The 55,800-nt window shown below is 71.6% G+C and carries 53 protein-coding genes and 1 pseudogene (2 of these 54 running past the window's edge); 37 read left to right on the top strand and 17 right to left on the bottom strand.

Translation table 11 applies throughout. From position 1 onward, the window contains the following. On the bottom strand, positions 1-747 hold the 5' portion of the coding sequence (locus tag AC07DO_RS10505; protein WP_479058425.1) for a M56 family metallopeptidase. Its footprint begins 189 nt before the window's first position; only the first 747 of its 936 coding nucleotides appear in the window; the start codon lies at positions 745-747; its stop codon lies off the left edge, out of view. Between the two features lie 140 nt (positions 748-887). Between AC07DO_RS10505 and AC07DO_RS10500 the strand changes: the two genes are divergently transcribed. Next, positions 888-1,529: an HAD family hydrolase gene (locus AC07DO_RS10500; protein WP_479058423.1), complete on the top strand. Its 642-nt coding sequence runs from the start codon at positions 888-890 to the stop codon at positions 1,527-1,529. Positions 1,530-1,601: 72 nt separating this feature from the next. Here the strand turns inward: AC07DO_RS10500 and AC07DO_RS10495 are convergent, their stop codons facing one another. Beyond that, positions 1,602-2,186 carry a DUF5134 domain-containing protein gene (locus AC07DO_RS10495; protein ID WP_479058421.1) on the bottom strand — a complete coding sequence of 195 codons (585 nt, stop codon included), beginning with the start codon at positions 2,184-2,186 and terminating at the stop codon, positions 1,602-1,604. Positions 2,187-2,356: 170 nt separating this feature from the next. Between AC07DO_RS10495 and AC07DO_RS10490 the strand changes: the two genes are divergently transcribed. Continuing rightward, complete coding sequence (locus AC07DO_RS10490; protein ID WP_479058419.1) at positions 2,357-4,105, top strand: FUSC family protein; 1,749 nt, start codon at positions 2,357-2,359, stop codon at positions 4,103-4,105. Beyond that, on the top strand, positions 4,102-4,638 hold the full coding sequence (locus AC07DO_RS10485; RefSeq protein WP_479058417.1) for a MarR family winged helix-turn-helix transcriptional regulator: 537 nt from the start codon (positions 4,102-4,104) through the stop codon (positions 4,636-4,638). The genes AC07DO_RS10490 and AC07DO_RS10485 overlap by 4 nt, the downstream gene beginning before the upstream one ends. A gap of 136 nt (positions 4,639-4,774) precedes the next feature. On the opposite strand, the gene AC07DO_RS10480 is transcribed toward AC07DO_RS10485, so the two are convergent. Next, positions 4,775-6,121 (bottom strand): NAD(P)/FAD-dependent oxidoreductase, encoded by a 1,347-nt coding sequence (locus AC07DO_RS10480; protein ID WP_479058415.1) that lies wholly within the window; start codon positions 6,119-6,121, stop codon positions 4,775-4,777. Positions 6,122-6,355: 234 nt separating this feature from the next. On the opposite strand from AC07DO_RS10480, the gene AC07DO_RS10475 reads away from it, so the two are divergent. After that, on the top strand, positions 6,356-7,927 hold the full coding sequence (locus tag AC07DO_RS10475; RefSeq protein WP_479058414.1) for a carboxylesterase/lipase family protein: 1,572 nt from the start codon (positions 6,356-6,358) through the stop codon (positions 7,925-7,927). A gap of 82 nt (positions 7,928-8,009) precedes the next feature. Here AC07DO_RS10475 and AC07DO_RS10470 read toward each other — a convergent pair whose 3' ends face one another. Continuing rightward, positions 8,010-8,402, bottom strand: a complete 393-nt coding sequence (locus AC07DO_RS10470) for a VOC family protein (RefSeq protein WP_479058413.1) — start codon at positions 8,400-8,402, stop codon at positions 8,010-8,012. An 82-nt stretch (positions 8,403-8,484) separates the two neighbouring features. Here AC07DO_RS10470 and AC07DO_RS10465 point away from each other — a divergent pair, with 82 nt between their 5' ends. After that, positions 8,485-9,042, top strand: a complete 558-nt coding sequence (locus AC07DO_RS10465; protein WP_479058412.1) for a GNAT family N-acetyltransferase — start codon at positions 8,485-8,487, stop codon at positions 9,040-9,042. Positions 9,043-9,108: 66 nt separating this feature from the next. On the opposite strand, the gene AC07DO_RS10460 is transcribed toward AC07DO_RS10465, so the two are convergent. From AC07DO_RS10460 to AC07DO_RS10445, 4 genes are all read right to left on the bottom strand, one after another. Continuing rightward, a complete protein-coding gene (locus tag AC07DO_RS10460; protein ID WP_479058411.1) occupies positions 9,109-9,792 on the bottom strand; it encodes a glycerophosphodiester phosphodiesterase in 684 nt (227 codons plus the stop codon). A 69-nt stretch (positions 9,793-9,861) separates the two neighbouring features. Beyond that, positions 9,862-9,987 carry a hypothetical protein gene (locus tag AC07DO_RS10455; RefSeq protein ID WP_479058410.1) on the bottom strand — a complete coding sequence of 42 codons (126 nt, stop codon included), beginning with the start codon at positions 9,985-9,987 and terminating at the stop codon, positions 9,862-9,864. Between the two features lie 461 nt (positions 9,988-10,448). Continuing rightward, complete coding sequence (locus tag AC07DO_RS10450) at positions 10,449-11,198, bottom strand: PadR family transcriptional regulator (RefSeq protein WP_479058408.1); 750 nt, start codon at positions 11,196-11,198, stop codon at positions 10,449-10,451. 198 nt (positions 11,199-11,396) lie between these two features. Further along, positions 11,397-12,950, bottom strand: coding sequence for a bifunctional phosphatase PAP2/diacylglycerol kinase family protein (locus AC07DO_RS10445; protein ID WP_479058406.1), 1,554 nt, complete (start codon positions 12,948-12,950; stop codon positions 11,397-11,399). A 120-nt stretch (positions 12,951-13,070) separates the two neighbouring features. Here AC07DO_RS10445 and AC07DO_RS10440 point away from each other — a divergent pair, with 120 nt between their 5' ends. The 3 genes from AC07DO_RS10440 (at position 13,071) to AC07DO_RS10430 (ending at position 15,439) form a co-directional block, all read left to right on the top strand. Next, positions 13,071-13,445, top strand: a complete 375-nt coding sequence (locus tag AC07DO_RS10440) for a DUF488 domain-containing protein (RefSeq protein ID WP_479058404.1) — start codon at positions 13,071-13,073, stop codon at positions 13,443-13,445. Positions 13,446-13,513: 68 nt separating this feature from the next. Then, on the top strand, positions 13,514-14,308 hold the full coding sequence (locus tag AC07DO_RS10435) for an SDR family NAD(P)-dependent oxidoreductase (protein ID WP_479058402.1): 795 nt from the start codon (positions 13,514-13,516) through the stop codon (positions 14,306-14,308). A 96-nt stretch (positions 14,309-14,404) separates the two neighbouring features. Next, positions 14,405-15,439 carry an alpha/beta fold hydrolase gene (locus AC07DO_RS10430; RefSeq protein WP_479058400.1) on the top strand — a complete coding sequence of 345 codons (1,035 nt, stop codon included), beginning with the start codon at positions 14,405-14,407 and terminating at the stop codon, positions 15,437-15,439. Between the two features lie 39 nt (positions 15,440-15,478). Here AC07DO_RS10430 and AC07DO_RS10425 read toward each other — a convergent pair whose 3' ends face one another. Then, positions 15,479-16,273 (bottom strand): helix-turn-helix domain-containing protein, encoded by a 795-nt coding sequence (locus AC07DO_RS10425; protein WP_479058398.1) that lies wholly within the window; start codon positions 16,271-16,273, stop codon positions 15,479-15,481. A 448-nt stretch (positions 16,274-16,721) separates the two neighbouring features. Between AC07DO_RS10425 and AC07DO_RS10420 the strand changes: the two genes are divergently transcribed. The 11 genes from AC07DO_RS10420 (at position 16,722) to AC07DO_RS10370 (ending at position 28,315) form a co-directional block, all read left to right on the top strand. Beyond that, positions 16,722-18,467 carry a dihydroxyacetone kinase family protein gene (locus AC07DO_RS10420; protein ID WP_479058397.1) on the top strand — a complete coding sequence of 582 codons (1,746 nt, stop codon included), beginning with the start codon at positions 16,722-16,724 and terminating at the stop codon, positions 18,465-18,467. Positions 18,468-18,529: 62 nt separating this feature from the next. After that, complete coding sequence (locus tag AC07DO_RS10415; protein ID WP_479058395.1) at positions 18,530-19,423, top strand: bifunctional helix-turn-helix transcriptional regulator/GNAT family N-acetyltransferase; 894 nt, start codon at positions 18,530-18,532, stop codon at positions 19,421-19,423. An 89-nt stretch (positions 19,424-19,512) separates the two neighbouring features. Then, positions 19,513-20,088, top strand: a complete 576-nt coding sequence (locus AC07DO_RS10410) for a TetR/AcrR family transcriptional regulator (RefSeq protein ID WP_479058393.1) — start codon at positions 19,513-19,515, stop codon at positions 20,086-20,088. Positions 20,089-20,117: 29 nt separating this feature from the next. Beyond that, positions 20,118-21,320: a GDSL-type esterase/lipase family protein gene (locus AC07DO_RS10405; protein ID WP_479058391.1), complete on the top strand. Its 1,203-nt coding sequence runs from the start codon at positions 20,118-20,120 to the stop codon at positions 21,318-21,320. A 102-nt stretch (positions 21,321-21,422) separates the two neighbouring features. After that, positions 21,423-22,559 (top strand): LLM class flavin-dependent oxidoreductase, encoded by a 1,137-nt coding sequence (locus tag AC07DO_RS10400; RefSeq protein WP_479058390.1) that lies wholly within the window; start codon positions 21,423-21,425, stop codon positions 22,557-22,559. Continuing rightward, a complete protein-coding gene (locus AC07DO_RS10395) occupies positions 22,559-23,587 on the top strand; it encodes an alpha/beta hydrolase (RefSeq protein ID WP_479058388.1) in 1,029 nt (342 codons plus the stop codon). The genes AC07DO_RS10400 and AC07DO_RS10395 overlap by 1 nt, the downstream gene beginning before the upstream one ends. A gap of 81 nt (positions 23,588-23,668) precedes the next feature. Beyond that, positions 23,669-25,072, top strand: coding sequence for a DUF6421 family protein (locus AC07DO_RS10390; protein ID WP_479058386.1), 1,404 nt, complete (start codon positions 23,669-23,671; stop codon positions 25,070-25,072). 26 nt (positions 25,073-25,098) lie between these two features. After that, the gene (locus tag AC07DO_RS10385) at positions 25,099-25,839 is read left to right on the top strand and encodes an SDR family NAD(P)-dependent oxidoreductase (RefSeq protein WP_479058384.1); all 741 of its coding nucleotides are present in this window, start codon (positions 25,099-25,101) and stop codon (positions 25,837-25,839) included. 35 nt (positions 25,840-25,874) lie between these two features. Next, entirely contained in the window at positions 25,875-26,945 is a 1,071-nt protein-coding gene (locus tag AC07DO_RS10380) for a threonine aldolase family protein (protein WP_479058592.1), read from the top strand. 82 nt (positions 26,946-27,027) lie between these two features. Then, positions 27,028-27,624 carry a transglutaminase-like domain-containing protein gene (locus AC07DO_RS10375; protein WP_479058383.1) on the top strand — a complete coding sequence of 199 codons (597 nt, stop codon included), beginning with the start codon at positions 27,028-27,030 and terminating at the stop codon, positions 27,622-27,624. 13 nt (positions 27,625-27,637) lie between these two features. Beyond that, on the top strand, positions 27,638-28,315 hold the full coding sequence (locus AC07DO_RS10370) for a B3/B4 domain-containing protein (RefSeq protein ID WP_479058381.1): 678 nt from the start codon (positions 27,638-27,640) through the stop codon (positions 28,313-28,315). 12 nt (positions 28,316-28,327) lie between these two features. Here the strand turns inward: AC07DO_RS10370 and AC07DO_RS10365 are convergent, their stop codons facing one another. Further along, a complete protein-coding gene (locus tag AC07DO_RS10365) occupies positions 28,328-29,056 on the bottom strand; it encodes a lysophospholipid acyltransferase family protein (protein ID WP_479058379.1) in 729 nt (242 codons plus the stop codon). Between the two features lie 217 nt (positions 29,057-29,273). Here AC07DO_RS10365 and AC07DO_RS10360 point away from each other — a divergent pair, with 217 nt between their 5' ends. The 4 genes from AC07DO_RS10360 (at position 29,274) to AC07DO_RS10345 (ending at position 32,436) form a co-directional block, all read left to right on the top strand. Next, positions 29,274-29,612, top strand: coding sequence for a thioredoxin family protein (locus AC07DO_RS10360; protein ID WP_479058377.1), 339 nt, complete (start codon positions 29,274-29,276; stop codon positions 29,610-29,612). 244 nt (positions 29,613-29,856) lie between these two features. After that, positions 29,857-30,366 carry a flavin reductase family protein gene (locus tag AC07DO_RS10355; RefSeq protein ID WP_479058375.1) on the top strand — a complete coding sequence of 170 codons (510 nt, stop codon included), beginning with the start codon at positions 29,857-29,859 and terminating at the stop codon, positions 30,364-30,366. A gap of 231 nt (positions 30,367-30,597) precedes the next feature. Further along, complete coding sequence (locus tag AC07DO_RS10350; RefSeq protein ID WP_479058373.1) at positions 30,598-31,383, top strand: electron transfer flavoprotein subunit beta/FixA family protein; 786 nt, start codon at positions 30,598-30,600, stop codon at positions 31,381-31,383. Positions 31,384-31,473: 90 nt separating this feature from the next. Further along, entirely contained in the window at positions 31,474-32,436 is a 963-nt protein-coding gene (locus AC07DO_RS10345) for an electron transfer flavoprotein subunit alpha/FixB family protein (protein ID WP_479058371.1), read from the top strand. 59 nt (positions 32,437-32,495) lie between these two features. On the opposite strand, the gene AC07DO_RS10340 is transcribed toward AC07DO_RS10345, so the two are convergent. Beyond that, the gene (locus AC07DO_RS10340; RefSeq protein ID WP_479058369.1) at positions 32,496-33,395 is read right to left on the bottom strand and encodes an endonuclease/exonuclease/phosphatase family protein; all 900 of its coding nucleotides are present in this window, start codon (positions 33,393-33,395) and stop codon (positions 32,496-32,498) included. Positions 33,396-33,638: 243 nt separating this feature from the next. On the opposite strand from AC07DO_RS10340, the gene AC07DO_RS10335 reads away from it, so the two are divergent. The 3 genes from AC07DO_RS10335 to AC07DO_RS10325 all read left to right on the top strand — a co-directional run bounded on the left by AC07DO_RS10335 (position 33,639) and on the right by AC07DO_RS10325 (position 37,354). Continuing rightward, positions 33,639-34,931: a DUF6986 family protein gene (locus AC07DO_RS10335; protein WP_479058367.1), complete on the top strand. Its 1,293-nt coding sequence runs from the start codon at positions 33,639-33,641 to the stop codon at positions 34,929-34,931. 94 nt (positions 34,932-35,025) lie between these two features. Further along, positions 35,026-36,834, top strand: coding sequence for a serine/threonine-protein kinase (locus AC07DO_RS10330; RefSeq protein WP_479058365.1), 1,809 nt, complete (start codon positions 35,026-35,028; stop codon positions 36,832-36,834). Between the two features lie 34 nt (positions 36,835-36,868). After that, a complete protein-coding gene (locus AC07DO_RS10325) occupies positions 36,869-37,354 on the top strand; it encodes a hypothetical protein (protein ID WP_479058363.1) in 486 nt (161 codons plus the stop codon). Between the two features lie 106 nt (positions 37,355-37,460). On the opposite strand, the gene AC07DO_RS10320 is transcribed toward AC07DO_RS10325, so the two are convergent. Next, entirely contained in the window at positions 37,461-38,528 is a 1,068-nt protein-coding gene (locus tag AC07DO_RS10320; protein WP_479058361.1) for a LacI family DNA-binding transcriptional regulator, read from the bottom strand. A gap of 150 nt (positions 38,529-38,678) precedes the next feature. Between AC07DO_RS10320 and AC07DO_RS10315 the strand changes: the two genes are divergently transcribed. Beyond that, on the top strand, positions 38,679-39,647 hold the full coding sequence (locus tag AC07DO_RS10315) for an ROK family protein (RefSeq protein ID WP_479058359.1): 969 nt from the start codon (positions 38,679-38,681) through the stop codon (positions 39,645-39,647). A 17-nt stretch (positions 39,648-39,664) separates the two neighbouring features. Here the strand turns inward: AC07DO_RS10315 and AC07DO_RS10310 are convergent, their stop codons facing one another. Next, positions 39,665-41,755, bottom strand: a complete 2,091-nt coding sequence (locus AC07DO_RS10310) for an NPCBM/NEW2 domain-containing protein (protein ID WP_479058357.1) — start codon at positions 41,753-41,755, stop codon at positions 39,665-39,667. A 692-nt stretch (positions 41,756-42,447) separates the two neighbouring features. Here AC07DO_RS10310 and AC07DO_RS10305 point away from each other — a divergent pair. From AC07DO_RS10305 to AC07DO_RS10290, 4 genes are all read left to right on the top strand, one after another. After that, positions 42,448-42,999 carry a hypothetical protein gene (locus AC07DO_RS10305; RefSeq protein WP_479058355.1) on the top strand — a complete coding sequence of 184 codons (552 nt, stop codon included), beginning with the start codon at positions 42,448-42,450 and terminating at the stop codon, positions 42,997-42,999. Then, the gene (locus AC07DO_RS10300; RefSeq protein WP_479058353.1) at positions 42,987-44,261 is read left to right on the top strand and encodes a sensor histidine kinase; all 1,275 of its coding nucleotides are present in this window, start codon (positions 42,987-42,989) and stop codon (positions 44,259-44,261) included. The genes AC07DO_RS10305 and AC07DO_RS10300 overlap by 13 nt, the downstream gene beginning before the upstream one ends. Beyond that, a complete protein-coding gene (locus tag AC07DO_RS10295; protein ID WP_479058351.1) occupies positions 44,258-45,034 on the top strand; it encodes a response regulator in 777 nt (258 codons plus the stop codon). The genes AC07DO_RS10300 and AC07DO_RS10295 overlap by 4 nt, the downstream gene beginning before the upstream one ends. Before the next feature lie 170 nt (positions 45,035-45,204). Then, a complete protein-coding gene (locus AC07DO_RS10290; RefSeq protein ID WP_479058349.1) occupies positions 45,205-47,145 on the top strand; it encodes a DUF6461 domain-containing protein in 1,941 nt (646 codons plus the stop codon). 105 nt (positions 47,146-47,250) lie between these two features. Here the strand turns inward: AC07DO_RS10290 and AC07DO_RS10285 are convergent, their stop codons facing one another. After that, a complete protein-coding gene (locus AC07DO_RS10285; protein WP_479058347.1) occupies positions 47,251-47,682 on the bottom strand; it encodes an N-acetyltransferase family protein in 432 nt (143 codons plus the stop codon). 168 nt (positions 47,683-47,850) lie between these two features. Between AC07DO_RS10285 and AC07DO_RS10280 the strand changes: the two genes are divergently transcribed. After that, complete coding sequence (locus tag AC07DO_RS10280) at positions 47,851-48,459, top strand: YdcF family protein (RefSeq protein WP_479058345.1); 609 nt, start codon at positions 47,851-47,853, stop codon at positions 48,457-48,459. A gap of 2 nt (positions 48,460-48,461) precedes the next feature. On the opposite strand, the gene AC07DO_RS10275 is transcribed toward AC07DO_RS10280, so the two are convergent. Continuing rightward, the gene (locus AC07DO_RS10275; RefSeq protein ID WP_479058343.1) at positions 48,462-49,934 is read right to left on the bottom strand and encodes an MFS transporter; all 1,473 of its coding nucleotides are present in this window, start codon (positions 49,932-49,934) and stop codon (positions 48,462-48,464) included. A 225-nt stretch (positions 49,935-50,159) separates the two neighbouring features. Between AC07DO_RS10275 and AC07DO_RS10270 the strand changes: the two genes are divergently transcribed. Beyond that, positions 50,160-50,876, top strand: coding sequence for a TetR/AcrR family transcriptional regulator (locus AC07DO_RS10270; RefSeq protein ID WP_479058341.1), 717 nt, complete (start codon positions 50,160-50,162; stop codon positions 50,874-50,876). On the opposite strand, the gene AC07DO_RS10265 is transcribed toward AC07DO_RS10270, so the two are convergent. Continuing rightward, positions 50,845-51,240 (bottom strand): STAS domain-containing protein, encoded by a 396-nt coding sequence (locus tag AC07DO_RS10265; protein WP_479058339.1) that lies wholly within the window; start codon positions 51,238-51,240, stop codon positions 50,845-50,847. The two genes, AC07DO_RS10270 and AC07DO_RS10265, sit on opposite strands and share 32 nt — an antisense overlap. 439 nt (positions 51,241-51,679) lie before the next feature. Between AC07DO_RS10265 and AC07DO_RS10260 the strand changes: the two genes are divergently transcribed. Further along, on the top strand, positions 51,680-52,261 hold the full coding sequence (locus AC07DO_RS10260; protein ID WP_479058337.1) for a hypothetical protein: 582 nt from the start codon (positions 51,680-51,682) through the stop codon (positions 52,259-52,261). Positions 52,262-54,090: 1,829 nt separating this feature from the next. After that, positions 54,091-54,420 carry a hypothetical protein gene (locus AC07DO_RS10255; protein ID WP_479058335.1) on the top strand — a complete coding sequence of 110 codons (330 nt, stop codon included), beginning with the start codon at positions 54,091-54,093 and terminating at the stop codon, positions 54,418-54,420. 1 nt (position 54,421) lies between these two features. Here AC07DO_RS10255 and AC07DO_RS10250 read toward each other — a convergent pair. Continuing rightward, positions 54,422-54,529: pseudogene (locus tag AC07DO_RS10250) on the bottom strand (IS5/IS1182 family transposase); the annotation flags it as partial. A 730-nt stretch (positions 54,530-55,259) separates the two neighbouring features. Here AC07DO_RS10250 and AC07DO_RS10245 point away from each other — a divergent pair. Continuing rightward, positions 55,260-55,787, top strand: coding sequence for a hypothetical protein (locus tag AC07DO_RS10245; RefSeq protein WP_479058333.1), 528 nt, complete (start codon positions 55,260-55,262; stop codon positions 55,785-55,787). Next, positions 55,784-55,800, top strand: partial view of an NUDIX hydrolase gene (locus tag AC07DO_RS10240; protein ID WP_479058331.1) — the 5' end (the start) only. The gene runs 1,021 nt beyond the window's last position; the window shows 17 of its 1,038 coding nt (coding positions 1-17); the start codon lies at positions 55,784-55,786; its stop codon lies beyond the right edge, outside the window. The genes AC07DO_RS10245 and AC07DO_RS10240 overlap by 4 nt, the downstream gene beginning before the upstream one ends.

Below are 55,800 nucleotides of genomic sequence, written 5' to 3'. Positions count from 1 at the left end.
GTTCAGTTCGACCAGCGCGAGAGCGATGGTCAGCCGGCCGAAACGACGCGACGCCACATCGTCGGCGGCCAGCTCCACCAGCCGGTGCATCTCGTCGCGGAACGCCGCGAACACCCCTACCTGCGGGAACCCGATGGCCAGCGCGCCCGAACAGTGCAGCAACCAGTCGTGCCTGGCCTGCGCGTGCCCCTGCTCATGGGCGAGCACCGCATCGAGCTGACGGCCCTTCAGTCGACGCAACGCGGCCGTGGTGATGACCAGTTGGGGTGCCTGGCCCGGCAGCCACCAGGCGTCGGGGCGCTCGCCCTCCAGGACGACGAGACGGTTGTTGCCCGGCTCCTCGCCGGGCAACAGCGGGGAGCGCACGAGCAGTTCGGCCCGGCTGCCCGCCCGCCGTGCCCGCGCCCGCACGATCTCCCTGGCCAGCATGACCGCACTCCACACACCGCCACAGGCCAGGACAACCGCGGTCGCCGCGGCCCAGGGGCCGGGCGCCTGGAGCGCGTACGCCTCGACCACGTCGTGCGGCGCGGGCGCGAAGACGTGGCCGCGCACGGCCTGCCAGGCGGCGGCCGCGCTCAGGACCATCGAGAGCGCGCAGCAGAGCAGGACTCCCGCCACCACGCACTGCCAGGCCCACAGCGCGACCACGGGTTCGCGCTCCGGCCAGTCGGCCCGCGCGAGCATCCGGGGGGCGAAGACAGCGGTCAGGGCGCCCAGCAGCAACAGTGCGACGGGGACCATCATGGCGCCCAGCCTATGAGGGTCGGGCTGCCCGAGGGTATGGGCTGCCACTCCAAGTGACGCACGCCACGGCCGACACGGGTGTATCTCGCGTACGAGTGACGTCCCGGGGTTTGCGGCGGGTGGCCGTTAGGGTGCGGACGATGATCGAGACCATCGTGTTCGACGTGGGGGAGACCCTCACCAAGGACGACCGCTACTGGGCGTCGTGGGCGGACTGGCTCCGGGTGCCGCGCCACACTCTGTCCGCGCTCGTCGGAGCCGTCGTCGCCCAGGGCGGGGACCGGGCCGACGCGCTGCGGCTCGTCAGCCCCGACATGGACGTCGCCTCCGCCTGCCGCGCCCGCGAGACGGCGGGCCGGGGCGAGCATCTGGGGGAGGCCGACCTCTACCCGGACGTGCGGCCCGCCCTCGGCGGTCTCCAGAAGCTGGGCATCCGCGTCGTCGTCGCCGGGGAGGGCACGGCGCGTACGGGCGAGCTCCTGCGCGGCCTCGACCTGCCCGCCGACCACATCGCCACATCGGGCGACTGGGGCGTGACCAAGCCCGACCCGGACTTCTTCGCGCACGTACTCGAAGCGGCCAAAGCCGACCCGCAGGCCACGCTCTACGTCGGCGACCACCCCGCCCACGACATCTTCCCCGCCCAACGGGCAGGGTTGCGGACGGCGCACATCCGCCGCGGCCCCTGGGGGCACTACTGGGCGGACCATCCCGACCTCGCCGACGCGGCGGACCTGCGGATCGACGGCCTCACGGCACTGGCCGAGCTGACCGGACACTGACCGGGCGCCGCTCGGCGGTACCGGTGGGGGCAGGCGCTGATGCGGGGGCGGCCGGACGCCGAGTCGCTCCGCCTACAGCGTCAGCAGCATCGCGACCATCCCGATCCCCATCGACAGCCGGCACGCCAGCGCCACCTCGGAGCGGTCCGCCCACCCCAGCACGGCCGTGCCGCCCGCCGCCGTGCCGCCCGCCGCCGCGCCACCCGGCGGCGAGGAGACCGCCCGGGGGGCCAGCCGCGCGCCGGACCACAGGACGTACCCGGCGAAGTACAGCAGGAGCGCGCCGGTGAGCAGGGGAACGCCGGCGCCCCCGTGGCCCGCGTGCGCGCCGGGCGCCGTGGCCATCGCCACCGACATGTAGACCATCGCGAACGCGCCGACGAGGTGATGGAGGTGGTGCGGGCTGGTGCGGGCCGCCCACCCGGTGTGCAGCGCGGCCACGCCGAACACCGCGGCGTAGACCAGCCACGCCCAGCGCGGCGGGGCGAGTACGGCCGCGGGTACGGCCATCACCGCCATCCCGAACCCCATGAGTGCCTCGCCGCCGGCCGTGCGGCGCTGTTCCTCGATCCTGCTGCGCATGCGCAGCAGGCAGTAGGCCCCGGTGCCCGCGCAGACCACGACGAGCAGCCAGGCGGCCTGTGCCGGTCCGTGCACGGCACCCTCCCCTGTCGGCGGCGTCAACTGTCGATCGGTGTCGTCGGGTCGATGCCCACGCGCATGCCGCCGTACGCGAGCGCATGGGGGTGCACGGGGAGCACGGGGGAGCGAGCGCGACATGGGAACCCAGATCGTTCGCGAGTAAAACACTTGCTAACCTTTTGGGTATGAGCAGTACGCCGCCGTCCCCGCGCCCCGGGTCCGAAGCCGAATCCACCCCCCGTCCCGTCCGCGCCCGCAGGCTTCCGCTCGCCGGTGTGCTGCGCCCCGGCAAGCCGTCCGACATCTGGTTCAAGCCCGCGACCAGCGTCGTCGTGGCCACCGCCCTGCCGAACCTGACGCTGCTCGCCCTCGGCCGGCTCGACCTCGTGATGTACACGATGGCCGGATCGTTCTGCGCCCTGTACACCCACAACCTCCCCTACGCCGCACGCGCCCGCGTCCTGGCCGGAGTCGTCGCGGGCATGGCCGCGAGCATCGCCGTCGCCCTGGTCACCGCCTCGCTCACGAGCTCCGCCGCGGTCCTCGTCGCGGTCGGCGCACTGCTCGCCGCGGCGCAGAAGACGCTCTGCGACGCCACGCGCGTCGGACCGCCCGGGCACCTGATCTTCACGTTCATCAGCTCGGCGACCCTCTTCGCGCCGCAGACCCTGGGCCAGGTCCCCGGCCATCTCGCCCTCACGCTCGCGGGCGGCGCCGTGGCCTGGCTCGTCGGCATGGCGCCCGCCCTGGTGCGCCCGCACGGACCCGAGCGCCGCGCCACCGCACGCGCCCTGCACGCCACCGCCGCCTACGCCGACGCGGCGCGCGCCGACGCGAACGGACCCGGCACCGAGCGGACCCGCGCCGCCGCGGCCGGAGCCGTGCACGCCGCCTGGCAGTCACTGCTGGCCACCGGCACCCGGACCGTGCAGGCCCGGCGCGCCCTGGCCCGCCTCGTCGTCCGCGCCGAGGAGGCCCTCGCCGTGCCCGAGGCCGCCGACCCCGACGCGCTCCGCTCCTGGGCGGCCGGGCTGCGCGGCACCGGCGCCGTCCCGCGCCCCCGTGGCGTACACCGCGGCGAGGAGGAGGAGCTGCTCGGCGTCGACGCCGAGCTCGCGGGACCGAAGGTGCCGCTGTGGCGGCGGCTCGCCCCCGGCTCCCCGCTGCTGCCCGTGGCGCTGCGCACCGCCGTCGGCTGCGCCCTCGCCGGCTACGCCTCGCTCGCGCTCGGCATCGGCCGCCCGTACTGGGCCCTGGTCACGGCCGCCTCCCTCTACCAGGCCAACGTCACCCTCACCTGGAACAGGGGCGTGCAGCGCGTGGTCGGCAACCTCATCGGAGTGCTCGCCTTCGCCGCCATCGCGCCGTTCGCGCACCTCGGCCACGCCGAACTCATCGTGTGCTGTCTGGCCCTCGCCTTCGGAGCGGAGGCGCTGATCACCCGCAACTACTGGCTGGGCAGCGTGTGCGTGACGCCCATGGCGCTGCTCGTCACCGAGTTCGCGCGGTTCCAGCAGCCCGGCGAACTGATCCTGGACCGCGTCGTGGACACCCTCGTGGGCGCCGTGCTCGGCGTCGCGGCCGCCGTCCTCGTCACCAACCGGCGCGCGGCCGACCACATCGAGAAGGCCATCGAGGCGACCGACCGGGCCAGGGAGCACGCCGAGGCGGGCCTCGCGGGCGCGGGAGCGGTCGAACCGGCACGGCGCCGCCTCACCGCGGCCCTCGTCGACCTGCGCGCCGCGGCGGACGCGGCCGCCGGCGAATGGTGGCAGCGCGCCCTGCCCGAACAGCGGGTGCTCGCCGCCGAACGCGCCGGACACCGTACGCTCGCGGCGACGGTCCGCAGGCTGCACGGCCACAGCGGTGAGAACGGTCAGGGGACGCGGGCCCGCGCAGGGACCGCCGACGCCTGGGAGGGCGCACGAGCATGACGACGGAGAACGGTCCGGTGACCGGCCACGGCGGGGACACCGTGGCCGCGGTGGTGCGGCAGTGGCAGACGGTGCGGCCCGACATCGACACCGGACCCATGGAGGTGATCGGCCGCATCAACCGCTGCGCGGCCCTCCTCCAGCAGGCCGAGGACGCGCCGCTGCGCCGGGCGGGCCTGACCCGCGCCGAGTTCGACCTGCTCGGCGCGTTGCGCCGCACCGGACACGAGCTGACCCCCGGCGAGCTGGCCCGCGAGACCTTCTCCTCGGGGGCCGCCGTCACCAAACGGCTCAAGCTGCTGCAGGAGCGGGAGCTCGTCGAGCGGCGCGCCGACGCGCGGGACCGGCGGGTCGCGCACGTCGGACTGACGGACGCGGGGCGCGACCTGGTCGACGCGATCCTGCCGGAGCAGCTCGCGTACGAAACAGTCGTCCTGTCCGTGCTCGACGGCACGGGGCAGGGGCAACTCAGCGGACTCCTGGGGGAGTTGCTCGCGCAGCTGGAGGGGCGCCTCGGGGTGCGGAGGGGCTGAGAGCGTCAGGAGGACGCCTCATGTCCCCCAAGCCCTCGTGCAGGGCCCAAACTGCTCACCGCCCTCGTCCAACAGCGGAACAACGCCCTGAACCCGGCCGTCGGCGGTTCGCCCGAACGGGTGTCGATGACGTCCTTCAGGCCGCCTCGACCCGCTGCATGATCTCCTCCTGCGTCAGGTAGGCGTCCGTCATCTCGAAGTCCTTGAGCGTGGCGGGCCGCTGCGCCTGGAAACCGGTGCGCACGTAGTCGTCGCCCGCGACCGCGTTGAGGCCCCAGTTCGCGGCCGTCCTGAAGCGCGCCGTGACCGTGCGCAGCGCGCCCAGGTGGTAGCCGCGCGCCACCACCTGGGCGGGCAGCCCCGTCAGCTGCACGCCCAGCGGCTTCGACACCGCCTGGATGCCGCCGAGGTCGACGACCAGGCCCATGTCCTTGTGCCGGTAGTCGGCGAGCGGGAAGCCGCGCAGGGCCGAGACGATGTTCTTCCCGGCCGCCCAGCCCTGCCGCATGGCGTGCTGTGCGGTCGGCGGGCAGATCGCGTCGCCGCCCTTGGCGAGATCGGGGACGGCCGCCGCGTCGCCGAGGGCGAAGACGCCGTCGAGCCCGGGCACCGTCAGGTCGGGCCGCACGACGAGCCGGCCGCGGTTCGTCTCCGCGCCCAGCGTCGCGATGAGCGGACTCGGCGCGACGCCCGCGGTCCAGATCAGCGTCCGGCACGGCAGGACGCGGTCGTCGGTGAGCGTGACGGTGTCCTCGGTCACCTTGGCCACGGACACCCCGAGCGAGACGTTCACGCCGCGCCGCTGCATGATCTCCATCGCCTTGTCGCCGAGCCGCGGGCCCAGCTCCGGCATCAGCTTCGGGGCGACGTCCACCACGTGCCACTTGATCTGCGACACGTCCAGACCCGGATAGCGCTTCACCGCGGCGCACGTCAGACGCTGGAGGTACGCGGCCGTCTCCACGCCCGCGTAGCCGCCGCCGACCACCACGAACTGGAGCCGCTGCTCGCGCTCCTCGCGGCTGGAGCTCGCCGCGGCCAGGTCCAGCTGGGAGATGACGTGGTCGCGGATCCACGCGGCCTCGGCCAGCGTCTTGACGCCCACCGCGTACCGGTCGACACCGGGGATGTCGAACTGCCGCGTGACACTGCCGGGGGTCAGGACCAGGTAGTCGTAGCGCTCCACGACCTCCTCGCCGTTGATCTTCCGTACGACCACCGCCTTGGCCTTGGGGTCGACGCCGACGGCGCCGCCCGGCACGATCGCGGTGCGGCGCAGCATCCGGCGCAGCGGCACGGCGACCGACTGCGGAGTGAGCACTCCGGAGGCGACGTGCGGCAGCAGTGGCAGGTACAGCTGGTGATCCGTCGGACTGATCAGCCGCAGCTCCGCCTCGTGGGGCGAGAGCTTCTTCTCCAGCTTGTGTGCGCACTCCATGCCGGCGAAACCGCCGCCGACGATGAGGATCCGGGGAGCTGCCATGTGATGTCTCTCCTGAGCTGTTGGAGATCGACTTCAGGGCTGTCGGGTCTGTCAGGACTCTGAATGATCTTCTGCGGACCGTACCCGTGGCCTTGTACCCCTGCATCCTGGATGGATTGCTCGTGTGACGTGCTTCACACATCTGTGTCCGGTCTGCGCACTTCGCGTAAATGGCTGGCGCCCGGTCGGCGGAGGGCGGGATGCTCCGTAGGGGAATCCGGAGGGGGAGTTGCGATGACCGTTGCGGGTAATGACGCGTCCCGGTCCCGACCCGAGGTCCGTACGCGGGCCGGGGCGCTGCGCGGGAGCCGGGAGGCGGGTGTCGCGGTCTTCCGGGGCATTCCGTTCGCCGAGCCGCCGGTCGGCGCGCTGCGCTTCGCGGCGCCGCGCGCGGTGCGCGGCTGGAGCGGGGTGCGCGAGGCCGTGGCCTTCGGACCGCCTCCTCCGCAGGGCGGCCACTTCGGCATGGACGCGCTGGCCAGGGAGGCGGCGGGCGAGGACTGGCTGACCGTCAACGTCTGGTCGCCCGATCCCGGGCCCGGCGCGGCGCTTCCGGTGCTGGCGTGGATCCAGGGCGGTGCCTACACGATCGGCATGTCCGGCCTTCCCGAGTACGACGGCGGCCGCCTGGCGCGGGACGGCGGGGTCGTCGTCGTGACGTTCAACTACCGCGTGGGTCTGGAGGGTTACGGACAGATCGAGGGAGCGCCCGCCAACCGCGGCCTGCTCGACCAGATCGCCGCACTGGAGTGGGTGCGCGACCACATCGGGGCGTTCGGCGGCGACCCGGACCGGGTCACGGTCTTCGGGCAGTCGGCGGGCGGCGGGTCCGTCGCCGCGCTCCTCGCGGCGCGGGGCGCGGCCGGGCTCTTCGGCAGGGCCGTCGCACAGAGCGCGCAGGGCACGTTCTTCTCTCCGGAGCTCGCCGCCGACATCACGGGCGCGTGCGCGGCCGAACTGGGCCTGCGGGCCACGGTCGCGGACCTCTCGGAGGTGGCGCCGCACCGGCTGGCCGCCGCGGGCGACGCGGTCGGCGCGGGGGCGGCCCGGCACGGCGGACGCTGGGGCAAACCCGCCCTTCGGGCGATCACGTTCTCGCCGGTCGTCGACGGCGTGGCGCTGTCGGTCACCCCGTGGCAGGCCCTGGCCGACGGCGCGGGCCGGGACATCGACCTCCTCGTCGGCCACACCCGCCACGAGCAACGGCTCCTCACCGCGCTGGACGGGCTTCTCGGCCAGGTGGGCGAGGACGTCGCGGCGAACGTCCTGCGCACGTTCGCCCCGGGCCCGGACGGCGCCCGCGCCTACCGCGACGCCTACCCGAAGGCGGGCCCCGACGAGCTCTACGAACTCGTCCTGTCCGACTGGATCTTCCGCATGCCGACCTTGCGTCTGGCGGAGGCGCAGGAAGCCGCGGGCGGCCGCGCCCACGTGTACGAACTGACCTGGCAGGCCCCCGGCATGGACGGCGTGCTCGGCGCCTGCCACGGCCTGGACGTGCCCCTCGTCTTCGGCAACCTCGACCGCGGCCAGCCGGCGGCACTGATCGGAAACGCTTCCGCCGCGGGTACGGCGGAGGGGACCGCGTCCGAGGCGGAGACCCTCTCCGCCCGCATGCGCGCCGCGTGGACCTCGTTCGCCGCGACCGGCGACCCGGGCTGGCCCGCGTACGACCGCGACCGGCGCCTTGTGCGGCTCTTCGACGTGCCGTCGACCGTCGCCGCCTATCCGGAGGAGCCGTCACGCCTGATCTGGCGGGACCATGCTTTCCCCGTGCTGCCGCTGCTCCCGTCGCAAGGTTCGTAAGGTCCGCAAGGTTCGTAAGGTCCTGGAGGCCCTGGAGGCCCTGGAGGTCGGGGGATCCTGGAGGAGTGGAAGATTCGGAAGGTCAGATCCCCGGCCGGTAGCGGATCGGATGGTCGTGCGGGACCTCGACGAGAACGATCCTGACGCCGTCCGGATCCGCGATCCACATCTCGATGAGCCCCCACGGCTCCCGCACCGGCGGCCGCACCACCTCGACGCCGCGCTCCACCAGTTCCGCGTGGGCCGCCGCGACGTCCGCGACCTGGAGCCAGAGTTGGAGTCCCGGCGCGGGCGGGGCGTCGGAGCGGCCCGACACCTCCAGGAAGCCGCCGCCGAGGAAGTAGACCGTGCCGCGCTCGGGACCGGTGCCGAACTCGCGGTGGACGCCGAGCCCCAGTGTCTCGCCGTAGAAGACGCGCGAGCGCTCCGGGTCGGTGGGGCGCAGGAGTGTCCTGCTGCTCAGTACGTGGACCATGCGCCCGCACCCTAGTCCCTCATGGCGTGGGGTTAGGCTCGACGGCGCCCCATCCAGCTCCAAGATTCGGAGAGCCAGGTCCATGGACACCGCCCCGCGCCCCACCTCAGGAGAGCTCACTTTCCGCGCCGCCGAAGCCGCCGACGTGGACGCCCTCGTCGTGCTCATCGAGTCGGCGTACCGCGGAGACGCGAGCCGCGTCGGGTGGACCACCGAGGCCGACCTCCTGGAAGGGCAGCGCACCGATCCGCAGGGCGTCGTCGACGTCATCGAGTCGCCGACGAGCCGACTGCTCGCCGTCGAGCGGGACGGCGCGCTGATCGCGTGCTGCCAGCTCGAACACCGCGGTGATCACGCCTACTTCGGCATGTTCGCCGTGAGCCCGGCCCTTCAGGGGGCCGGCCTCGGCAAGGTGATCATCGCCGAGGCCGAGCGGAGGGCCCGCGAGGCGTGGGGCGTCCGCGAGATGCACATGACCGTGATCTCCGCCCGCGAGGACCTCATCGCCTGGTACGAGCGGCGCGGCTACCGCCGTACGGGAAAGATGACTCCCTTCCCGTACGGCGACGAGCGCTTCGGCATCCCGCAACGCGACGACCTGCAGTTCGAGCTGCTGGTAAAGGACCTGTCCGCGGCCTGACGCCTGGCGCCTGATACCTGGCACCTGATGCCTGATGCCTGATGCCTGATGCCTGATGCCTGACGCCTAAGCGGTGAAGCGGCCCGTCCGCTTGATCTCGGGGTAGTCCGTGGTCGCCCCGTCCAGCTGCAGGGCCCGCACCAGGCGCAGGTCGTCCTGAGTGTTCACGACCCAGCCGATGATCCGCAGGTCGGCCTTCCTGGCGCGCTCGACGATCTCCAGCGTCAGGCGCCGGATGTTGAGGACGAGCGTGGTCGCGCCGACGGCGGTGGCGCGCTCCACGACGTCCGTGCCGTAGCGGCTCGCGACGAGGGCGGTCCGTACGCCGGGGACCAGGCGGGCGATCTCGGCGATCGCCTCGTCGTGGAAGGAGATCACCTCCACCCGCGCGACCAGGTCGCGGCTCAGCATCACCTCGGCGAGGGCGCGCGCGGCCGCGACGTCCTTGATCTCGGCCTGCAGCGGTGCCTTCACCGCGTCCAGGACCTCTTCGAGGACGGGGATGCGCTCGCCGCGGCCCGCGTCGAGTTCCCGCAGCTCGGCGAGGGTCTTCTCGGCGATCGGCCCCTTGCCGTCGGTCGTACGGGCCACGTCGGCGTCGTGCATGACGACGAGCGCGCCGTCCTTGCTCAGATGCAGATCCAGCTCGATGAGGTCGAGGCCCGCCGCTTGCGCGGCGACGAAGGAACGCAGGGTGTTCTCGGGCTCGACGCCCATGACCCCACGATGACCGATGGTGAGGAAGTTCAAGATCCACTCGCTTCCGTCGACGGAGGCTCGGCGACCGCGCGGCCGGGGAGCCGCGCGCAATGTCGCAGCCTAATGGCCCGCCTCGGTGAAGGAACCGTGTGGACGGTGGTCGGTGGACTCCTCGGATCTGGTCCCCGCGATCCCCAGGAGGAGGCCGGTGATCAGGGCGGCGACAAGGACGGCACGGGTGCTCACGGGTGCGCTGCTCCGAACGGCGGGCGACGGCTGACCCCGCCCGTCCTACCGGCAACACCACCACCGGGGCGACCCGCTTCACCCTGGCGTGGGCGAGTCCTCCACGGGTTGACCTTGGGGCAGCGGGGGTTGACCGGGGGTGGCGCCGGTCTTTAGGGGGGCCGGGGCGGAGGGGTTGACCGGGGGTGGCACCGGTCTGCAGGGGGGCCGGGGCGGAGGGGTTGACCGGGTTGCGGTGGTGGCGCGGGTCGGCCGGGTGGTGGTGGCCTCGGATCAGGCGGGCGGCGGCAGCACTGGTTGGCCGGGTGGTGGTGGCGTGGGCTGACTGGGCTTTGGTGGTGCGGGTTGGTGGGGGTGGGGGCGCGGGTTGGCCGGGTGGTGGCCTCGGATCAGCCGGGCGGCGGCAGCACCGGTCGGCCGGGTGGTGGTGGCGTGGGCTGACTGGGCTTTGGTGGTGCGGGTCAGTCGGGCGGGGGTGGTGCGGACTGACCGGGCGGGCCTGGTGTGGGTTGTGGTGGTGGCGGGTCCGCTTCTTCGGCGGACGGGCGGGACGCCGGGGACGCGCGCGGCGCGTCGGTCTCCTCGGTTCCTCCGCGCGCCTCGAGCGCGGACAGATCGCCGAGCATCGCCTCCGCGAGCCCCACCTCCGCCTGCAGGCGCCGCTCGCTCCACCGCAGCGCGACCTGCGGATGCGACCACGCCTGCGCCCCGTCCGCGCCGTCCACCCGTGCCAGCGCGTCCCTGACCTCCTTCAACTCGCTCCGGGTCTGCGCGATGTGCTCGGCGACGAGATCCCGCAGCCGGTCGGGGGCGGTGAGGTGACCGAGCCAGATCCGCAGCAGCAGCGGGTGCTTGAGGACGGGCGGGCCCACGCCCCGTCCGCCGTCGGCCCAGGCGGCCAGCGCGGCGCGGCCTTCCTCCGTGATGGCGTACGCCCGCTTCGTGCGGGGCGCCTCCGGCCCCGAGCGGCGCGACGTGGCGTACCCGAGCGCTTCGAGGCGGCGCAGCTCGGCGTAGATCTGGCTGATGGCGGGCGACCAGTAGAAGAAGCGGAGGGAGGAGTCCGCCCACTTCTTGAGCTCGTACCCGGTCCGCTCCCCGGGAAAGGAGAGCAGCCCCAGCACGGCCCACGCGGTCGGCGGCAACACGGCACCGCCGTCGGCGGACGCGGTGCTGCCGTGCTGCTGCGAGGTGGTTCGACGGGCCGCCATAGGGCGCATTGAAGTGATAGGGCCGGGGCGGGCGCAAGGGATCAGCCAGCCGGTCTGTGCCTCGGCTGGGTCAGTCCGCCGGCCCCTGCCTCGGCTGGATCTGTCCGAGGGCCCCTGCCTCGGCTGGGTCAGTCAGTCAGTCGGACCGGGCCTCGGCTGGATCAGTCCGCCGGCCCCCGCCTCAGCTGGGTCAGTCAGTCAGTCCGCCGGCCCAGGCCTCGGCTGACGATTCGCCGCCAGCGTCAGCGTGCGGGCCCGCTGGGCGATCTCGTCCAGCTGTGCAGCCGGGCTGTAGACCGTCAGCGCGGAACGGAGCTTGTCGAGGAGCAGGGTGCCCGGCGTGGGCGCGGTCTCACCGTCGTACGCGAGACCCGTCACGTCCTCCAGACCGCTGAGCCGCAACTCCTCGACGCGCTCGGCGCGGAACACCCGCGACCGCCGCAGCGCGCCGCCCAGCGCGGAGAGGGCGACGCGCGTCCGGGCGAGCGGCGCCTCCGCGTCGACCGTGCGGATGTCGAGGAGGCCGTCGTCCAGCCGGGGCCGGTGTGTGAGCGCGAGGCCGTCCGGCACGTACTGGCCGTTGCCCGCGAAGAGCAGCCACAGCACGCGGTCGTGGCCGTCGAGCCGGATCCGCAGCGGCGCCGCGGTCCGCAGCACCTCGACGAACGACACGGCCGCCGCGGGCCACTTGCCGATCCGCCCCTCCAACTTCTCGCGCTTGCGCACGAGTTCCGGGTAGATGCCGATGCTGAACGTGTTGACGAAACCGGCGACCTCCGTGCCCTCTCCGTCGCGCACCCGCGCCAGATCGACGCGGACCGCCTCACCCCGTGCGACGGCGTGCGCGGTCTCCTCGAAGGTGGGCGTGCCCACGTCCAGCGCGAAGTGGTTCAGGGTGCCACCGGGGAAGACCGCGAGCGCGAGCCCCGCCTCCGCGGCACGCCGGGCCGCGGCGTTCACCGTGCCGTCCCCGCCGCACACGCCGAGCACCCCGGCCGCCCCGGTGGCCCGCGCCACCGCCTCGTCCAGGATCTCGCCGAGGTCGTCACCGGGACCGCACGCCAGGATCTCGGCCTTCGGCAGCAGCAGCTCCAGATGCTCGCCCGCCGGCAGGCGCCCCGGAACGCCCTTACCCGAACCGGAGTTGAGGAGGACGACGAGCCCCTCGCCCTCGGGCAGCGCGGGGGCCTGCACCCGGGTGCGGCGGAACTGGGCGGGTGGGGGGTGCGGCGGCCACCAGTAGCAGGTGGCCGCGGCCGCCGCCGCGCCGAGGACGCAGCCCGCGAGCACGTCACCGGGGTAGTGCACCCCCACGTACACCCGGGAGAACGCGACGGCCGCGGCGACCGGCGCGATCAGCGCGCCGTACCGCGGCGTCTCCAGGGCCACGCCCACCGCGAACGCCGCCGCCGACGCGGCGTGCCCGGACGGGAACGAGGACGTCCACGGCGCCTTGGAGAGGCGTCGCATCGCGGGGACGGTGGTGAGGACGGGGCGGCGCCGCCGTACGGCGTACTTGGCCACCGCGTTCGTCGTCACCGAGGCCAGCGCGAGGGCGCCCACCCCGCGCCGCGCGGCGCGCCGGGCCGCGGGGCCGCCGACGACCGCGAGGGCGGCCGCCGTGCCGCACCAGAGCCGCCCGTGGTTCGCCGCCCTGCTCAGCGGCGGCAGCACCTGCTCCGCGCCCGGCAGCCGCGCCGACGCCACCCGTTCGAACCACCGTCGGTCGATGCTGCCGATCCGTCGCTTCATGGGCCCACTCGAGCAGGGCGACACGGCGGAGGCCCGTGATGCTCGTCCGAACGGGGTACGTGGTTCAGTCTTGGGAGCGGCCCCCGACCGCCGGGCGGCACCGACCGGACGGAGAATCGCATGACGCCGCGCCGCTCCCCCGACGTGCGGGTCAAGCGCGTCTACGACGAGGCGTCGCCCGACGACAGCACGCGCGTCCTCGTCGACAGGCTGTGGCCGCGCGGGCTGTCCAAGGACAGGGCGCGGCTCGACGCGTGGGACAAGGAGCTGGCTCCGTCGAACGAGCTGCGCCGCTGGTACGACCACGACCCCGAGCGCTTCGAGGAGTTCGCCGAGCGATACCGCCACGAGCTCGCCGACCCGGAACGGTCCACCGAGCTCGACCGGCTGCGGGCCCTCGCCCACCAGGGACGGCTCACCCTCCTGACGGCCACGAAGGACCTACCGCACGGGCACGTACGCGTGCTCGTCGACGCACTGGGGTCAAAGGGGTAGACAGGGGGGCGGCGGACAGGGGGAGTGGGGCAAGAGGGCAACCACAGGAACTCCAGGAGGTACACACCGTGCTCGTCGACCTTTCCGGCAAGACCGCGCTCGTCACCGGCTCGACCCAGGGAATCGGCGCGGCGATCGCCGTCGGCCTGGCGCGGGCGGGCGCAGAGGTCGCGGTCAACGGGCGGTCCCGCGATTCCGTGGACGCCGCCGTCGACCGTCTGAAGGGGGAGTGCGACGGCGCCGGGTTCCTCGCGGCGCCCGGCGACATCTCCACGGACGAGGGCGCGCGGCAGGTCTTCGGGGCCGTGCCGCGGGCGGACATCCTCGTCAACAACCTCGGCGTCTTCGGCGCCGAACCCGCCCTCGACATCTCCGACGACGAGTGGCGCCGTTACTTCGAGGTCAACGTACTGACCGCCGTGCGGATGATCCGCCACTATCTGCCCGGCATGAAGGACCGCTCCTGGGGGCGCGTCCTCAACATCGCCAGCGACTCGGCACTCGTCACACCCGCGGAGATGATCCACTACGGCATGTCGAAGACCGCGCTGCTCGCCGTGTCGCGGGGCTTCGCGAAGGAGGCGGCGGGGTCCGGCGTCACCGTCAACTCCGTGATCGCGGGACCGACGCACACCGGCGGCGTCGAGGACTTCGTCTACGAACTGGTCGACCGCGCGCTGCCGTGGGACGAGGCACAGCGGAAGTTCATGACCGAACACCGCCCCCAGTCGCTGCTCCAGCGCCTCATCGAGCCGGAGGAGATCGCGAACATGGTCGTCTACCTGAGCTCCCCACTGGCGTCCGCGACGACGGGCGGCGCGGTGCGGGTGGACGGCGGTTACGTGGACTCGATCGTTCCGTAGGGGGCGCCTGTTTGCCGGAACGGCAACGAACATCGTCCCGCCGCGGACGCGCGCCGCATGCTCGGGGCACGTAGTCGCCCGAGCTCAGGAGCGCCCATGTCCCTCGCACAGTCGCAGCCCGTCCCGTCGCCCGCCGGGGCCCTGACCCACCGTCTGGTCCCCTCGCCCGCGGGCCGCGTCCACCTCGTGGAGCAGGGCGAGGGCCCCCTCGTCCTGCTGGTGCACGGCTTCCCCGAGTCCTGGTACTCCTGGCGCCACCAGCTCCCCGCCCTGGCCGCGGCCGGGTACCGCGCGGTCGCCGTCGACGTGCGCGGCTACGGCCGGTCGTCGCGTCCCGCGGACGCCTCCGCGTACCGGATGCTCGACCTGGTCGACGACGGAGCCGCCGTGGTGCGCGCGCTCGGTGCGGAGAACGCGGTGATCGTGGGGCACGACTGGGGCGCCGCCGTCGCCGCGCACTCCGCGCTCGTCAGGCCCGACGTCTTCCGCGCGGTCGGGCTGCTGAGCGTCCCGTACACGCCGCCTGGCGGCCCGCGGCCCAGCGAGGTGTTCGCCGGGATGGGCGGGGACGGCGGGGACGAGGAGTTCTACGTCTCGTACTTCCAGGAGCCCGGCCGCGCCGAGGCCGAGATCGAGCCCGACGTACGGGGCTGGCTCGCCGGCTTCTACGCCGCGCTCTCCGCCGACACGATGCCGGGGCCCGACGCGCCGGACCCGCACTTCGTGAGCCGCGGCGGGCGACTGCGCGACCGGTTCCCGGCTGTCGCGGCGGCCTCGGGGGCGGGGCTGCCCGCGTGGCTCGACGAGCACGACCTCGACGTGTACGCCGCGGAGTTCGAGCGGACCGGCCTGACCGGCGCGCTCAACCGCTACCGCGCCATGGACCGGGACTGGGAGGACCTCACGCCGCGCTTCGCCGGCGCGCCGGTCCGGCAGCCGTCCCTGTTCGTCGGGGGAGCCCTGGACGCCTCGACCGTGTGGCTCGCCGACGCGATCAAGGCGTTCCCCGACACCCTGCCGGGCCTGCGCTCCTCACACGTCCTCGACGGCTGCGGCCACTGGGTCCAGCAGGAACGCCCCGACGAGCTCAACGGACTCCTGACGGACTGGCTCGGCACCTTGGACGGCTGATGGCCCGTGCCCGGTCGGTCCCGGCGCAGCCGACCGTTCTCAGGGGAACGTGATCGCCGGGTCCACGGGCGTGAGGACCAGCCAGCGCAGCGCCGTGTCGCCGAAGCGTCCGTACGCCGCGACGCGCACGTCGACCGGATCGGGCGCCACGAGGGGGAAGTACATCGGGAGCGCCGCGTCGTCGTGGGACGCCCGGGCGTCCGCCGTACGCTCCCACAGCTCGGCGATGCCCGGCTCGCGCCGCACGGTCCGCACCACGTCGTCCAGGCGCTCGTTGTCCGGCCAGCGCTGCCAGGCGAGGCGCAGCCTGCCGAGCAGCGGACCCGCCCACTTCGTCTCCCAGTCGCGCAGCTGATACCGGGCCTCCGTGGAGAACGCCCAGGTCATGACGTTCGCGTCCGGGCGGGCCAGCCAGGGGCAGTGGCGTGCCGCCACGGCGTTGACGGCGAGCACGTCCCAGGCCTGGTCGCAGATCCAGCTCACCCGGCGCTGCTGGTGCAGCAGATCGAGCATCGCGTCGTCCGGCCGCGCGCTCCCCGTCCGGTACCGGGGCGGCTGGTGGCCGGTGCCGCGGTGGAGGGCGGTCGCCCGGCCGGGGGAGAGGTCCAAAATCCGTACGACGCCCTCGATCATCTCGCGCGCGTACTTGCGGTCCTCGCCCCGCTCCAGGGCGCGGTACCAGCGTTCGGAGACCCCGAGCAGCAGGGCCATGTCGAGCTGGGTGAGGTACGAGCGGTGGCCGCGGAAAGGGACGGGTCCGGGGAGGAGGGCCGGGTCCCGCGCCATCCGCCACGCCCGCAGCATCCGCCCGAGGTCCTCGCGCCGCGCGTCCACCAACGTAAAGACCTCGCAAAGATGAATATGTCGTACGGGGGTGCCGCGCGCCCTTCGCCGATCTCGGCCCGGCCGGTGCACGGTGTCAGCCTCGCACACGGCGGCGGCGACCGGAACGTGAGCGTGCCGGTATTGGGTGTGCCGACCTTGGCGCGGGGCGCGGAGGCAGGGTGGACGCGTCGCCGCCCGGTTCGGTCCGGAACTCAGGAGTTCCGGACCGAACCGGGCGCGGGACCGCTGCCCCCGCGTCGCCGACGCGTCGGTCGGCGAGCGACCGCGTTGCCGGCGCGTGGCTCAGCCGCTACGCCGCCGACCGGCGCGTCAGCCGTCACGGACCAGCCGTCGCGCTGCCGACCAGCGCGTCAGCCGTCGTGGATCCGCCGTCGTGCTGTCGACTTGTGCGTCAGCCGTCGCGTACGCCACCCGCACACCCTTGGAGAGTTCACCGATGAGCCACTTCCTGCCGGAGATCGATGCCGTGCTGACCGCCGCCCGAGGGCTGGCCCTGGCGCACCCCGGCATGATCGAGGTGAACAGCAGCCCGCTCTACCTGCGGGCGCGCGACGCCGACCCGGCCCGCACGGTCGCCCTCGTCTCCGGGGGCGGCTCCGGCCACGAGCCGCTGCACACCGGGCTCCTGGGGCGGGGCGGCCTGGACGCCGTCTGCCCCGGCGAGATCTTCGCGTCCCCGCACAACCGGCAGATCTACGAGGCGAGCGCCGCGGCCGCGAAGAGCGGCGGCGTCCTGCACATCGTCAAGAACTACACCGGCGACGTGATCAACTTCCAGATCGCCGCGGAGCGTCTGCGACATGACGGCGTCACCGTCGCCACCGTCCTGGTCGACGACGACCTCGCCACCGACAGCGCGGACAGCGCGACCGGCCGCAGGGGGACCGCCGCGACGGTCGTCGTCGAGAAGCTCCTCGGCGCCGCCGCCGACCGGGGCGCCACGCTGGAGGAGCTCACCGACCTCGGCCGGCGCGTCGTCTCCCGCTCCCGCAGCATCGCCGTCGCCGCCCGCGCCCAGACCTCGCCCACCACGGTGAGCCCCGCGTTCGAGCTGGACGAGGGCACCCTCGACTACGGCGTCGGCATCCACGGCGAGCGCGGCATCCGCACCATCGCAAGGCCCGCGACCGGCGACCTCGTCCGACGCATGACCGACGACCTCCTGGACGCGCTGCCCGACGGGCCCGACGACGTGCTGGCCCTCGTCAACGGCCTCGGCGCCACCACCGAGCTCGAGCTCAACGCCATCGCGGTGCTGCTGAACGACGAGCTCACCGCCCGCGGCGTCCGCCCGGTCCACATCGTCCCCGGTACCTTCACCGCGGCCCTGGACATGGCCGGTTTCTCCCTCACCCTGACGCGGCTCGAAGAAGGCTGGGACGACCTGTGGACCGCCCCCACGCGGACCCCGCTCGTCCTGCCGCGCCCCGTCGTCACCTCCGACGGCGCCGAAGGTTCCGACCACCACGCCCCGTCGGCGCGGACCCCTGCGGGCACCCCCGCGAGCGCTCCCGCGTCCACGCAGCGCGAGGCCGGCGACCGCGCCCTGCTCGACCGCTACGCACTCACCGTCACGCAGGTCCGCGACAACCTGACCAAGCTCGACCAGCTCGTCGGCGACGGCGACTTCGGCGACAACCTCGCCGGGGGCGTGCGCCGCGCGGTGAAGCTGGCCGACGAGACCGGCGCGGACGGCACGGCCGCTCTCGCCGACGCCTTCCTCAACGACGTCGGAGGCACCAGCGGTCCCCTGTTCGGCCTCCTCTTCCAGCACCTGGCCGCCGCCTCACCGGCGGACGGCGGCGCCCCGACGGCGGCCGCGCTCGCGGAGGCCGCCGAGGCCGGGCACGCCGCCATCCACCGGGTGGGCGGCGCGGTCCCCGGCGACTGCACACTGGTCGACGCCCTCGCGCCCGCCGCCGAGTCGCTGGCCGCGGCCCGGGACGCGGACGCCCCCGAGGCGCCCCTGACCGAGGCGGCGCAGGCGGCGATCCGTGGCGCCCTCGCCACCGCTTCGCTGCGCCCCCGCCGCGGCCGCGCCAGCTACGTGGGCGACCACGCGCTCGGCGTGCCGGACCCGGGCGCCCTGGCCGTCGCGCTGCTCTTCATGGCCCTCGCCGACATCCACGAGCCGGCCACGGCCCCGCGGCTCCCCGCGCCCGGCCACATCACCGTCCTCTGAGCGGTCCGGCCTCCCACCGGACAGCCTGGTTTCGGCGTCCATTACCTGACTAAGGTCAGGTAATGGACGCCGAACAGATCGATCAGGTACGCCGCTTCAACCGCACCGTCACCGAACGCGTGGGCGTGCTGCACGACCACTATCTGGGCCGCGACCGCCCCATCGGCGAGGCCCGGCTGCTCTGGGAGATCGGCGAGCGGGGCCAGGACGTGCGCAGGCTGCGCGAACGCCTCGGACTCGACTCCGGCTACGTCAGCCGCCTGCTGCGCGCCCTGGAGGCCGACGGCCTGGTGGCGGTGGAGCCGCACCCCCGCGACCGCAGGGTCCGCACGGTCCGGCTGACCGACGCCGGACGCGCGGAGCGCGGCCTCCTGGACGAGCGCAGCGACGAACTCGCGGTCTCCCTCCTGGGGCCGCTGAACACCGCGCAGCGGGCGCGGCTCGTCGCCGCCATGGCGGAGGTGGACCGGCTGCTCACCGCCTCGACGGTCACCCTGGACACCGTCGACCCCGGCCATCCGGACGCCGAGTACTGCCTGCGCTCCTACTTCACCGAACTCCAGGAGCGTTTCGACACCGGCTTCGACCCCGCGCGGAGCCTGCTGCCGGACGCGGGCGGGCTGCGGCCGCCGCACGGCCTGTTCCTGGTGGCCAGGGCGCACGGCGAGCCCGTCGGCTGCGCCGGACTCAAGCTGCCGCCCGGCGCCCCGGCCGAGATCAAGCGCATGTGGGTGGCGCCCGCGGCGCGCGGTCTCGGCCTCGGCCGCCGCTTCCTCGCGGAGCTGGAGCAACTGGCCGTACGGGAGGGCCGCCCCGTCCTGCGCCTCGACACCAACAAGGCGCTCGACGCGGCGATCGGCCTGTACCACTCCTGCGGCTTCGAGGAAGTGCCCGCGTTCAACGACGAGCCGTACGCGCACCACTGGTTCGAGAAAAGCATCGGACACGGAGCCTAATCGCGGTATCGGTTTGCCTAAAACCTTTAGGCAGTTCCATAATTGCTTAAGCCAGAAGAGGGGTACGCAGAGGTCGGGAGGAGTACGTCATGGTGCGCGCAGGACTGACCACAGAACGTCTGGTCCGGGCGGGGGCCGAGCTTGCGGACGAGGTCGGCTTCGGCCAGGTGACCGTCTCCGCGCTCGCCCGACGTTTCGACGTCAAGGTCGCGAGCCTGTACTCGCACGTGAAGAACTCCCAGGACCTCAAGACCGGCATCGCGCTGCTCGCCCTCGCGGAACTCGCCGACCGGGGCGCCGACGCGCTGGCCGGGCGGGCGGGCAAGGACGCGCTGGCCGCGCTGGCGAACGTCTACCGCGACTACGCCCGTGAGCACCCCGGCCGGTACGCCGCGGCCCAGCTTCGACTCACCCCCGAAGCCGCGGCCGCGAGCGCGGGCGGCCGCCATGCGGAGATGACGCGGGCGATCCTGCGCGGGTACGCGCTGACGGAACCGGACCAGACGCACGCGGTCCGCCTCCTCGGCAGCGTCTTCCACGGCTACGTGAGCCTGGAGCTCGGAGGCGGGTTCAGCCACAGCGCGCCCGACTCCGACGAGACATGGACACGCGTCATCGACGCCCTTGACGCCCTGCTGCGCAACTGGCCCGAACCGGCCGTCTAATCCATACACGTGATCAACAGGTTGAGGCAATGCACACGGACGACACCCACCAGACCGATCCCTCCTGGACCACCACGGCCATCACCGCGGAGTTGCTGCGAGGCGCCCTCGACGTGGAGCGCACCGAGCACGGCGTGCTGCCGCACCGGCTCCCCGCCCGGGCCCGCGCGCAGAACACCGACGGTCAGCTCGCCATGGCCGAGTCCCAGCCCTCCGGCGTACGCCTGGCGTTCCGCACCCGCGCCACCGTGATCGAACTCGACACGCTGCCCACCAAGCGGTCGTACGTCGGTGTGCCGCCCCGGCCGGACGGCGTCTACGACCTGCTCGTCGACGGCCGCCCGGCCGGCGCGACGACCGTCGAGGCGGGCCACGTCCTGACCATCGACATGACCGAGGGCACCGCCGAGCGCAGCACCGGAGAGCCCGGCACCGCACGCTTCGCCGGACTGCCCGACGGCATGAAGGACGTCGAGATCTGGCTGCCGCACAACGAGACCACCGAACTCCTCTCCCTGCGCACCGACGCTCCCGTGGAGCCCGCGCGCGACCCGGGCCGCAAGGTCTGGCTGCACCACGGCAGTTCGATCAGCCACGGCTCCGACGCCGCGAGCCCCACCACGATCTGGCCCGCGCTCGCCGCCTCGCACGGCGGTGTGGAGCTGATCAACCTGGGTCTGGCGGGCAGTGCCCTCCTTGACCCGTTCACCGCCCGTGCCATGCGGGACACCCCCGCGGACCTGATCAGCGTCAAGCTCGGCATCAATGTGGTCAATGCCGACCTGATGCGGCTTCGCGCCTTCGCGCCCGCGGTCCACGGATTCCTCGACACCATCCGCGAGGGCCACCCCGAGACGCCGCTCCTGGTCGTCTCGCCCATCCTGTGCCCCATCCACGAGGACACCCCAGGACCCTGCGCGCCGGACTTCAGCGAGATCGGCGAGGGGCGCCTCCGGTTCGCGGCGATGGGCGACCCGGCGGAGCGGGCGAGCGGCAAGCTCACCCTCAACGTCATCCGCGACGAGCTGGCCCGCATCGTGGAGCAGCGCTCGGCCGACGACCCGAACCTGCACCACCTCGACGGCCGTGACCTCTACGGCCCCGCGGACGCCACCGAGCACCCCCTCCCCGACGCCCTCCACCCGGATGCCGAGACCCATCGCCTCATGGGCGAACGCTTCGCCGCGAAGGTCTTCACGGCGGGCGGCGCCTTCGGGGGAGGCGACTCCTAGGGCGGAGCCGCCCGACGGAATGCCGGTGCGGCAGCCCTTGCGACTTCGCGATGTGACGGTTAGTCATATGACTGACCGTCATACGCTTTCTCTGGAGGGCACGTGAAGTTCTCCGTCATATTCGAGGCGCAGCTCGCCGATCCGACCGTCGAGCGCGAGCACCAGGTCATCCACGACAGCGTCGAACAGGCCGTGCTCGCCGAGGAGATGGGATTCGACCGCGTCTGGGCGGTCGAGCACCACTCCCTCAAGTGGTACGCGCACATGAGCGCGCCGGAAATCTTCCTGACCTGGGTCGCCGCCCGCACGAGCACCATTCGGATCGGGCACGGCGTCGTCTGCATGCCGTTCAACTTCAACCACCCGGCGCGGGTCGCCGAACGCGCGGCCATGCTGGACCTGCTCTCCGGAGGGCGGCTCGACCTCGGTGCGGGGCGCGGCGGCACGGAGCAGGAGACGTCGCTCTGCGGAGTCGACAAGGAACGTACGACCCAAGAGGTCGAGGAAGCGCTCCGGATCATCGGCAAGGCCTGGGAGAAGGAGGAGCTGGAGCACCACGGCGAACTCCTCGACATCGGCCCCCACCCGATCCTCCCGCGGCCGAAGCAGACCCCGCACCCCCCGCTCTTCCTCGCCTGCAGCAGGACCGAGACCCTGACGCAGGCGGCCGAACTCGGCATCGGTGCCCTGGTGATGGGGTTCGCGGGGCCCGAGTCGATCGCCGGGATGCGGCAGGCGTACGACGCGGCGGTCGCGGCCCGCACCGGCGCCCGCTTCGTGTCGGACGTCGTCAACGACCACTTCTCCGTGCTCTGCCCGACGATCGTGCTCGACGACCGGGAGGCCGCGCGGCGCGTGGGCATCTGCGGCCAGCGCTTCTTCGCGCAGTCCATCGGCCACTGGTACGGCGGTGCGGGACTGCCCGACGAAGCGGTGGTGGAGGGCGGCGACGAGGCCGCGGAGATGCGCAGGGCCGCCGAGCAGGTCGTCGCGCGCCTGCACGAACAGAACATCCCGGTACGCCCCACCTCGACGGCCACGTTCAACGCCGACCACGCCTATGGCACCGCGGACGACGCCATCGCCTACGTGGAGCGCCTGCGCGACGCGGGAGCCGACGAGATCATGTGCCTCGTCCAGATGGGCACGGTCCCCCAGGAGGCCTGCCTGGAGACCTTGCGGCAGTGGGGCGAGAAGGTGATCCCGTACTTCCGCGCGCAGGAGGCGGGACCGAGCTGATGCGGCGGCCCGCCCCCGACCGCCTCGACCCCCGCGCCCGCCCCCTCGTGGCCGCCCTCGCGCGCGCCTTTCCCGACCTCGGCGGCACCGTCACCGATGCGGTGGAGGCCCGCCGCATCCTCGCCGCCGCACCCGCCTCACGGAAGGCGCCGCCCGCCGTCGGGGCCGTCGTGGACCGGACCGTTCCGGGGCCGCCGGGCGCACCCGAGATCCCCGTACGCCTCTACCTGCCGGACCCGGACCCGGACTCTGACCCGAGCCCCGCCCCGGACCGGCACCCCGCGCCCCGCCCCACCGTCGTGTTCTTCCACGGCGGCGGCTACACCCTCTGCGGCCTCGACTCGCACGACGCCACCGCGCGTGCGCTCGCCGCCCGTTCCGGGGCCGTCGTGGTCTCCGTCGCCTACCGGCTCGCGCCCGAGCACCCGTTCCCCGCTGCCGTCGACGACGCGTACGCGGCGCTCCGCTGGGTGGCGGGGGAGAGCGCCGCGCTCGGTGGCGATCCGGGAGCCGTCGTCACCGCGGGGGACAGCAGCGGGGGCGGGCTCGCCGCCGCCGTGGCCCTGCGGGCCAGGGACGCGGGCGGTCCCGCCGTCGCGCTGCAGGTGCTGCTCTACCCCCTGCTGGACGCCGCCCAGGACGCGGAGTCGTACCGCGAGAACGCGCACGGCTACTTCCTGACCGCCGCGCATCTGCGCTGGTTCTGGCAGCAGTACCTCGGCCTCGACGGCGTACACCCTCTCGCCTCACCGCTGCGCGCTCCCGATCTGCGCGGCCTGCCGCCCGCGTACGTCCTCACGGCGGGCTGCGACCCGCTGCGCGACGAGGGACTGGCCTACGCGGCGCGCCTGCGCGCGGCCGGCGGGCGCGTCACCACCGCCCACTACCCGCGCATGTTCCACGGCTTCCTCGGCTTCCCCGAGCTGCTCCCCGACGCGGTGCGGGCGATGACCGAGGCGGCAGAAGCAATCGGGTCGGCAGGGAGCCGCAGGAAAAACAGCGGCGGAAGTGGGGGTGGCACAGGATAATTTCCGGAGACCCCTCTTGTCGCGGAGAACCTCGCACGCATACGGTGTTCTGACGCGAGGTTCTCCCGTGGAGGATGGGACATGACGGAAATTCTTGTGCAGTCGGGTATCGAGGGTGCGGTTCCTTCCACTGCTGGGCGGGTGGTGGACCACCCCGCGTGGCCGGTGCTCAAGGACGCCGTGGAGGACATCCGGCCCTGGCAGTCGGCGGACGGCTCCATCGACTTCGAGGCGGACGGCGCCCCGGCCAAGGCCATCGCCGAACTCGCCGTGGACCGCGTGATATCCGCGGTCGATGAGCTCTCCCCGCTCCTCCCGCACGACGCCGCGTACCACCGCGCGCTCGTCGCGGACCTGCGCCGCTGGGCCGAGACCGGCTTCCAGGTCCCCGACTTCCTCGACTCGCTGCTCGCGTTCCAGCCCGCCGCGCACCGCGAGGACGGCCTGCAGCACCTGGTCGTCTTCCCGATGTACACGCAGAACGGCAACCCCGACCGCAACCTCGAAGCGGTCGTGCTGCGCATGGTCTGGCCCGACTGGCTGGCCGAGCTCGAGCGCACGCGCTACGACAACCCGCTGTTCTGCGGCATCACCTTCGAGGACTTCACCGCCGGATACGACACGAACTCGGCCGTCCTCTTCCCCGAGACCATCGCCGTGCGCGAGGCCCCCGAGCGGTTCTCCTGGGGCGGCATCTTCTGCGACCGCGAGGCCGCCCGCTTCCGCCGCGTCACCGAGGCCGCCGTGGACCTCCTCGGGCTCGAACTGCCCGAGGACATCCGCGACATGGTCGGCGACCAGGACCGCTGCCAGCAGGCCTTCGTCCTGTGGGACATGGTCCACGACCGCACCCACAGCCACGGCGACCTGCCGTTCGACCCCTTCATGATCAAGCAGCGCCAGCCGTTCTGGATGTACGGACTCGAGGAGCTGCGCTGTGACCTCACCGCCTTCAAGGAGGCCGTGAAGCTGGAGGCCGAGGGCGTCCCGCAGGCGCGCGACGTGCAGTACGCGGTCCTCTTCGACCGGATGTTCCGCTTCCCGGTCACCGGCGACCGCGTCAAGAACTACGACGGGCTCGGCGGCCAGCTCCTCTTCGCGTACCTCCACAAGCACGACGTGGTCCGCTGGACCGACAACCAGCTCAGGATCGACTGGGAGCGCGCGCCGGAGATCACCAACCAGCTGTGCGGCGAGATCGAGGACCTCTACCGCGCGGGCATCGACCGCCCGAAGCTGGTCCACTGGTTCGCCGCGTACGACCTGGTGTCCCGCTACCTCGCCCCGCACCCCGGATCGCGCTGGGCCAAGGGCCCCGAGGCCCTGGACACCACGCTGCCGCCGCGCAAACTGGTCGACGAGGTGCTTCCCGACGAGTTTCCGCTCAGCATGTTCTATGAGGCGCTCTCCAAGAAGCTGAAGCACGTGATCGCCTCCACCAAGGGGATCACTGCTACCTCGGGCGCCGAGAAGGCCGCCGCGTGAGCGGCCGCCAGGAGGAGGCGAGGACCATGTCCGCACTCGATGGAGCCGTGATCGCGGTGGCCGGAGCGGCCGGGCCCGCAGGGCGCGCCAGCCTGCTCAGGCTGGCCGAGGCCGGAGCCACCGTCGTGGCTTCGGACGCCGATGCCGCGCGCCTGGCCGAAGCGGTGGACGCCGCCCGGTACGCGCACGGCGGGGCCACCGTCATCGGTGACACCGTCGACCTCCTCGACCTGGACGCCACCCGGGAGTGGGCGGCGCGCACGGAGAAGGAGTTCGGCCGGATCGACGGCCTGGTGCACCTCGTGGGCGGCTGGCGCGGCAGCAAGAACTTCGCCGAGACCGACCTCGCCGACTGGGACCTCCTCGAGAAGCTCCTGATCCGCACCGTGCAGCACACCTCCCTCGCCTTCGAGGGCGGTCTGCAGCGCAGCGACCGCGGGCGCTACCTGCTCATCAGCGCGGCGGGCGCCTCCAAACCGACCGCGGGCAACGCCGCGTACTCCGCGTCGAAGGCCGCGGCCGAGGCCTGGACGCTGGCCCTCGCCGACGCCTTCCGCAAGGCGGGGGGCGAGGACGGGCCGCGTGCGGCGGCTGCGATCCTGGTGGTCAAGGCGCTGGTGCACGACGCGATGCGCGCGGAGCGGCCCAACGCGAAGTTCGCGGGCTTCACGGACGTCAAGGACCTGGCCGAGGCCGTCGCCGGCGTCTGGGAGAAGCCCGCAGGAGAAGTGAACGGAAACCGCCTGTGGCTGACCGAGAAGCCGTGACCGCACGCCACACGACCGGTCGTGACCGAGAAGCCGTGAACCCGCCGAAGACCGACGCCCGCCGCCACCACGACCCGGACGTGCGGGGCTTCGCCAGCGACAACTACGCGGGCGCCCACCCCGAGGTCATGGCGGCCCTCGCGCTCGCCAACGGCGGCCACCAGATCGCGTACGGCGAGGACGACTACACCGCCAACCTCCAGCAGGTGATCCGCGGCCACTTCGGGCCCACCGCCGAGGCGTTCCCGGTGTTCAACGGCACAGGTGCCAACGTCGTCGCGCTCCAGGCGGTCGCCGACCGCTGGGGCGCGGTGATCTGCGCCGAGTCCGCGCACATCAACGTGGACGAGGGCGGCGCGCCCGAACGCATGGCGGGCCTCAAGCTGCTCACCGTGCCCACCCCGGACGGCAAGCTCACCCCCGAGCTGATCGACAAGCAGGCGTTCGGCTGGGACGACGAGCACCGGGCCATGCCGCAGGTCGTCTCGATCGCGCAGAACACCGAACTGGGCACGCTCTACACGCCCGACGAGATCCGCGCGATCTGCGACCACGCCCACCAGCTCGGCATGAAGGTGCACCTGGACGGCTCCCGGATAGCCAACGCCGCGGCCGCCCTGGACGTGCCCATGCGGACGTTCACGAACGCCGTCGGCGTCGACATCCTGTCGCTCGGCGGCACGAAGAACGGCGCGCTGTTCGGCGAGGCCGTCGTGGTCATCAACCAGGACGCCGTCCGGCACATGAAGCACCTGCGCAAGATGTCGATGCAGCTCGCGTCGAAGATGCGCTTCGTCTCGGTGCAGCTGGAGGCCCTGCTCAGCAAGGACCTGTGGCTGCGCAACGCGCGTCACGCCAACGAGATGGCGCAGCGCCTCGCGGAGGGCGTGCGCTCGGTGCACGGCGTGGAGATCCTCTACCCCGTGCAGGCCAACGCGGTCTTCGCCCGTCTCCCGCACGACGTGAGCGAGCGCCTCCAGAAGCGGTACCGCTTCTACTTCTGGGACGAGGCGGCGGGCGACGTCCGCTGGATGTGCGCGTTCGACACGCGCGAGGAGGACGTCGACGGGTTCCTCGCGGCGCTCAAGGAGGAGATGGCTCACTGAGTCACCGGGTGTGTCGCATACTTATACGCCCGACCGTAAAGTCATTGACGTACGGTCGGGCGTATTCCTATGCTCCCGTGGCATGCAGCTGACCCAGGAAAAACCCGACCTGTCTGCGTACTTGGCAGCGGACGAGGTCGTCGACCACCACCATCCGCTGGTCCGCGAGACGGCGGCCGCTCTTGCAAAAGCATCCGCCGATACGTACGCCTACGCGCGCGCCGCCTTCGAGTACGTGCGCGACGAGATCCCCCACTCGCAGGACGTGGGCCGCATGGAGGTCACCTGGCGCGCCTCCGACGTCCTGCGCGAACGCACCGGCATCTGCACCGCCAAGTCCCACGCCCTCGCCGCCCTGCTGCGCGCCGAGGACATCCCGACGGGGTTCTGCTACCAGCGTCTGCGGGACGACAACACCGGCGGCTACTCCCTGCACGGCCTGGTCGCCGTCCGGCTCGACGGTGCCTGGCACCGGCAGGACCCGCGCGGCAACATCCCGGCCGGTGTCGACGCACAGTTCATGATCGGCGAGGAGCGGCTGGCCTGGCCGGTGGACCCGGAGTGCAACGAAGTGGACTACCCAGTCCTCTATGCTGAACCGAGTCCCGTGGCGCTCCGCGCGCTCAAGGAGGCCCGGGATCGGCTGCACCTCTGGAAGATCTACCCCTCAGAACTGTGAGGCACGACGGACCATGACCCTCCACCTGACCGTCTCCGACGAGGTCCGCGCCCTCGCGCCCGACTTCACCCACGTCGTCATCGAGGCCCGTGGGCTCGTCAACGGACCCGGCACCGACGCCACCGAGGCACTCCTCGACGACGCGGCCCGCCGCCTCGCCGCACGGCTCGACGGCAGCGCCCCGCACGAGGACCCGCACATGGCCGCCTGGCGCGCCGCGTACACGGCCTTCGGCGCCAAGCCCTCGCGCACCCGCAACTCCGCCGAGGCGCTCGCCAAACGCGCCCTCGCGGACGGCGGCCTGCCGCGCATCAACCTGCTCGTCGACCTCTACAACGCGATCAGCGTGGCCCATCTGATCCCGGTCGGCGGCGAGGACCTGGACCGGATCAAGGGTGGCATGCGGCTGGTGCGGGCCACCGGCCACGAGGACTTCGTGACCGCCGCCGCGGGCGAGCGCGTCGTCGAGCACCCCGACGCGGGCGAAGTCGTCTGGTGCGACGACGAGGGCGTCACGTGCCGCCGCTGGAACTGGCGCCAGGGTCCGCGCACCCGCCTCACCGAGGAGTCGGTGAACGCGGTCTTCCTGCTGGAGGGCATGGGCCCGGACGCGGGCCTCGACGCGGCGGGCGCGGAACTGGCCGAGCTCCTCGCGAAGTTCAGCCCCGGCGCGGACATCACCGTCCGCTGAGGGGCACGAGGGTCAGCCCGCCTCGGCGGCCTTGACCTCGGCGGGGGTCGGTGCCGTGCCGCCGAGGTGCGCGGGCATCCACCAGGTGTCGTCCGGCCCCTTCGGGCGTACGGGATAGGCGCGCTGCGCGGCCTCGAGGAGCTCCTGGCAGCGCTCGCGCAGCCGCCGGGTGATCGCGCCCGCGTACTGGTCCTTCGGCGCCTCCACCGGCTCGCCGACCCGGATCGTGATCGGCAGGTGGCTGCGCCTGAAGTTGCGCGGGTGCCCCTTGGTCCACAGCCGCTGCGTGCCCCACAGGGCCATCGGGATCAGCGGCACCCCGGCCTCCTGGGCCAGTCGCGCGGCGCCCGACTTGAACTGCTTCAGGGTGAACGACTGCGAGATCGTCGCCTCGGGGAAGACGCCGATGATCTCCCCGGAGCGCAACGAGTCCAGGGCGTGCGCATAGGCCGTCTCGCCCTGCTCGCGGTCGACCGGAATGTGCTTCATCCCGCGCATCAGCGGCCCGGAGATCTTGTGCCGGAACACCGACTCCTTCGCCATGAAGCGGACCAGACGCTTCTGCGGCAGGGCGGCGAGACCGTCGAAGATGAAGTCGAGATAACTGATGTGATTGCTGACCAGGACCGCGCCGCCGGAGCGTGGGATGTTCTCCGACCCTTTGCAGTCGATCTTGAGGTCCCATGCCTTGAACAGCGTCTTAGCTGCACCGATGACGGGACGGTAGACAAGCTCTGCCATGGGTGGGAAGGGCCCTTCGTTTTCTGCCTGGGGAGGGGGTCCCGGCATCAAGTTACGCAGCCGTAGGTTTTTCGGCGTTGCGCAGATCGTGCCCCATCAACGGACGAGTGACCAGCCTTGGTGCCGCGTATACGGGAGATTCTCGTCACGTCGGAATCATTCGGGGCGCGCGAACGCTGTACTGCAGAGCGCATTGGTGCAGGACGGACGAGGGTAGGTGGCGACGCAAGTGCGGGGACGGGAGACCGGGCGGCGGCTCGACGCGGCGGACATCGGGGCGCGGCTGGGGGAGCGGGCGACGCTCGTGCAGTTCTCCAGCGCCTTCTGCCAGCCCTGCCGCGCGACGCGCAGAGTGCTCTCGGATGTGGCCGGAATGGTCCCCGGCGTGACCCACGTGGAGATCGACGCCGAGGAGCGGCTCGATCTCGTACGGGAACTCGGCGTCCTCAAGACCCCCACCGTGCTCGTCCTCGACGCGGCCGGGCACGTGGTCCGCCGCGCCGTCGGACAGCCCCGCAAACCCGATGTGATCGCGGCGCTCGGTGCGGCCGTATGACGGGTCGACGCGCAGGTCACGGCGGGCGGCAGGGGTCCGCGGCAGTGATCCTTCTTTCATATTCCGAAACGGACTTGACTGCACGCGGCATCTATCGCGAGCCTGCTCGCATGCCCCGGGACCTCCTTCTGTACGAGCGCGTCCACGTGGACCTCGGCCGCCACGCCAGCGCCCGCTGTCCGCAGTGCTGAGCAACGACGTCTCCGCTCGCACCTCCGGCAACTCCCGGCAGAAGGACAACTCCATGACGGCATCGCCTGCCCTCAGCACGCCCCGGCTCGCCACCCCCGATCTGCTGCGCTCGGTCTTCCGGCAGCACGCCGCGGGGGTCGCCGTGATCACCGCCGCGCACGGCTCCCGCCCCGTCGGCTTCACCGCCACCTCGCTCGCCTCCGTCTCCGCCGAGCCCCCGATGCTCTCGTTCGGCATCGGCACCGGTTCCTCCTGCTGGCCCGCGGTCTCCGAGGCCGGCCACGTCGGCGTCCACATACTCGGCGAGCACCAGGAGGAGCTGGCCGCCACGTTCGCCCGCAGCGGAGCCGACCGCTTCGGCCCGCCCACGAGCTGGCGCGAGGGCCCCGAAGGGGTGCCCGTCCTGGACGGCGCGCTCGCCTGGCTGGTCTGCCGGATCGTGGCACGCGTGCCCGCGGGCGACCATCGCATCGTGCTGGCGCAGGCCGTCGTAGGCGACCGCTCCGAGGAGGGCCGGCCGCTCCTCTACCACCACGGGCGCTTCAACGCGCTGCGCGACTGAGAGTTCCCGTCGGACCGCGGGCGGCCCGATTACGGAGCGTTGGGAAGGTCACAGTTCAAAGCGCTTGCTCAGCGGGAATGAACTGGATGTACTCATGAGTAATATTCCGGTAGGAGCGCGGGCCGCCCCGACCGGGATCCGCCGCTTCAGGCGCCTATGCTGCCTGCAAGAAGGCAGTGGCCATGAGCCAAGGCAGCAGCCCAGTAAAGACGATGCAGTAGGAGAGCCGGCGTGAGCTTGAGGATCGTTGTCTGTGTGAAGTACGTGCCCGACGCCACCGGCGACCGGCACTTCGCCGATGACCTGACCGTCGACCGCGACGACGTCGACGGCCTGCTGTCGGAGCTCGACGAGTACGCGGTCGAGCAGGCGCTGCAGATCGCCGACGAGGCGGACGACGCGGAGATCACCGTGCTGACCGTCGGCCCCGACGACGCCAAGGACGCGCTGCGCAAGGCGCTCTCCATGGGTGCCGACAAGGCCGTCCACGTCGAGGACGACGACCTGCACGGCACCGACGTGATGGGCACCTCGCTGGTGCTCGCCAAGGCCATCGAGAAGACCGGTTACGACCTGGTCATCACCGGCATGGCCTCGACCGACGGCACCATGGGCGTGCTGCCGGCGATCCTCGCGGAGCGCCTGGGCGTCCCGCAGGTCACGCTGCTCTCCGAGGTCTCCGTCGAGGACGGCACCGTCAAGGGCCGCCGTGACGGCGACGCCGCCAGCGAGCAGCTGGAGGCCTCCCTGCCGGCCGTCGTGTCCGTGACGGACCAGTCGGGCGAGGCCCGCTACCCGTCCTTCAAGGGCATCATGGCCGCCAAGAAGAAGCCGGTGCAGTCGCTCGACCTGGACGACCTGGACCTGGAGGCCGAGGAGGTCGGCCTCGAGGGCGCCTGGACCAAGGTCGACTCCGCCGCCGAGCGTCCGGCCCGCACGGCCGGCACGATCGTCAAGGACGAGGGCGAGGGCGGCAAGCAGCTCGCCGCCTTCCTTGCGGAGCAGAAGTTCATTTAGACACAGCCTCGCGGGCCAGAAGTTCATCTGAGCTTCAGTCGCCCCGTTGCCGCTCCCAAGTCCTTCGCATCAAGCAGGAGATTGAGTCCCATGGCTGAAGTTCTCGTCTACGTCGACCACGTGGACGGCGCCGTCCGCAAGCCCACCCTGGAGCTGCTGACCCTGGCCCGCCGCGTCGGCGAGCCCGTCGCCGTCGCCCTCGGCGCCGGCGCCGAGGCCACCGCCGCCACGCTCGCCGAGCACGGCGCGGTCAAGGTCCTCACCGCCGACGCCCCCGAGTTCTCCGACTACCTCGTCGTACCGAAGGTGGACGCGCTCCAGGCCGCGTACGAGGCCGTGTCCCCGGCCGCCGTGCTCGTCCCGTCGTCCGCCGAGGCCAAGGAGATCGCGGCCCGCCTGGCGGTCCGCATCGGCTCCGGCATCATCACCGACGCCGTCGACCTCGAGGCCGGCGACGAGGGTCCGGTGGCCACGCAGTCCGCGTTCGCCGCCTCGTACACCACCAAGTCCCGGGTCTCCAAGGGCACCCCGGTCATCACGGTCAAGCCGAACTCGGCCGCCGTGGAGGCCGCCCCTGCCGCGGGCACCGTCGAGGCCCTCACGGTCTCCTTCTCCGAGAAGGCCACCGGCACCAAGGTCGTCTCGCGCACCCCGCGCGAGTCGACGGGCCGCCCCGACCTGACCGAGGCCGCGATCGTGGTCTCCGGCGGCCGCGGCGTCAACGGCGCCGAGAACTTCTCGATCATCGAGGCCCTCGCCGACTCGCTCGGCGCCGCCGTGGGCGCCTCGCGTGCCGCGGTCGACGCCGGCTGGTACCCGCACTCCAACCAGGTCGGCCAGACCGGCAAGTCGGTCTCCCCGCAGCTGTACATCGCGTCCGGCATCTCCGGCGCGATCCAGCACCGCGCCGGCATGCAGACCTCGAAGACCATCGTGGCCATCAACAAGGACGCCGAGGCCCCGATCTTCGACCTGGTCGACTACGGAGTGGTCGGCGACCTCTTCGACGTCGTCCCGGCGCTCACCGAAGAGGTCAAGACCCGCAAGGGCTGAGCTCAGTGACCCCGACGGGGCCCTCGCACCGCACCACGCGGCGCGGGGGCCCCGTCGCGTCACAGCGTCAGGCTCGCCTGCACCGGCAGATGGTCGCTCGGGAACTGCCCGCCCAGGGAGAACGTGTTGATCCTCGCCTCGTGGACCCGCACCCCCGGTGTCGCGAGGATCCAGTCGATGCGGTCGCCGTCGGGGGTGAGGGGCTTGTAGCCGTGGAACGTGGCGTACGCCTTGCTCCGTCGGTCGGCCGCGTCCCAGCTGTCGACCAGACCGGCACCGAGCAGCGTGTCGTACACCGGGTTCTTGTGCGCGGCCACATTGAAGTCGCCCGTCACGAGCAGCGGCAGGGATCGGTCCAGACGGGCGAGGCGCTCGACGATCAGCTGCGCGGCACGCGCGCGTGCGAACTGGGACGCGTTGTCGAGGTGCGTGTTGAGCACGTACAGCTCGTCGTCGGTGCGCAGATCGTGGAAGCGGACCCGGGTGGCCATCCGGATGGAGCCGCCGCCCCAGGTGTTGGAACCGATCACCTCGGGGGTGTCCGACAGCCAGTAGTGGTCGTACTCGACCGGGGCGAGCCTGCGGGTGTCGTAGAAGACGGTCATGAACTCGTCGCGGCTGCCGCCCGCGCGGCCGGTGCCGATCCAGTCGTAGTGCGGCCCGAGGTCGGCCGCGATGTCCCGCACCTGCTGGTAGAGGCCCTCCTGGGTGCCGATGATGTGCGGCCTGGTGCCGTGCAGGAGTTCACGGGTCACCGGGCGGCGGTCGGCCCAGGTGTTCGGCGGCGTGGTGCTCGCGTAGCGGAGGTTGAACGACATGACCTCCAGGCGGCGTCCCGGGCGCTGCACGGCGTGCGCGGGCGCGGCGGCCAGCGCGGTGGTGAGCAGGGGGAGCGCGGCGGCTGCGGCGAACGCCGTCCGCAGGCCGGAACGGCGCGTGACGGGGGAATCGGTCGGCACACGGTCTCCTTCGGTTCGGGGCGCGCGGTCAGGATGGGGTGCGCGCGTACGGCTGCGTAAGCAGGATCTGAGACAGCGGCAGAAGAATCCGGGACCGGCGTGAACTCCTGTGGTCGGCGACGGGTCCACGACACGAGAGGGTGTTGACCAGCACGAAGGTCACGGATAACTTCGCTATACGGATTGTTGATTCCGTGAAGCGGAAATGCCGGGCGCGGCACCGAGCGTGTGGAGGATGCAGGAATGGGTCAGCAAGAGAAGGTGGCGACGAGCCTTGCCGGCGCGGTCAGCGACGGCATCAGCGCTTCCCTCGCCCCGGTGGACGCGGAGCTGGAGCGCCGCTATCCCGGAGACCCAGGCACCCGCCAGCCCGTCCACACCGTGTACGTTCCCGGGGAGCAGTTCGCCGCCGACTCGATCCGCACCTGGGGCGACAAGGCCCTGGCGATGCTCGACGAGCACGCTCCGGACGCCGCCTCCTTCGCCGCCGTCCTCGGCCTGTCCGACGACCTCGCCGAAGCCGTCTACACGCGCGTGCGCACCAAACTGGAGCACGAGCCCGTTGAAGACCTGCGCATCGACTTCGAGGACGGCTACAAGGGCGTCGACGAGGACCAGGACGCCGCCCGCGCGGCCCGCCTCGTCGCGGAGGCCTACAAGAACGGCACCGCCGCCCCGTACATGGGCATCCGCATGAAGTGCATGGAAGAGGCGGTGCGCGCCCGCGGCATCCGCACCCTCGACATCTTCCTGTCCGGCCTCATGGAGGCCGGCGGCCTCCCCGACGGACTCGTCCTGACCCTGCCCAAGGTGACGTACCCGGAGCAGGTCACCGCGATGGTGCGCCTCCTGGAGGAGTTCGAGAAGGCCCGCGGCATCGAGCGCGGCCGCATCGGCTTCGAGATCCAGATCGAGACCAGCCAGTCCATCCTCGCCACCGACGGCACCGCCGCCGTGGCCCGCATGATCCAGGCCGCCGAGGGCCGCGCCACCGGCCTGCACTACGGCACCTTCGACTACAGCGCCTGCCTCCACGTGAGCGCCGCCTACCAGGCCAGCGACCACCCGGCCGCCGACCACGCCAAGGCCGTCATGCAGGTCGCCGCCGCCGGCACCGGAGTACGCGTCTCCGACGGCTCCACCAACGTCCTGCCCGTCGGCTCCACCGCCAAGGTCCACGACGCCTGGCGGCTCCACTACGGCCTCACCCGGCGCGCCCTGGCCCGCGCCTACTACCAGGGCTGGGACATGCACCCGGGCCACATCCCGACGCGCTACGCCGCCGTGTTCGCGTTCTACCGCGAGGGCTTCCAGGCGGCCGCCGCCCGCCTGGCCGCCTACGCGGGCCACCACGAGGGCGGCGACGTCGCCGACGAGCCCGCCACCGCCAAGGCACTCGCCGGCTACCTGCTGCGCGGCCTGGACTGCGGCGCCCTGGACGCCGGTGAGGTCACTCGCCTCACCGGCCTCACCCTGGCCCGCCTGCAGAGCTTCGCGGGCCCGCGCCGCGGCGACCTCACCGCCTCGGGCAAGTAGCGGCGTGCCAGGTCGGTAACAGCAGCCACTGACGGTCACTGCTGCCCCGTAGTCTGTACGCCACGGAAAGTGGCGTGACAGGAACGGGGCAGCGGTGTTTTCGGGGGATCAGGAACAGACGGGCGAGGCGGGCAGACTCCTCGCCGGGCGCTACCGCGTGGTGGCACAGCTCGGCCGGGGCGGCATGGGCGTCGTGTGGCGCGCCGTCGACGAGGTGCTGCACCGCGAAGTCGCGGTCAAGGAACTCCGCACGTATACGGACGCGGCGGGCCCCGAACTGGCCGACCTGCGCCTGCGCATGCAGCGCGAGGCACGCGCGGCCGCCCGTGTGCGCCACCCCGGAGTCGTCGCCGTGCACGACGTCACGGAGATCGACGGACGGCCCCTCATCGTCATGGAGCTCGTCGACGGCCCCTCCCTCGACGACGTGCTGCGCGACCGCGGCGCCCTCGACCCCCGCGAAGCCGCCGACATCGGCGCCAAGGTCATGGACGCCCTGGCCGCCGCCCACCGCGTCGGCGTCCTGCACCGCGACGTGAAGCCCGGCAACATCCTCCTGGAGACCGGCGGGCGCGTCGTCCTCACCGACTTCGGCATCGCCACGATGGAGGACCCGAACGACGGCTCGGCCACACACCTCACCCGCAGCGGCGAACTGGTCGGCTCGCTCGACTACTTGGCGCCCGAGCGCGCCCAGGGCCACGACCCCGGCCCCGCCTCGGACGTCTGGGCCCTCGGCGCCACGCTGTACGCCGCGGTGGAGGGCTCATCGCCCTTCCGCCGTACGTCGACGTGGTCCACGCTCACCGCGATCGTGGTCGACCCGCTCCCCGAGCCGCGACGTTCGGGGCCGCTGACTCCCGTACTGCGGCAGCTGATGAACAAGGACCCGCAGGCGCGCCCCGACGCGGACGCGGCACGGCTGCTGCTCGCGGGCGTGGCGGCCGCGGCGCCCGATGGCGCGGGACCGGCCGCCCAGGCCCCCTACGGGCCGACGGAACGCAGCATTCCGAGCGCGCCGCCGCCGGGCTTCGGCCCGCCGCCCGCGGTGACGCAGCCGCCCCAGGCCCCTGCCCCCGCCTCTTTCGCGGGGCATCAGAGCCCCGCACCGCAGAGCCCCGCACCGCAGAGTCCCGCGCCGCAGAGCCCCGCACCGCATGGCCCCGCGTCGGCGAGCCGCGCGGAGACCCGCGCCGAGATGCGCTCCACGCAGCGTCGCCCGCGCCGCGGACGCGCGCTGCTGGCCGCCGCTGCCGTCGCCGTCGTCCTCGCGGCGACCGGAGCCACGGTGGCCGTCCTCAACGGGAAGGAGGACAAGGGCAGCCAGGCCAGGGAGGGTACGACAGCCGGAGGCGCGGGGTCGAACGACGACGACGGCAGCCGCGGCCCCCTCGGCGGTGAGTCGGAGCGGCCCAAGCCGTCGGGGCAGGGTGACGAGAAGCCCCGCAAGCCGCGCACGCAGCCCGCGGACGACGCGGACGACGCGGAAAAGGGGGACAGGAACGGCAAGGACGACCAGGACGCGTCCGACCGGGACGCCGACAGGAGCAAGGACGACGGCAAGACCCCGTCCCGTCCCGACTCCTCCACCAAGCCGACCGAGGGCGGCTCCGCGCCGGACCCGGTCTGCCATCCGGCGGGCGGCGGCAAGTACAACTGCGACGTGTGGCGCACCGCGAGCTCGTACACCGCGGGCGGCGCCCGGGTCGGCACGCTGAACGCGGGCACCAACTATTTCTACTGCCAGCAGAACCTGGGCCGCCGTGAGACGTCCGGCCGGTGGACGAACGTCTGGTGGGCCAAGACGGACGACGACAGCGGCAACACGAACGTCTTCGTCAGCGACGTCTACCTGAAGGGCGGCGACAACGACAAGCCGCTGCCCGGCCTGCCGGTCTGCTGATGCGACAGCGCCCGAACACCACGGAGACCGACCGATGAACGCACCCGCCGGCGCAAGCGGCACCGCGTCGCTGTACGCCCGCGTCGAGACCGCCACGGCGGGCACGGCATACCGACTGCGGCGGACCGAGCGCGGCTTCGACATGACGGTGGACGTCCCGCACGTGGGCCGAAGCGTCACACAGGTGCACACCTACCGCGTCGAACTGCACCCGCGCGACAAGACCTTCACGATGACGGACATCGTCCGCACCCACGAGCGGGGCGCGTTCGGGACATCGAGCCGGACGGTGGAGAGAGGCCGCGCCAGATACCGGACCTGGGGCCGCTCCCCGGACGGCGGCGAGCGGACCTCCTTCTCCTCCGCCGACGGCCACCGACTGATCCGGGAAGCGGCGCAGGGACTGGGCTGGCAAGAGCTCCGCCCCTCCTCGGAGAAGGTCGCCCTCGTCGTCGGAGCCATCGGCGGCCTGATGGCCCTCGGCACGCTGATCGCTTGCGCCGTGGTGTTCTGGCCCTGACCGGAGCTTGAAGGTCAGTCCCTGTTGCCGAGGGCGGTGCGGGCCGCGCGGGGGAAATCCTTGACCGCCCGGTAGAGAGCGCGCTCTCTGTCGGCAGGCCGACTGCTCACTGCGCGGGCGGCAGTTCACCCGACCCGCGCGTGATGAGCCGCGTGGGAAGCTCGACCCGCTCCGGGGCCTCCGACGCGCCGTCGAGCTGCCGGAACAGCCGTTCCGCCGCCGTCCTGCCCAGCTGCGCCGCGTCCTGCGCGACGACGGTCACGCCCGGGTTCAGCAGATCCGCGAGCTCGATGTCGTCGAAGCCGACGAGGGCCACGGGCCGGTCCATGGAGGCCAGGACGCGTACGACCGTCACCGTCACACGGTTGTTGCCCGCGAAGACCGCCGTGACCGGTTCCGGTCCGCTCAGCATCGTCTCGGCGGCCAGGCGCACCCGCTCCGGATCGGTGACGCCGAGCGACACCCACGCCTCGTCGACGGGAATGTCCGCGTCCTCCATCGCCGCGCGGTAACCGCGCAGGCGCTCTATCGCGGTGTGAATGCGCGGCTGGTCGCCGATGAAGCCGATGCGGCGGTGACCGTGGGCGATGAGGTGCGCGACGCCGTCCCGCGCGCCGCCGAAGCTGTCGGAGAGGACCACGTCGGCGTCGATCTTCCCGGCGGGCCGGTCGACGAAGACGGTGGCCACACCGGCGGCGATCTCCGGCTCCAGATAACGGTGGTCGTCCCCGGCCGGAATCACCACGAGCCCGTCGACGCGTCGCGCGCACAGCGCGAGCACCAACTCCTGTTCGCGCTCCGGGTCCTCCGCGCTCGACCCGTTGATGAGCAGCGCGCCGTGCGCCCGCGCGACCTCCTCGACGGCGCGGCTCAGCGGACCGTAGAACGGGTCGGCCAGATCCTCCAGTACGAGGCCGATGCTGGCGGTGCGCCCTTTGCGCAGCACGCGCGCACTGTCGTTGCGGCGGAACCCCAGGGCGTCGATGGCCTCCTGCACACGGCGCTCGGTGTCGGGGGTGACGCCCGGCTCGCCGTTCACGACGCGTGAGACGGTCTTCAGGCCGACACCCGCGCGCGCGGCGACGTCCTTCATGGTCGGCCGGTTGCCGTAACGGTTCTCGGGTCGTCGGGCGGCGGTCTCGGCCACGGTGCGCAGTCCTGTCCTGTCGTCCACGAAGGGGTCCACGATTCGGGCCCTGGTCCGGTCGTGGGCCCTGCAAGAGCATGTGGCGTCGAGCATAGGGCCTGGACAACGTTGTCAGATGCAAGGGAGACTGACCTTCGCACTCTCCGGCCTGCCGATACACCAGGAGACCCGACACAGATGCACATGGACCTCGTCGCCGCACTCGACATCGGCGGCACCAAGATCGCCGGAGCCCTGGTGGACGGGCGCGGCCGTATCGTCCTGCGCGCGCAGCGGCCGACGCCCGCGCGTGAGGACGGCGACACGGTGATGCGGGCGGTCGAGGAGGTCCTCGGCGAGCTGACCTCCAGTGAGCTGTGGGGCCGCGCGACAGCCGTGGGCATCGGCAGCGCGGGCCCCGTGGACGCCTCCGCGGGCACGGTCAGCCCGGTCAACGTCCCCGGCTGGCGCGGCTATCCGCTCGTCGACCGCGTCCGTGCGGCGACCGGCGGACTCCCCGTCGTCCTGGTCGGCGACGGCGTGGCGATGACCGCCGCCGAACACTGGCAGGGCGCGGCGCGCGGCCACGACAACGCGCTGTGCATGGTCGTGTCGACGGGCGTCGGCGGCGGCCTCGTCCTCGGCGGCAAGCTGCACGCGGGCCCGACCGGCAACGCGGGACACATCGGCCACATCAGCGTGGACCTCGACGGCGACGCCTGCCCGTGCGGGGCGCGGGGCTGTGTCGAGCGGATGGCCAGCGGCCCGAACATCGCGCGCCGCGCCATCGAGGGCGGCTGGCTTCCCGGCCCCGACGGCGACACGTCGGCGGCCGCGGTGGCGACCGCCGCCCGTGCCGGGGACCCCGTCGCGCTTGCCTCCTTCGAACGGGCGGCGCAGGCGCTGGCCGCCGGGATCGCCGCCACGGCCACCCTCGTCGAGATCGACATCGCGGTGATCGGCGGGGGAGTGGGGAAGGCGGGCGACGTGCTCTTCACACCGCTGCGCCGCGCCCTGCGGGACTACGCCACGCTGTCCTTCGTACGCCACCTGACCGTGGCGCCCGCGTTGATGGGCACGGACGCGGGGCTGGTGGGCGCGGCCGCGGCCGCACTCGACCTGGAGCCGAGTGCGGCGCTGCGGATGGGGAGTGCGGTCGGGGGCTGAGGCGCTGCCGGCGACCGCTAGCAGCTCAACGTGGCGTCCGCCCAGTCGCCGTGGTCGGAGTCGATGCCGTCGCCGCCGTCCGTGACGACGAGGCGTACGACCTGGGCGCCGCTCACGTCCGCGGAGAGTTCCCGCGCGGGCATGGCGTTGGTGAGGACACCCGTCGACGCGGCCTTCTCGCCGTCCGCCCAGATCTCGAAGGCGACCGTGCCCTTCACGATCGTCTCGTCGTCGACGCCGACCTGCGCGGTGACCTTCTCGCAGGCCGCTCCGGTGTAGTACTCGACGGCGCTCTCCGCGTGCACACCGAGACCCTTGGCGTACACCGTGCCGCCGATGGTGATCGGCCGGCCGTCGCCGAGGCCGCTCTCCCCGTTGCTGGTGTCGCGCTCCACGGGGCCCCAGCCGTTGGTCGCCGACAGCCACGGCAGGTCGCCGAGGAGGGAGCTGCCGGCCGGGGGCGCGACGACCACCTGGGCGGTGAGCGGTAACACCGTCTCGGCGTGGGCGCCCTGCGGCGAGCGGTACGTGACCTTGAGGCGCACGTCGTACGATCCCGGCTTCGTGCCCGTCGGCGCGGTGACCGTCCAGGACGTGGCGAGCGACTTGCCGGTCCGCAGCGAGCGCGCCGTACTGGGCGAGGTGGCCTTCACGGTCCACCCCGACGGCGCACCGAGCGTCACGGAGACCCGCTGGGCGGCCGTGCGGCCCAGGTCGGTGACCTCGGAGGTGACTTCGGCGGGCTCGCCGGACTCCACGAACAGGCCGCCCCTCAGGCCGAGTTCGGTGGCCGGCGGATGGTGCGCCCACTTGCCGTCGGCGGCGACGCGCAGCAGTACGGTGCCGTGCGCGGGAACGGTGGCCGCGATCCGGCCCGCCGTGTTGTAGCTCTTGTGCTGCCACAGGTCGCGCAGCGTGTACGCGTCGGCGCCAGGAAGCCCGACCGCCTTCGCCGTCGTGGCGACGGACTGCGGGCTGCCGGTCTCGTTGAAGAGGGCGACGGCGTGGCTGCCGTCCTTCATCTCCTTGGCGACGACCCAGCGTCCGCCCTGTGACGAGACGACCTCGCCCTGCTTGCCGAGCGGATCCTGGTCGACGGCGATGACTTCCTTGTTGCCGAGGATCTCGAAGGTCTCGGGTGTGGCCTTGCGCAGGTCGGAGCCGATGAGCAGGGGCGCGGCCATGATCGACCACATCGAGAAGTGAGTGCGGTACTCGGTGTCCGTCATACCGCCGTTGCCGACTTCGAGCATGTCGGGGTCGTTCCAGTGGCCCGGCCCCGCGTACTTCGCGAGCGGCAGGTTCCTCTTCATGATCGACAACATGGAGCCCCAGTTGTCGCTGATGTCACCGGTGGTGCGCCAGAGGTGGCCGACGTCCGCCGCCCATTCCCACGGCTTGTTCTCGCCCCATTCGCACACGCTGTAGACGATGGGCCTGCCGGTGCTTTCGGAGGCGGCCTTCAGCGCGTCGCGCATGGCGATGTACCGCTGCTTGGCATCGACACCCTGATTGTTGCAGTTGTCGTACTTGAGGTAGTCGACGCCCCAGTCCGCGAACTGCTGGGCGTCGCTGCGCTCATGCCCGAGCGCGCCGGGGAAGCCCGCGGAATTGCAGGTCTTGGTGCCTGCGCTCGTATAGATGCCGAGCTTGAGGCCTTTGGAGTGGACGTAGTCGGCGACTGCTTTGATCCCGTGGGGGAAACGGGCGGGGTCGGGCACCAGCTTGCCGTGCGCGTCACGCTGCGGCAGCGCCCAGCAGTCGTCGAGATTGACGTACTGGTATCCGGCGTCCTTGAGGCCCTTCTCGATGAAAATGTCCGCGATTCCCTTGACCATGGCCTCGTCGAACTCCGCGCGGCAATGGGTGGAGTTCCAGTTGTTGAAACCCATGGGCGGAGTGCGGGCGAGGCCGTCGGGGAGCTTTGCGGACGGGGCGGCGGAGTCGGGCATGGCGGTGGGTGGGGCGTCGGCGGTCGGGGTGGCGGTGGTCGGGGCGGCGGTGTCACGCGCCGCGGCGGGCGTGGCGAGCCCGGCGGCGCAGAGCAGGGCGGCGGCCAGTGATCCGACCGCTCTCGTACGGGTCGTGCGGGCTGGGAGATGACGCATCGTTACGTTCCTCCGTACTCGCGTACCTGCGTACGTGCGAGAGATGGGGGTGAGAGGAGCTTGCGTGGACGTGTCACGCGCGCGCTTACGGTAGGGCTTGTTGGACTCTGTTGGAAGAGGAGCGGTACGGGTTCAGCCGTCTGGCGTCGGAACCCTTGACTGTCGTGAATGTGGGGAGTGCGATCCAGGCCGCGCGTTCGGTTGTGTTCGGTTGCCGGGCTCCTGCGCGGCCGACGGCCGGGGCGGAGGCTCGGACTCCGGCACTTCGTCCCGATCCCGGAAGCGGAGGCGAGGCAGGGGTGAGGCCGGCCCGACCCGGTACATCGGCCCCGTTCCACGGGTGATGCCGGTGGTGGGCCGGCGAATCTCTGCGACCAAAGTGGTTCTCCTTGTGGTGCGGGGTGCGACGTGGGCCACGCCGCCCGTGGCCTCGAGTAGATGTTCCGCTGGATCCCGCCTTTCCGTCGTCCGCTGCCGAGCGGACATTTCCGGTACGCCTCACCGAGCAGGTCGCCGGATCTTCTGAACCCATCGGCTGACACCCGTGTACGCCGCCGAGGGGGTATTTCCGAACCGGAGTTCCGCGGTGACGCCCTACTGCGATAATCAGTGGTCGCCATTACGGCGATCAGTGAGATTCCCGTGATTATCGGGAATGGAATTTCGGGGGAAACATGTGTGACGTGACGTCCGTGAGGACGGATCTGCGAATATCTGTGCAGATACGGGGCGCGTCGGACAGGGTCGCCGGGCATCTGGCCACGGGAGTGCTGGCCAACGAGGACATCGTCCTCGTTCCCGCGCCGCCCGACGATCTCTTGGAGACGCCCAGGGAACTTGAACTGCTGGTCATTCCGGTGCCGTTGCGACGTACGATGCTGATCGAAAGGTTCCGCGTCCGCAAAGTCATCCACTACGCGCAGCGACCGCCCTATCCCGAGAACGCGTCGATTGCCGCGCTGAAGATTGCCGGATTTTCTCGGTACGCCACACAACTGGCGGACCTGTCGGTGTCCGCGATGGCTGCCGAGCTGGACCGGGTGCGCGGCGACTGGTGGGCGGCGATGAGCGCTCAGCGGCTCATACCCGCGGGTATTCGGCACATCCCCACCGGTGTGCTGCGGGAGCTCTCCCGGATGGAGGAGGAGCAGAACCGCCCCTGCCGAGAGGCCGTGCGCACGGATTCGTATACGGACGAGGTGGAGAAGGTCTGTCACCTCAAAGTCTGTAAGTGCCGGCAGTGATCGCGCGACTGCCCGGGCGCGGTCGCGCCCTGCCGCCCATGACGCGTGACGGGGCACTGGCGGTACTGCTGTGGTCACTGGACCTCGTCGTCTTCTCGTCCGTGGGAAGCGAACTCGACCCCGCGAAAGCCGCTGGCGCGGCCGTCATCGCCTATGCCGCCGTCGGCTACCTCGCGCTCGTCTGGCGGCGGCGGGCTCCCCTGCCGGTATTCGGGCTCCTCCTGCTGCACAGCGTGGGAGCCGCGCTCTGGGTGCCGGGCTACGGCCCGGTGCTCGGACTGCTCGCGGCCCTGTTCACGGTCGCGGCACAGTGCCCGGCCGCGACGGCGTTCTGGGCGCTGCCCCTCGCTCTGACGCCCAACGTCGTGATCGCGGTGCAGGAGGCGGGCGGGCTGTCGCCGGGCAAGTTCGTCGGCGCGCTGACGGGAATCGTCCTCTTCTACCTCCTCCTCAACGGTGGCGCGTGGGGAACGGGGCGCTGGGCGTACGTCAGTCGACAGCGCGCCGCCGACCTCGAGTTCCGCCGCTCCGCCGAGGCACGCGAGGCGCTCACCGACGAGCGGACCAGGATCGCGAGGGAACTGCACGACATCGTGGCGCACGCGGTGACCGTGATGGTGCTTCAGGCCGCGGGAGCCCGCAGGGTCCTGGTGAGGGACCGAACCCGTGTCGAGGAGGCGCTGCACCAGATCGAGAAGCTCGGTCAGGAGGCCATGGGCGAGTTGCGCAACATGCTCATGGTGCTGCGTGCCGACGGAACAGAGGCGCACGTGGGCGAGGAGCCGACCCGGCAGCCGGACCTGGCCGACCTCGCGGGTCTGCTCACTGCGGTACGCCGCACCGGTGTCACCGTCCGCTTCGAGTCCGACCCCGACCTCGGGGAGCCGGCCCCGGGCATCGCTCTGGCCGCCTACCGCGTGGTGCAGGAGGCACTCACCAACGTCACCAAGCACGCCGGCCCGGGGGCCGGAGCCGTCGTGCGGCTGCAGCGGTTCGAGGGGAATCTGCAGGTGAGCGTGAGTGACGACGGCGGAGGCGGACACGTACACGTCCCACGGGACCTGTCGACGGGACACGGCCTTCTCGGCCTGCGAGAACGAGTGCTTGCCGCCGGCGGGCACTTCACGTCCGGGGCGGTGCACGGCGGGGGCTTCCTGGTGACCGCGACCCTGCCCTTCGAGCGTCCGGCCGCGGTGGCGGCTCCGCTCATGAGCGGCCTCGACGGTCCGGTCCCCGCCGCGGCACGAGGGGGCGAGGCATGACCGTCCGAGTGCTGCTGGCCGACGACGAGCCGCTGGTGCGTGCCGGGATCGCGATGCTGCTGGACACCGAGTCGGACATCGAGGTGGTCGGAGAGAGCAGTGACGGCCGCGAGACCGTCGAGCAGGCGGGCAGACTCCAGCCCGATGTCGTGATCATGGACGTCCGCATGCCCGGGTTCGACGGTGTGGAAGCGACGCGCCGGATCACCGCGGACCACTTCTCCGCGGATCCGGACCGCCCGATCAAGGTGCTGATGCTGACCACCTACCACCTCAGTGAGTCCGTGTACGCGGCTCTCAGAGCGGGCGCGTCCGGCTTCCTGCTCAAGGATGTCGTCCCCGCCGAACTGGTGCGCAGTGTCCACGCTGTCGCCGCGGGCGGCGGATGGCTCCACCCGGCCGTCACACGGGAGTTGCTCAAGGAGTTCGTCGCCCGTCCGGACAGCGGTGTGCGCACGCCCGGCGAGATGGACCGGCTGACTCCACGGGAGCGCGAGGTGCTCGCCGAGGTCGCGCACGGCATGTCCAACGCGGAGGTTGCCGAACGTCTCTTCATAGGCGAGGCGACCGTCAAAACGCACTTCGGCCGTGTGCTCACGAAACTGGGGCTGCGGGACCGGGCGCAGGCTGTCGCGGTCGCCTATCAGAGCGGACTGGTACAGGGGCGGACTGGTACAGGGGCGCTCCCGCCGGTGACGCCGGGATACGTGCCACAGGCGGAACCCGGACGTGCGGGGCAGCCACCCGGCGCACGACGTGCGAGCAGTAACTGAGCCGACGCCGCATCCAACACCGCCCCCGCCCACGAAGTATCTGATGCAGGGGCGTACCCGGCCCCCCCGATCGGGTACGCCCCCGCACCTCGGTGCAGCCGCTGGCGTCGGGCGCCCACCGACCCCGACGCCAGCGGCAATTGTCAGTGGCGGCTGTCACGATGGCACGCATGGAGATCTTCGAGTGGGGGCCGTGGCTCCAGCGGTGGAGCGCGGAGTGGCTGGACGCGCTGGCCGCGACCGAGCCGGAGGAGTTCGAGGAGCTGGACGAGGACATCGTGCGGGACCGCTGGCTGGGGTTCGCCCCGGCCGGTCCGGCGCGGATGGCCGCGTTGGAGGAGCGCGTGCGCGGGTGGGGGATCGCGGCGCCGCTGCCTCCTTCCCTCCGCTCCTTCCTCGAAGTGACGGACGGCTGGCGGTACGTGGGGGGTTCCGTCCATCTGCTGGCCGGAGTGGACGACATCGTGCCGTACGGGGACCCGTCCGACCTGCAGAAGCTGTACGAGGCGAACCTGGGCGAGAATCCGGCCGCACACGAAGTGCGGCAAGCAGGCATGTGGGGAAGGGCGTTGCAACTGTCGCTCGACTCCGACATGACCGACGTGCTGCTCGACCCGGGAGACGTGGACGCGGACGGCGAATGGGCCCTCTACGTACTCCATGGATGGGCCGGCGACGGACCCGAACGGTACGCGTCGTTCCGTGCCTTCATGGAGGAGATGTACAAGGACCTGTACCGATCGGGCGGCAACGATCCCGGCTTCGGGAACGCGGTGACGCGCGAGCTCGACGACAGGGTGGAAGAGGCCAGGCTCGCCTGCCTGAGAGGCGAGTTGGACGACGCGCTCACCGTGTTCGACGAGGCGGCGGACCTCGGCAGACCGCGGGCACGGCTCATGGCATCCCAGCTCCGGGTGCTGCTCGAAGGGCGCGGCTGGGTGCCGGTCGACCCGCGGATGGACGACCCCCTGTACGCGCGCGAGGTGCTGCCTCTGAAGATCCAGGAGCGTGTGCGCGAGGGCCGGACGGACGACCGTTTCGTGCTGGGCCCCGTGACCGACGACTACGCGTCGGACAGGGAGCGGGCCGAGGTGGTCCTGGAGCAGGTCAAGCGTCGTACGTACGAGTACGTGTCACCGGGTGCCTTCGGGCATGCCGTCGAGGAGGCCAGGGAGCTGGCGCGCTGGGGCGACACGGACGGCGCCTGGCGGGTGATCGCGGCGGCGGTCCCGAGGTGGGAGCCGTACGCGGACGACCACGTGGCTCCGTTCGGGCTGCTCGGGGATCCCCTGCTCGGTCCGGTGATCACACCGGAGCGGGGCAGAGCGCTGTTGCGTACCCCTCGGGCCGGGCAGGGGACGCCCGTGCCCGTGCCGGTGCCCGCCGCCACGGACGAGAGCACGCCCGACGGGCTCGCCTGGCTGGCGCACGAGGAGGGCATGGGCGGACTCCGCCGCGACGCGTACCGCTTCGTTCTGGTGGAGGGGATACGCCCGGAGGAGCTGGTGGAGCGGTTCGGGGCGGGCCCGTTGGAGCCGGTGGCGAACGACGCGGAACTCTGGAACCTTCAGTACGCGTGGCAGCGGGAGCGTCGCGGTCCCATGGCCCGCATAGGTGCCGTGAAGCGGACGGGTGCCGCGGCCCGGACGGGTGCCGTGGCTCGGGCCGATGCCGCGGACCGCTGGAGCTTCAGCTTCGAGTCGCACCACCTGCTCGGCTTCGACGCCGACCGCCTGACCCACCCGGGCACCGAACTGTCGCGCGGCACCCGCGCGCTCACGGTCTGGCGGCAGGACGGCCTGTTCCACTTCGCCTGCGCCGAGGACGGCGAGGAGCGCTACGGCTTCACGGTTCACCGGGCGAACCGCGTCCAATGGGGCGACCTCCCCGCGGAACTCTCCCCCGACCACCTGTTCCCGGACCCCGCCGGACCGGCCGCCGACCGCTCGGACGACGGTCGGGCCCTGCGTGCGGCAGCGGACCTGTACGAGGTGTCGCTGCCGCGCTTCGCCCTCACCCGGGGCAGGTTGCCGACGCTGCCGACCCGGCCGTGGACCGGGCCGACGGGGCCGGGGGAGGGGCACGCGACAGTCACGATCACTCCTCGGTGAACGGTCAGGGTTGAGCAGGATGCCCGGAGTGCAGGATGGCCGGTGTGCAGGACGACTGGTGTGTCAGAGCCCCGTGCCGTTCACGTGACCGTGCTGCCGCCGGGCTCACAACACGCGTCGGAAGCGGAGCTCCGTGAGGGTGACCTCGTCGTAGACGTCGTCCTGAGTGGCGCCGTCCGCTGCGTAGCCCGCCCGCTCGTAGAAACGCCGGGCTCGTCCGTTGTCGGCGAGGACCCACAACGCCGACACTTCGAAGCCCTGCTCCTTCATCCGGGCGTGGGTCTCCTCGAGGAGCCTGCCGCCGATGCCCCGGCCGGTCAGTTCGGGCGAGACGTACAGCGCGTACACCTCACCGACCTCGCCCATCCGCGTCCGCACCCCCGTCCGCCCCGTAACGGACACCTCGCTCCGGCACGGCCCGAAGCAGGCCCAGCCCACCGTGTCGCCGCGGTCGTCGATCGCCACCAAGTCACGGAAGGCTCGGCGGGGGTGGGAGAGCATCTGCCGCCGTTGGACCGCGTCGCTTTCGACCGTCATGGCATCCAGGTACGTTCGGGGGACGATGCCCGCGTACGCCGCCCGCCACCCTCGAACCCGTATCGTCGAGACGGCCGTGATGTCAGCCTCATCCATCTCACGCACATGAACCATCGCGTCAGAGTAATGCCGTGCACACGACGACACGACGTGTCCTGGAGCCGCCGTATGTGGCGTAGGCCAGGACTGGCGGCAGCAGCCGGGGTTGCGGCCCTGGCCTGGGGTGAATGGCTGAACCGGCGCTGGTCCCGAGCTCTCGCGGGGCACAGCGGCGGCGGTTCGGAGGCCGTGGTCGTACTCGGGTACCGGAACCCCCAGGGGGCGGCGAACCTGATCAACCGCTGGCGCGTCCGTGCCGGGATCCGCTCCATCACCGCCACCGACCACACGCAGGACACCCGTCTGATCTTCAGTGGCGGAGCGACCGGTACGGGCACCACGGAGGCCCAGTTGATGGCCGACCACGCACAGTCGGTCCTCGGGTTCGACGGCACGGTGCTCCTCGAGGACCGGTCCACGACCACGTGGGAGAACATCGCTCATGTCATCCCGCTCCTCGAAGGCGTGGACCGCATCAAAATCGTTTCGCAGCCGGCCCACGCACTCAAGGCCCGCGCGTACTTGCGGCGGCAGCGCCCCGACCTCGCGGAGAAGCTGGTGCGCGCGGAGGACTACCGCCCCGGCGAGTGGACGCTCGTCAAACCGCTCCTGGCCCTGTACGGGCTGTGGACACTGCGGGGTCTCACGGCCGATGAACGGCAGGGGGCGCTGCCGTAGCGTCAGCGCACCGTCCCCACCCGGATCCGCCGCGCCATCAGACCCCCCGCCCCCGCCAGCACCGCCGCCAGCGTGAACGTCGCCGTGAGCGCCACCGACACCGACGACCCGTGCACGTCCGACAGGGCCACCGCCGCGCCCCCGAGACCGCTGAGCACCGCGACCGCCAACGTCTGCGCGAGCTGCATCGCGCCGCTCGCCTCGCCCTGCCGGTCGGCCGGAGCCTGTTCCATGGTGTCGGTGGTCGCCGCGTTGAAGGCGACGCCCATGCCCGCGCCGCCGATCGCCCAGCCCGCCACAGCCGTCAACGAAGGCGTCGCGTCGACCAGGACGCCCAGCGCCATCACCACGATGCCGACGAGCAGCACCGCGCATCCCGCCCCGATCGGCACCGCCCGCGACCGCCCGCTCCAGCGGCTGTCGGCCCTGCCCTGCCAGGCCGCGCCCAGCACCCACGTGATCGCACCCGCGGAAAGCCCGAGCCCCGCCTCCGTCGCGCTCAGCCCCCGCAGCTCGACCAGGCCGAGCGGCAGGAACGCCTCGCTACCGAAGTACGCGCCGCAGAGCAGGAAGCGCAGGACGACACCTGTCGGCACACCCCGTCGCGCGCCGAGCGTGCCGGCCGGCGTGACCGAGCGCAGCGCCGCGACGGCCGCGCCGCCGCCGGCCAGTACCAGCGCGGCCAGCAGGGCCGGTTGGCGCAGTTCGAGGCCGGCCAGGAGAACTCCCGTGCCCGCGGCGAGCAGCACGCTGCGCGCCACCGGCGTGGACCACCACGGTCCGCCGTCCGCCGGAGGCACTCGTTCGGGCCCGCCGAGGCGACGCAGCGGTGGCAGCGCGAGCGCGGCCGCCAAAGCCACCAGCGGAAGGAGGAGTACGAACACGCCTCGCCACGACACGTGGTCGGAGACGAGCGCGGCGATCGTCGGGCCGATCAGCGAGGGGACGGTCCAGCCGCCCGACACGAGCGCGAACATCCGGGCGCGCAGCCGCTGCGGATAGGCCAGCGCGATCGCGGTGTACGCGAGCGCCATGACGGCGCCCACGCCCAGCCCTTGCAGGAAGCGTCCGGTGAGGAACAGCGGCCAGTCGGGCGCCGACCCGGCCACCGCGCAGCCGACGGCGAAGACGGCGAGGCCGAGGGCCAGCGGGCGCGCGGGGCCGCGACGGTCGGAGGCGCGGCTCGCGGCGACGGTGCCGATGAGGTTGGCGAGCATCAGCGCGGACAGGCCCCAGCCGTACGCTCCGAGGCCGCCGAGTCTGCCCGCGATCTCGGGCAGCACGGTGGCCACGCCCATCGACTCGAAGGCCACCAGACCGACCGAGAGCACGATCCCCCAGGTCAGGGCGGCATAGGGGGCGCGAAAGACACTTTCGCGGGCGGGATCTCCCGTGGCGTGCATGGTGTCGGTGCTGTCGGTGCTGTCGGTGCTGTCGGTGCTGTCGGTGCTGTCGGTGCCGTCGGTGGCATCCATGGCAACCATGGGGCCCGCGGCATTCATGGGGCCCGCGGCGTCGGCACGGACATCGGTGGTGGAGTCACGTAAGCCTTCACGTACCCCTTTCCGCACCCCCGTGCCCGCCTCTCCGCGTCCACCCGTGTTCTCCGCCGCCGTTGGCTTCTGCTCGGGCAAGACAACCCCTCCTTTACGTTTCGATCCGGACCGGAACGAAAAGTCATGCTACCTATACTCGCCCCCATGGCAACCCCCGACCCCGCGCTCCCCGCAGGCCGCGCCACCCGCACCACTCGAACCGCTCCCGAGGCCCGTCCCGCCGGACGCCCTCGCGACACCCGGCTCGACGAGGCGATCCTGACGGCGACTCAGGAGCTGCTGGAGGAGACGGGCTACCCCGGCCTGACGATGGAGGCGGTGGCCCGGCGCGCCGGTACGACCAAGCCGGCCATCCGGCGCCGCTGGCCGTCCAGGCAGCACCTCGTCATCGCGGCGCTGGCCGACACGATGGGGACGGCGCCCACGCCGGACACGGGATGCACGCACTGCGACCTGATCGAGGGCATCGACACCCTCAGCCGTGCCTTCGGCGGGAGCCTCGGACGACGTACGCTGCCCGCGCTCATGGCCGAACTCGCCGACGACCCCGCCCTGGACCGCGTCTTCACCGAGACGATCTTCCACCCCAGGAGGGCCACCACGGAGGCGGCCCTACGGCGCGGCGTCGAGCGCGGCGACATCCGGCCCGACGCCGACATCGACCTGCTCCTGGACATGCTCGGCGCCCCGACCTACCACCGGGTCCTCTTCGGCCACCTGCCCGTGACGGACACCCTCGCCCATGACGTCGTCATGACCGTCATGGGCGGTGCGGCGACACCGAGTTGGCGCGAGCACTACCAGCTCCACCACGAGGCGGCGCGGAACGTCAGGACGCCTCGTGGTCGGACGGGTCGATGAGCGCCGCGCTCAGCGTCGGCGCCGGTGACAGGGCCGCGCTGAGCTTCGTGACGCGCAGCATGCGCAGTGTCAGCCGGTGCGAACAGACGATGCACAGACGCCCGCCGCGCGCCGTCACCCTTCGGTGGGCCCGCATGAGAAGGGAGAGCCCGGAACAGTCGATGAACGTGATCCGGCTCAGGTCGATGACCACGACGGGCTCGGGGCCCGCGGTCACGGCGTCCATCAGCGCCACCGTGCGCTGGTAGGCCACCAGGTCGATCTCTCCGTAGAGTTCGATCACTATCGCGTGGTCGAGTCCGTACACCCGCGGAGGCTGATCGGAGTCCTCGCGCGTGAATGTCTTGAGTTCGTGCTGCCGCATCCATCCCCCCAGCGCCGGCGCCGACATGCTCCCCGGAGGAGCGTGGCGCAACGGGAGTGCCAGTTATGAGAGGCACCCGGGGACTGGGGGGCCTGCCGGGAAAACGCTAGCGGGGGTGGATGCGCTGTGCAGTGCGGGAACGATTCACGGAAGGGCAGTGCCACACCTTGGGGTGAAGTTGGGCCGTTCCCCTTGACGAGACGTGGAGGGACACTTGAGAGCCGTGGGCGGCTCCGCTCTCATCGGGACCAGGTTCCGTGGCGGGGTGTTGCGGGTCGGCCGCGAGCCCGTCGCCCGGCGAACCCTTCCGGGCGACAAGAAGGGCGCCCTCAGCGTCTGCATGCAGGCGCCCACTTCACGGGCGAGGTCCTCCACCATCATTGGCGACACATGGATTCCTCCTTTCTCGGCGTAGTGACCGCTGAAGGTCGCCCCCGCCATGCTGGTGGAGACGCAGGCTTTGGGGGAGAGCGCAATGGATGGTGGGCTGGTCGCGTTGATCGGCACGGGCGCCGGCTTGGCAGGTGCCGCAGTGGGAGCCGTGGCCGTAGTGCGGGGAGCGCGGATCAGTGCGCAACACTCAGCCGAGTCTCTGCGGCAGCAATCGTCGGACGCCGCAGTTGTGGAGCATGCGCAGTGGCATCGTCAGGCCCGGCGGGAAGCCTATGAAGGCTTCGTTGCTGCCTCCTACGTGCATGGGCGCGCGTTAGGTGCACTCGCCATCGCCATTGAGAGCAACGACGGAATTCATGAGGCCTCCAGCCAGCTGGACGGCGCATGGTCGTCAGTCCACGCAGCTGGGTCGAGAGTGTCGGTTGCGGGGCCAGCACACGTTGCCGCGGCAACGGAGACGTATGTAGAGGCCGTGGAAGTGATCCACCTGCAGGTAGTCGCGCATATATCTGCGGCCCCTACGATCCTGGCCCTGGAAGAAGTGGTGGCGGCTGAGGCCGAGATCGACGTGCACTACAACTCACTGACCGAGGCCATGCGTGATGCCTTGGGTTCCCCCACTCTGTGACTCATCGCCGGTAAGTACGGGATCGGCGACGGCGCGGCCGGACTCCTTCAAGATCCGGTCAACCTCTTCACGCTGCGCGATCCCACTGCGTCCCATGTCCTCGCCGTCCAACCGGACGATCTCGGCGTGCTCCTCGTCGGTGACCTTGCGTGTGTCCCGTTGGGCGGCCACGGAGTCACCTCCTGCGGGCATGGAAACGGCCGCACAGGCTGCCGACGGGGGCGGGAGCGGCGAAGGCTCTCCACGTCGGGGGTGAGCGAGGCGGAACTTCGCACCGCGGAGTCACCGTTTCGGGCGCCTGTTTGTCGCTGTCCTTCAGCCGCTCTGCGCGTGCAGCTGCCCTCCCGACCCGACCTGGGTCCGCCGCCAGGTGTTCGAGCCGTTCCACACGCTTAGCCGGCCAGTTCCGACGCTCACCGTAAACCGGCCTACCCAATGAGAGATGGGGCGTGAGAGGGAAACCCTATCGCCATAACGGAAATTACTAATCGACTCAAGTCGAGTCCTCAAGTAGTTTTCGATTACAGCAGGGGCGGCGGTAGGTATGCACCTTAAACGGCGTGTTGTCGCTGGCGGCAGAATTCCTGTAGCCTGGTGAAAGGGTGGGGCCGCAGTGAAATCCGACTCAGAGGAGCAGCTTGCCGAATCGGAAGACCGCCTCCCGGCCATAGGGGCAGGCGCTGTCTATATGGGCATGTTTCTGCTCCCGGCGTACATCCCTGCAACATTGATCGGTGAATTCTTCGGCAACCGCGGCATGCCTGCATCGCCCTGGCTGATGGCGCCGGTCGCGACGCTGGCACTTTCCGTCATGATGCGGTTCGAGCCGTACCTGCAGGGGCGGTCCTGGTGGGCGCGAGTTGACGATGTGTGGGGGGCTCTTCTGTTGGGCATAAGTGCCGCTCTTCCCATTGCCGTCGCTGTGGTGTGGCCGATGTCCTTTTGGTCGTGGCTACCGCCAGCTGTCCCAACAATTCTGTCTTTCGTGCCGATATTATTTGCCATCTGGTGTGTGAAGCGTTGGCACCGGCATCTTCGGAAGACGCAGCGGCCGCAGTTGGGGCCCTATCGACCTGTTCCACGGATCAGCAGTCAGGGTCCTGGAAACGCTGACTGACTGAGTCACAGGACCTGCCGTGACGGGGGTGCGGCAGGGTCCTGGACTCGGCGTCTTCATCGTGGATTCTGCTGAAGCGCGAAAGAGGGATGGCAAGTTGAACAAGAGGGGCATACTCGGCAAGTCACTGCTTACAGCGTTCTGCGCATCCTTGGTCCGGCGTTGACACTTGCTCCCGCAGCGCACGCTGACAGCAGCCCCGCTCTCACGGGCGCGACGAAGGTCTCCTCACGCTCCGCAGATACGCCGGACGACGAGGTCACGCCGAAGGTGGAGGGCACTACGCGGATCCCGCTGAACGCGCCGGGCGCGGACGGGCACAGAAGGGCGATTCGCGCGTACTGCAACATCACGGCGGACACTCCCCATTGGTCCAAGAAGGACAAGAGCGTTATCTACAAGACGCGCGCCCAGTGTTACGGCAACGTCCCCTCGGTTCAGTTGCAGGTCACCTCCAAGTTGATGCGGGCGGGTGTGCCGAAGCCGCTCGTCGCCGCGACAGCGAAGAAGACCCGGACCGTGCGGACCGGTGGCGGCAAAGCGACGTTCTACACCCCTGTCCCGAACGGCAAGAGGCTGAAGTACAGTGCGCGGTTCTGGGGGCAGAGCACCGCACAGATCGTGTCGCCTGTCGTGGGCACCAGACGCAGGTTGTCAGCAAGACAGCCGACGTCAAACCCAGGTAGTCGGATTCGGACGAAGGCGCCTCGCTATGACCAGTGACTGGGAAGTCGACGTACAACTGCTGATGGACGTTGCCGCCGGTGAGTGGGAGCGGCTTCAGCAGGGGATGGTCGACTCGATGGAGGCGGAACCGCAGTACGAAATCGTACCGACTGCCACGTCCAACAGCCCGACCGGCGCCTTCTTCTCCGTCGGCGCCACCGTGCAGGTGTCGGCCGACACGCCCGGCGAAGCGGCGGACATCGCCGTGGCCGTGACCCGCAAAGCCCTCCGGTTGGCTGGGGCGGCCACGGACCGCGGTGTGACGGAAGTCAACATCCGCCAGGGCGACGTGGACCCCCGCCTTCTGGGGCGGTAGGTGAGCGCGGGTGACGCTCGTAGCGAGGGCTGAGCCTGCGATAACCCAACAGCCAGGACATGGTCCGCCCGATCACCCACGTCCGATGCCCTGGACGTTCGCCGGAATCAGCGTCTTCTACTTCGGCTTATCGGGAACCGGCTTCGCCGTGCCCCTGGCCCACCACCCTGTGAGCTGCGGTAGTCGGTCGCGTGCTTGTCGGCGTCGGGTACGCGCTGGGGTCGCGGGTGGGCATGTCCTAAAGCAGTGCCGTGGTGCTGCTCCTGTCTCGTGTGATCGGGATGGGGAACCGGGGCGGCCGTCAGCTGCCATGCGGGGGCCGCCCCGGGGCACGTGGTGGATCAGTGTTGGCTGTGCAAGCGCGCGAACGCCGAGCGGGCTCGCGCGCACCCGGTCCATCGTTAACCGCGCACACCTTGCCCGGGCCAGAACAGCGGTCGAGCAACGTGTGACCCCACTGGGACCTGGCGCATCTTCGATAGAGGTCCGACAGCCATTGAGCGTTTTCGGCGTTGCCGCCTACGTGTGAGGCTGAATAAAGGCTCCGTCGTGCGCGCCGCCCTGACACCTCCCCAACAACCCCGGCAGGCCTTCCGTCGGCTGGCCCCCTCCCTGGAGACACGCATCTCCCGTGACCCAAGCATCGCTGGGGGCGGCCTGGGCGGCGCCCGCGAGTCCGAGTGCTGCTCCCATTGCCATCACCAGTGCTGCTACAAGCTGTGCAGGTCGACGCATGACCGTTCCTCCTTGCTCGGGACGGCCCGGACGGCCGCCTCGGCAGGGAGGTTGCCACTGCGCTGGAGCCCATCCGCGCGTGGGACGCGAAGACCACCCGGTTGGTGCAGATCTCCGAAGCGCCCGACCCTTCGTCGTCCAACGCCGGCCAGTACGTGGCGGTGGCCCGGCCCCGCACAGTGCATTCGCATCGCCGGCGAGGGCGCGTCGACCTCCTGGGCTCACGACTGGCTGTGGAGGTCCAAGCGAGCTCCGGCCCGGTCTCGCAGCCCGCGCGGTTGCGGTACGACCGCCGGCAGTGGCCCGAGATCCCTGTGGTGCCCGAGCCGGCCGGCACGGACCTCTACCGACTGCGGCACTGGGCGAAGGCCAAGCTGGGTGAGCCGGGGGACATTGCGAAGGTGGCGATCGAGGCGCGCATGGGGCATGAACTGCCGGGCGTTGAGGGCACATACAGTGAGGTGACGCTCGCCATGGAGGAGCGGATCGTGGAGTACCTCCAGTCCGTGTGGGAGAAGGAGGTAGTGGGGGCCGGACTGTGGATGCCGCCGTTTCCCATCCCTTCCCCAGATGATCTTCTGAGTGAGGCTCCGCCGCTGTTCAGCGGCCTACCAGTTCTGGAGAATGAATGATCGTCTGGATCAA

It is taken from the genome of Streptomyces sp. NPDC045678 (assembly GCF_056432085.1).
Note: the sequence above shows the minus strand (reverse complement) of the source record. Positions and strands in the feature narration are given on the sequence as shown.

What these genes read in the sequence shown, in the direction of transcription:
- AC07DO_RS10500 (WP_479058423.1), top strand. Translation starts at nt 888, where the DNA reads ATGATCGAGACCATCGTGTTCGACGTGGGGGAGACCCTCACCAAGGAC.
- AC07DO_RS10490 (WP_479058419.1), top strand. Translation starts at nt 2,357, where the DNA reads ATGAGCAGTACGCCGCCGTCCCCGCGCCCCGGGTCCGAAGCCGAATCC.
- AC07DO_RS10485 (WP_479058417.1), top strand. Translation starts at nt 4,102, where the DNA reads ATGACGACGGAGAACGGTCCGGTGACCGGCCACGGCGGGGACACCGTG.
- AC07DO_RS10480 (WP_479058415.1), bottom strand. Translation starts at nt 6,121, where the DNA reads ATGGCAGCTCCCCGGATCCTCATCGTCGGCGGCGGTTTCGCCGGCATG.
- AC07DO_RS10475 (WP_479058414.1), top strand. Translation starts at nt 6,356, where the DNA reads ATGACCGTTGCGGGTAATGACGCGTCCCGGTCCCGACCCGAGGTCCGT.
- AC07DO_RS10470 (WP_479058413.1), bottom strand. Translation starts at nt 8,402, where the DNA reads ATGGTCCACGTACTGAGCAGCAGGACACTCCTGCGCCCCACCGACCCG.
- AC07DO_RS10465 (WP_479058412.1), top strand. Translation starts at nt 8,485, where the DNA reads ATGGACACCGCCCCGCGCCCCACCTCAGGAGAGCTCACTTTCCGCGCC.
- AC07DO_RS10450 (WP_479058408.1), bottom strand. Translation starts at nt 11,198, where the DNA reads ATGGCGGCCCGTCGAACCACCTCGCAGCAGCACGGCAGCACCGCGTCC.
- AC07DO_RS10445 (WP_479058406.1), bottom strand. Translation starts at nt 12,950, where the DNA reads ATGAAGCGACGGATCGGCAGCATCGACCGACGGTGGTTCGAACGGGTG.
- AC07DO_RS10440 (WP_479058404.1), top strand. Translation starts at nt 13,071, where the DNA reads ATGACGCCGCGCCGCTCCCCCGACGTGCGGGTCAAGCGCGTCTACGAC.
- AC07DO_RS10430 (WP_479058400.1), top strand. Translation starts at nt 14,405, where the DNA reads ATGTCCCTCGCACAGTCGCAGCCCGTCCCGTCGCCCGCCGGGGCCCTG.
- AC07DO_RS10420 (WP_479058397.1), top strand. Translation starts at nt 16,722, where the DNA reads ATGAGCCACTTCCTGCCGGAGATCGATGCCGTGCTGACCGCCGCCCGA.
- AC07DO_RS10415 (WP_479058395.1), top strand. Translation starts at nt 18,530, where the DNA reads ATGGACGCCGAACAGATCGATCAGGTACGCCGCTTCAACCGCACCGTC.
- AC07DO_RS10410 (WP_479058393.1), top strand. Translation starts at nt 19,513, where the DNA reads ATGGTGCGCGCAGGACTGACCACAGAACGTCTGGTCCGGGCGGGGGCC.
- AC07DO_RS10405 (WP_479058391.1), top strand. Translation starts at nt 20,118, where the DNA reads ATGCACACGGACGACACCCACCAGACCGATCCCTCCTGGACCACCACG.
- AC07DO_RS10395 (WP_479058388.1), top strand. Translation starts at nt 22,559, where the DNA reads ATGCGGCGGCCCGCCCCCGACCGCCTCGACCCCCGCGCCCGCCCCCTC.
- AC07DO_RS10390 (WP_479058386.1), top strand. Translation starts at nt 23,669, where the DNA reads ATGACGGAAATTCTTGTGCAGTCGGGTATCGAGGGTGCGGTTCCTTCC.
- AC07DO_RS10385 (WP_479058384.1), top strand. Translation starts at nt 25,099, where the DNA reads ATGTCCGCACTCGATGGAGCCGTGATCGCGGTGGCCGGAGCGGCCGGG.
- AC07DO_RS10375 (WP_479058383.1), top strand. Translation starts at nt 27,028, where the DNA reads ATGCAGCTGACCCAGGAAAAACCCGACCTGTCTGCGTACTTGGCAGCG.
- AC07DO_RS10370 (WP_479058381.1), top strand. Translation starts at nt 27,638, where the DNA reads ATGACCCTCCACCTGACCGTCTCCGACGAGGTCCGCGCCCTCGCGCCC.
- AC07DO_RS10365 (WP_479058379.1), bottom strand. Translation starts at nt 29,056, where the DNA reads ATGGCAGAGCTTGTCTACCGTCCCGTCATCGGTGCAGCTAAGACGCTG.
- AC07DO_RS10355 (WP_479058375.1), top strand. Translation starts at nt 29,857, where the DNA reads ATGACGGCATCGCCTGCCCTCAGCACGCCCCGGCTCGCCACCCCCGAT.
- AC07DO_RS10345 (WP_479058371.1), top strand. Translation starts at nt 31,474, where the DNA reads ATGGCTGAAGTTCTCGTCTACGTCGACCACGTGGACGGCGCCGTCCGC.
- AC07DO_RS10335 (WP_479058367.1), top strand. Translation starts at nt 33,639, where the DNA reads ATGGGTCAGCAAGAGAAGGTGGCGACGAGCCTTGCCGGCGCGGTCAGC.
- AC07DO_RS10325 (WP_479058363.1), top strand. Translation starts at nt 36,869, where the DNA reads ATGAACGCACCCGCCGGCGCAAGCGGCACCGCGTCGCTGTACGCCCGC.
- AC07DO_RS10315 (WP_479058359.1), top strand. Translation starts at nt 38,679, where the DNA reads ATGCACATGGACCTCGTCGCCGCACTCGACATCGGCGGCACCAAGATC.
- AC07DO_RS10310 (WP_479058357.1), bottom strand. Translation starts at nt 41,755, where the DNA reads ATGCGTCATCTCCCAGCCCGCACGACCCGTACGAGAGCGGTCGGATCA.
- AC07DO_RS10295 (WP_479058351.1), top strand. Translation starts at nt 44,258, where the DNA reads ATGACCGTCCGAGTGCTGCTGGCCGACGACGAGCCGCTGGTGCGTGCC.
- AC07DO_RS10290 (WP_479058349.1), top strand. Translation starts at nt 45,205, where the DNA reads ATGGAGATCTTCGAGTGGGGGCCGTGGCTCCAGCGGTGGAGCGCGGAG.
- AC07DO_RS10285 (WP_479058347.1), bottom strand. Translation starts at nt 47,682, where the DNA reads ATGACGGTCGAAAGCGACGCGGTCCAACGGCGGCAGATGCTCTCCCAC.
- AC07DO_RS10280 (WP_479058345.1), top strand. Translation starts at nt 47,851, where the DNA reads ATGTGGCGTAGGCCAGGACTGGCGGCAGCAGCCGGGGTTGCGGCCCTG.
- AC07DO_RS10275 (WP_479058343.1), bottom strand. Translation starts at nt 49,934, where the DNA reads ATGGATGCCACCGACGGCACCGACAGCACCGACAGCACCGACAGCACC.
- AC07DO_RS10270 (WP_479058341.1), top strand. Translation starts at nt 50,160, where the DNA reads ATGGCAACCCCCGACCCCGCGCTCCCCGCAGGCCGCGCCACCCGCACC.
- AC07DO_RS10265 (WP_479058339.1), bottom strand. Translation starts at nt 51,240, where the DNA reads ATGCGGCAGCACGAACTCAAGACATTCACGCGCGAGGACTCCGATCAG.
- AC07DO_RS10260 (WP_479058337.1), top strand. Translation starts at nt 51,680, where the DNA reads ATGCTGGTGGAGACGCAGGCTTTGGGGGAGAGCGCAATGGATGGTGGG.
- AC07DO_RS10255 (WP_479058335.1), top strand. Translation starts at nt 54,091, where the DNA reads ATGACCAGTGACTGGGAAGTCGACGTACAACTGCTGATGGACGTTGCC.